The following is a 57,671-nucleotide window of genomic DNA, read 5'->3' on the forward strand; positions in this document are numbered from 1 at the left end:
ATCTCCTTACGGTTGCCACGGGCAGCTTTAACAACCTCTTTGATCACCCGATAGCGGTTAGGATATAAGGCCTCAAAGCCAAGCTCCTCCAATTCTGTTTTCAGGTGATGGATCCCCAACCGATGGGCCAACGGACTGTAGATCTCCAACGTTTCCCTGGCGATGCGCCGCCGTTTATCAGGGCGCAGAGAGCCAAGGGTTCGCATGTTGTGTGTTCGGTCTGCCAGTTTGATCAGAATGACACGGATATCCTGTACCATTGCCATGATCATTTTGCGGAAGTTTTCGGCCTGAGCTTCCTTTTTATCACGGAAGTTCAACTTGTCCAATTTGGAGACACCTTCCACTAATCCAGCGACGGCTGTGCCGAATAATAGCTCAATATCCTGAAATGTCGCTGGAGTATCTTCAATGACATCATGCAGAAGTGCGGCCATAAGTGTTTCATGGTCAAGACGCATTTCAGCCAGAATACAAGCAACAGCGACTGGATGAGTAATATATGGCTCACCACTGGAGCGGGTTTGCCCTTCGTGGGCATCCCGTGCTACGACATAAGCCTGTTTTAATAGATCAATTTGATCTTCAGGCAAATATTTAAGTACAAGCTGGTTCAGGCTTTCAAACAGGTACAAGGCAGACCTACCGTAAAATTAACGACGACCGTCGGCGATAGCAGAAACAGCTTTGATTTCTGCAGCTTCTTGCTCCTGCTGCTCTTGACGTTCACGAACATCAAGAATTTTATTATTGATAAGACCTTGCTCGATTTCACGCAGAGCGATAACAGTCATCTTATCGTTTTCTTCTGGAACAAGAGGATCTTTTCCACCTACCTGTAATTGGCGTGCTCGGCGAGCAGCGACCAACACTAGGTCAAAACGGTTACCAATTTTTTCTACTGCGTCTTGAACAGTTACGCGTGCCATATGTGTGCTACTCCACAGATAAATAAGTGACTGGGCATAATACTGAAACTTAGTTCAGTCTGCCAATAATTTGCTGATTAACGCATCATGTCGTTGAGTCTGCCTTTCTAATCGCAGACGTTCGGAACGAATAATCGATTGTAAATCGGCCAGAGCCGTATTGAAATCATCGTTGATGATTACGTAGTCATACTCTCCATGATGTTCCATTTCTGCAACTGCCTGAGACATTCGTTTAGCGATGACCTCTTCACTGTCCTGACCACGGCCACGCAGACGGCGGAGTAATTCTTCCCTTGAAGGAGGAAGAATGAAAATGCTACGAGCCGCAGGCATTTTCTGACGGATTTGTTGCGCACCCTGCCAGTCAATATCAAGAAAAACATCAACACCACTAGCGAGAGTATCTTCGGTAATTTTGCGGGAAGTACCGTAATAGTTACCGAAAACACAGGCATGCTCCAAAAATTCATCATGGTTAATCATATTTTGGAATTCATCGACTGTGACGAAATAATAATGTTCACCATGATTTTCGCCAGGGCGTGCCGGACGAGTTGTATGTGAAACAGAAACCTGAGTGTCATACAAAGGCTGGGTTTTTAATAAAGCCTGAATAAGGCTTGATTTACCTGCTCCACTTGGGGCAGAAACAATATATAACGTTCCTTGACTCATGCTGATTTCTTGACTGATTGGGGTATTAATAAATGCAAGCGCAGGAAGTTAAATCCCACATAGTATACACGGAGACGCTAATCCATGCAGCGTTACAATACATGTCAACGGGCATTTCAACAAAATTTTTTCTTAACAAACAGATATTCAGGCAATATTTTGCGAGACAATTTCAGAGAAAATAAACGGTTGCAGAAATTGAATAATTATTTTTCGAAACACTTCTCAAACTCTTTTCTTCTATCTTGGTACAAGCCGAATTTCTTTTTATTCTCTGCTCGTGTTTAAGGGACATATGGAGCAAGGATGCTTAATTTTCTGATTATAATTTTGGTGTTGTTGTTTGGAATGCCGATGGTATTAGCAAACTGCCCGGCTTGGTCAAAGGAAAAACTCCAGCTTGAAATAGAACGCCTGACACCACAGATAGCAAAATGGGATCACCTTTATCGTCAGCAGGGAATCAGTGAAATAGATGATGAGATTTATGATCAACTATTGGAAACCCTGACGCTCTGGCAGGATTGTTTAAAACAAAAACAAGACAATACCCCTGCTGTATCTGCTTTATCAAATAAGACAGTATCAGACAAAGCTTTTGTGATAGACAAATCATTCTCGGCGGTGGTGCTACATAAGGTGGGTCTAGCTAGCGGAAAACAGTTTCACCCTGTTCAGCATACAGGCCTGCATAAACTAAAAAGAATAGAGGAAATTCGCCGATGGTTACAAGGACGTTCGGCCGTTTGGGTACAGCCTAAAATTGATGGAGTTGCAGTTACGTTGGTTTATCAAAACGGTCTCTTAGTCGGATTAATCAGCAGAGGGAATGGTGCAGAAGGGATGGATTGGCTGGATAAAAGTGAATTTATTTCCAGTATTCCTAAACAGATAGAAAATGCACCGGACCATATGATTTTACAAGGAGAACTCTTTTGGCAACAGAATAACCATCGTCAATCTATTGCAGGTAGTCAGAATGCGCGCAGCAAAGTAGCTGGGTTGATGATGCGTAAAACTCCTTCACCGGAACTCAGCCAAATAGGGATATTTGTATGGAGCTGGCCGGATGGGCCAAATGAGATGGCAGTTAAACTGGAGAAACTGACATCAATGGGATTTCCCATTACACAGCAATATAGCCATCAAATTTTCAATGCAGAAGATGCGGAGGAAAAGTGGAAAATGTATTTTACCCATCCTCTCCCTTTTGCCACAGACGGTGTTGTTTTAAGACAGGAAACTGAGCCTGCTGGTATTCAATGGCGTTCTGGTTCAAACAGTTGGTCGATTGCGTGGAAGTATCCTTTGCAACAGCAAGTTACAACAGTAAAAGATGTTCAGTTCAAGATAGGTCGGACAGGAAAAATATCTGTTTTACTGGAGCTGGAAAAAGTGCAATTAGACGATAGAAAAATCAATCGGGTTCATATTGGTTCAATAAAACGTTGGCAGCAGTGGGATGTTTATCCGGGGGATAAAGTAACCGTAACACTGGCGGGGCATGGCATACCAAAACTCGATAAAGTGGTATGGCGCATTGCGGAACGTCAAAATATTCAACCTCCTAATACGCAGCAGTTTCATTCGCTCAGTTGTTTTGTACTGAATAACCAAGATTGCCAACAGCAGTTTATTGCTCGTCTGACATGGATGGGGAAAAAATTGAAAATGAAGGGTGTTGGACAAGGTATATGGGCTGCTTTAGTAAGAGATGGACGGGTAACACATTTGGCAGACTGGTTGGCATTGAATACGAAGCAACTTTCTGAAATACCTAACATTGGTGCTAAACGTGCGGAGCTAATTTTCACCCAATTCCAACAGGCACAACGACAGCCAGTCTCATTATGGCGTGAAGCGATAGGGATGCCTTACGCCAATAGATTTATGGAAGAAGTGAATCAGTACAGGGATGTACAATTATCAGAAACAGGAACCGACAGTACTTTAACAGCAAAACAAAGAACAAAAATTGAGGAGTTTTTACAATACCCCGAAGTTAAAGAACTGGTTGAGACGTTAATTTTACAGGGAATTAATATTAATGTGCATGGAATAGCTTTGCACATACCCTATGAATTTCAAGATGCAGCTTCTTTACAGGAAGCGATTTCTTTGCAGTAGGTTTCTTTACCGGGAAGTCGGGAAATGTAGAAAAGGAAAACACAGAAAAGAAAACAGTAGATAAGCAAACACACAAGAGCGAAGGAGCAAGCACTTGCTCCAAACGCCCAGATTAATATCAATGGTCAGCGCCATCATAATTGAAGATGGGTAACCCAAGACGATAGCGAATAGCAATCAAGCGGGCGGTCAGGCCTGCTATAAGGGTGATGATAATTACGCTGTTTGGGTGCAGTGGAGTATGTAATAAAGCGATATATAACCAGGCAGCAGCAAAAGAGACACCCGCATAGATCTCTTTCTGGAACACTAACGGAATGGTGTTACAAAACATATCGCGCAGTACTCCACCAAAAACACCGGTAATAACAGCAGCAATGGCGGCAATGACTGGGCTGTAGTGCATATCCAGTGCGATTTGTGCACCAATAATTGAAAAAACAATTAAACCAATCGCATCAAGAATAAGAAATAAACGCCGAAGGTGTTTCATCATTGGGGCAACCCAAATGGTGACTACTGCGGCGCAGGCAACAGTCACAATGTATTCTGGGTTTTTAACCCAACCAAGCGGGTAGTGGCCCAGAATAATATCACGAACGGAACCACCACCAATGGCTGTTACAGAAGCAATAATAATCACGCCGAACACATCCATTTTTCGACGACCTGCGGCTAAGGCACCTGTCATGGCTTCAGCCGTGATACCAATGATATAAAGGACACTGAGTAGCATAAATTTAATCAAATGGAATATAACGTAGAAGTAAAGAGTAATGCTGAAATAATAACGTCTCGATTGAAATTTTTTAGTTAAATTTTAATAGCATTAGTTTTTATTATCCGAAACCTCGAATATTAAGGTAGAAAAATGGTTTTTAAGGAACGTCAGATTACATTCGACAACCGTAGCCATCAGATAACTAATATAAATATCTGGACCCCTGACAGCCAGTGGTTAGTCTATGATGTACGTCCTAACGGGGCAGACTTTACTGGCTTAACGATAGAAAAAATTCATATAAATAATGGACAGACAGAGATCATTTATCAGGCAAAAGATGGCGCACATGTCGGTGTTGTCACAGTTAGTCCGCAGGAACCGGCTCGTTATGCATTTATTCATGGCCCGGAAAATCCCGATACTCACTGGCAATACGATTTTCATCATCGGCGTGGTGTGATCGTTTCCGATATGCAGCCAAATGTTGCTGTTAATATTGATGCGTTGGACATTACCTCACCTTATACAGCCGGAGCCTTGCGTGGTGGTACACACGTGCATGTTTTCAGTCCTGATGGCAGTCGTTTAAGCTTTACCTATAACGACCATGTTATACATGAGTTAGATCCCGCACTGGATTTACGCAATGTAGCTGTCGCTATTCCACTAAGAGCGGTGATATCAGCCAAAAAGCATCCAAGAGAATATGATGGTAGCTATTTTTCGGTGGTAGTAAGCCGCACTACAGCACGTCCACGCCCTGGTAGTGATGAGATCAATCGTGCATATGAAGAAGGATGGATTGGGCAGCAGGGTTATCTTAAAAAGAATGGACAATGGCAGCGTTGGGCTCTGGCTTTTATTGGTGATACATGTGCTGAAAATGGTGAAAAGATCCCTGAAATTTACCTTATTGACCTACCTGAGCATGATGAAGATTATGCAGTTGAAGGTAATCAGCCACTAACCGGAACGGAAACGACCTTACCTGCACCACCTGCGGGAGTGAAACAGCAACGTTTAACATTTACCCACCAGAATAATTGGCCGGGAGTGGTCAGTACGCCTAGGCATTGGTTAAGAACATCTCCGGATGGCAGCAAAATTTGTTTTCTGATGAAAGATGATAAGGGAACTATCCAGTTATGGTATGTATCCCCAAAAGGGGGAGAACCAATACAGGTCACGCATAATGTACATGACATACAATCTGCATTTAACTGGGATAGCCGAGGCCGATTTATTGCTTTTGTCTGTGATAACAGTGTCATGATCTGTAACAGCCAAAATGGTGAAGTTCAGCGGCTAACAGCACGTACTGACATTGCTCCATGTGCAGATGCAATAGTGATCTCACCCGATGACCGACATGTTGCTTTTATGCGGGATATTAATGGCTATCGTCAGATCTTTATTGTCGAAACAGGCATCGTTGCACCATCTTTGCACAATAACGATGCCTGAAAAAACACATTAAGACAATTTGCAGCACAATGGGTACTGGCAGAGTTGGGATTGATAGAGCGATGAAGGATCAGTCTTCATCATTCGTGGACTCTTCTGATATCTGTTGTGTATGAGTTAAATTTTTTTCCAGTTTTTCAATACGAAGCTTAGGTGATTTCCCTGTTTGATCCTGATTTGAGAAAGCATAATCATAAGGGAGCAAAAGAGTATCTAAAAGGGCTGAGAATGGTAGATCTACTGCGAGCAAAGGTTTCAGAAACCATCCCGTTTTGTCATCTTTTAACATGTTAATATTAGCTTGTGCCCCAGAATAATATCCCTGATTGGGGCCACTATGTGTCATGATGCTGGAACAGCCTGTAAGCAGAGACAATCCAAATATAGTAGCGGATAACAAAAGCAGTTTACTGTTTTTCATCATTTCTATTCCATGAACCCAATGAGTTAATTTGCCGATATCCAAATTCTTATATCTACTTTAACGTTACTTTTCCTAATCATAAAGATAACTCTTTATGATTATTTACTATAGTCAGGTTATATTCAGTTTGCTATAGCGCTTATTGTTAAATGCAATAATTTTTTCGGCAGAAGATTTTTAAATCTTTTTTATTATTTTTAATAAAAAAGTAAGAACATATATAAATTATTACTTTTGAATTTATCAACAGTATGAGCAATTACACAAATGAATATTTTTCATTGCTTAGATTAAGCACTGAGTTTGAGGAAATAAGGTTTGGTAATTAGGTGTAGATGATTACTTTCTGTAAGATGTGAGGGATTAAAAACAGTGTTAAATAATTAATCATATTTGTTTAATGCATTAAATGTGCTTTAGATCACATAATGCGTGGCAATTATCTTAATTTCACATAGTAGAGGCAATTTAAAGTTAAAAAACCCTGCCTATTCAGGTCATTATATTTTTTATTTTCTGGTTAAATATGCCGAGTTCAGGGAAAGTGTATAAACAAGGACTGTTTTCCTTTCCTACTATGTATGAAGAATTCTTTTGGGATTCTAATAACTACTGTCCTGTTCTCAGGTAAAAAGTCCTCGTTATCATCTTACTCCCTCACTTTAAATGAGGGAGCTTTTTTATTATTCCGATTAGCGATCTGCTTCTTTATGAGCGATTTCAATTTCTTCGGATAAAATACGGACACCTTCTTCGATTTTCTCCAAATCAGGCACATAGTTCATACGCATACATTGATGGGCATGAGGCCAGTTGTGTTCCAAACCAGGGAAAAAGTAGTGGCCCGGCACCATCAACACTTTTCGTTTTTTTAATCGCTGATAAAGAATTTCTGTCGTAATCGGCAGATTTTTAAACCATAGCCAGAGGAATATTGCTCCTTCTGGTTTATGAATAAGGCAGTGCTCTTCTGACATATAACGGCGAATGATCTCAATTACGCTATCTACCCGTTTTTTATAAAATGGCTGAATAACATTCTGGGATAAACGGAACAGATCATTACGGCGGATCATTTCCAGCGTAATAGCAGAGCCAACTCCGCCTGGTGCCAGGCTAATAACACCATTCATATTACTGACAGCATGGATAATTTTCTCATTGGCAATGATGATTCCGCAGCGAGTACCCGGTAGCCCCAGTTTGGACAGGCTCATGCACAAGATAATATTCGGGTTCCAAAGAGGAGTTGCATTACTGAATACAATACCCGGGAACGGTACACCGTAGGCATTATCGATCAGCAGAGGGATTTGGTGTTGCTGAGCCAACGCATCCAGACGCAGTAATTCTTCATCGGTGATGACATTACCTGTTGGGTTAGTTGGACGGGAAACACAGATCAAGTTGATATCTTCAGAAATATTCAGGTGATCAAAATCAACCCGATATTTAAATTGACCATTGGGTAGTAATTCAATATTGGGTTTATTGGCAACAAATAAACCTTCATCCAGACCAGAATCAGAATAGCCAATATATTCCGGCGCAAGAGGAAACAAAACCCGTTTCATCGAACCATCTTCGGCACGCCCCGCTAATAAATTGAACAGGTAGAAGAAGGCGCTTTGGCTGCCATTCGTCAGGGCAATATTTTGCGGGTGGATTTCCCAACCGAGTTTTTCTTGTAATTCTTGAGCCAAAGCTGCGATTAAGGTGTTTTTTCCCTGTGGCCCATCATAATTGCATAGAGTTTCGGTTAATTGACCGTTTAACGCTAGATCTGTCAATAGTTGTTGGAAATATTCATCCATTTCAGGAATATGAGCAGGATTACCACCACCTAGCATAATCGCGCCGGGTGTTCTCAAACCTTTGTTGAGATCATTCATCAGGAGAGTAATTCCTGAATCTTGTGTGAACTTGTTTCCGAATTGAGAGAATTTCATAACAGCAGCTGCGTCTTTTTTGTAGGATAAGAGGACACCATACCCCGCACTTTATTGTGGTGCAATGGGGTAAAGTTTCTATTCTGTATTGCTATATATTGTAATGTGACTTGTTGTTGGATTTTGAAACTGGATATTTAATATTTTTATGGTCTTATATTTTAACAACAAATTGCCACCTATTTTTATGCACTGATTTCAGTTTTTCGGCTTTCAATTTTTCGCCATAGGCAGTCTGCGATGTGATCATTGACTAAACCCGCAGCCTGCATAAAGGCATAACAAGTAGTACTGCCGATAAATTTAAATCCACGTTTTTTCAGTGCCTTTGAGAGAGCATCAGAATGGGCGGTTTTGACAGGCACTTCTGCCAGTGTTTTCCAGTGGTTAATTTGCGGGTCGTTATCAACAAATCGCCAGATAAACTCACAGAAATCTTCTTCCTGTTCGGTCATTTTCAGGTAAGCACGGGCATTATGAATTATGGCATTGATTTTAGCACGGTTGCGGACGATGGCAGGATCTTGCATCAATTTCTCGACATCATTTTCATCCATTTCGGCAATTTTGACAGGATCAAATTGATGGAAACATTTTCGATAACCTTCCCGCTTTTTCAAAATGGTGAGCCACGATAAACCAGCCTGTTGTCCCTCAAGGCAAATCAGTTCGAAAAGCTGTAGGCTGTCTTTTAGCGGTTTACCCCATTCATTGTCGTGATAAACCAGATAATCAGGATCAGATGTAACCCAACCACAGCGAGTTATTTCCTTATTCATGAATCGCACGTCTCCACAGATAATGGTGAATAATCACACCAATCTTAGCTGTATAAATATACAAGTAAAGTGGCAGAGATAAGATTTTTTTATACTGTGACAAAATTGGGCATGATCAATGCTGTATATCTTACAGTCAGAGGGTATACTGAACACTTTCGTTTAAATTCATATATCGCGTGCGAATTCAACATGCAAAAGTTTGATATCAAAACCTTTCAGGGGATAATCCTGACATTACAGAATTACTGGGCGCGTCAAGGCTGTACTATTGTCCAACCATTGGATATGGAAGTCGGCGCAGGAACTTCTCACCCTATAACCTGCTTGCGTGCCTTGGGGCCGGAGCCTATTGCAGCTGCTTATGTGCAACCTTCCCGTCGTCCAACTGATGGACGCTATGGCGAAAACCCAAACCGACTCCAGCACTACTATCAGTTTCAGGTTATCATCAAGCCATCTCCAGATAACATTCAGGAACTTTACCTTGGTTCCCTGAAAGAGTTGGGGCTTGATCCTACCGTTCATGATATCCGCTTTGTTGAAGATAACTGGGAAAACCCGACATTAGGTGCTTGGGGACTGGGGTGGGAAGTTTGGCTGAACGGCATGGAAGTGACTCAGTTCACTTACTTCCAACAGGTCGGTGGTCTTGAATGTAAACCAGTAACTGGCGAGATTACTTATGGTTTAGAACGTCTGGCAATGTACATTCAGGGCGTAGACAGTGTGTACGATCTGGTGTGGAGTGATGGCCCGTTGGGTAAAACCACGTATGGCGATATTTACCACCAGAACGAGGTTGAGCAATCTACTTACAACTTTGAACACGCCGATGTCGATTTCCTGTTTACCTGCTTTGAGCAATATGAAAAAGAAGCACAGGAATTACTGGCGTTGGAGACTCCACTGCCACTTCCTGCTTATGAGCGCATTTTAAAAGCCGGTCATACCTTCAACTTGCTGGATGCCCGTAAAGCGATTTCCGTGACTGAGCGTCAGCGCTATATCTTGCGCATCCGTACCCTGACCAAAGCAGTTGCTGAAGCTTATTATGCCTCCCGTGAGGCGCTTGGCTTCCCTATGTGTAACAAAAAATAAGAGGCCATCATGACTCAACAGACTTTCCTTGTGGAAATCGGCACAGAAGAGTTGCCACCAAAGGCACTGCGTTCACTGGCTGAATCCTTTGCGGCCAATTTTGAAGTAGAACTGAAAAACGCCAATCTGGGTCATGGTGAAGTTAGCTGGTTTGCTGCTCCTCGTCGTCTGGCGTTGAAAGTAGCAAATCTGGCGGCGGCACAGGCTGATCGTGAAGTAGAAAAACGTGGCCCTGCTATTGCTCAGGCGTTTGATACGGAAGGAAAACCAACCAAAGCAGCGGAAGGCTGGGCGCGCAGTTGTGGTATCACCGTTGATCAGGCTGAGCGTATGGTAACCGATAAAGGTGAATGGTTACTTTATCGTGCTCAAGTTAAAGGCCATGAAGCGAAAGAATTGCTGGCGGATATGGTAAGCAGTGCATTGAGCAAATTACCGATCCCTAAACTAATGCGCTGGAGTAATAAAGAAACCCAATTCGTCCGTCCTGTGCATACCATCACAATGCTTCTGGGTAGTGAAGTGATTGAAGGCGAAATTCTGGGTATCAAATCTGATCGTATCATCCGTGGTCATCGTTTTATGGGTGAGGCGGAGTTTACCATCAATAACGCAGAGCAGTATCCGGCTATTTTGCAGGAGCGTGGTCGGGTCATTGTGGATTATGAAGCACGTAAGGCCCTGATCAAGCGCGATGCAGAACAAGCCGCTACACAGCTTGGTGGAGTGGCAGATCTGACTGACAGCTTGCTGGAGGAAGTCACTTCATTGGTGGAATGGCCTGTCGTTCTGACAGCAAAATTCGAAGAAAAATTCCTTGAAGTACCTGCTGAAGCGCTGGTTTATACCATGAAAGGCGACCAAAAATATTTTCCGGTTTACGATAAATCCGGCAAATTAATGGCGAACTTTATTTTTGTTACCAATATTGAATCTTCTGATCCTCAGCAGATTATCACTGGCAACGAAAAAGTAGTGCGTCCACGTCTGGCAGATGCTGAATTCTTCTTCAATACTGACCGTAAGCAGCGTCTGGAAGATAACCTGCCACGTCTGGAGACCGTTCTGTTCCAGAAACAACTGGGTACACTGCGCGATAAAACAGACCGTATTCAGGCTCTGGCTGGCTGGATTGCTGAAAAGATCGGGGCGGATGTTACTCATGCGACCCGCGCAGGTTTGCTGTCCAAATGTGACTTAATGACCAACATGGTTTTTGAGTTCACCGATACGCAGGGTGTGATGGGAATGCACTATGCCCGTCATGACGGAGAAGCTGAAGATGTGGCACTGGCGCTGAATGAACAGTATCAGCCGCGTTTTTCCGGCGATGATCTGCCATCTACCGGAGTTTCCTGTGCCATAGCGATCGCCGATAAGATGGATACGCTGGTAGGGATTTTCGGCATCGGTCAACATCCTAAAGGGGATAAAGACCCGTTTGCATTGCGTCGTGCCGCGCTAGGTGTGTTGCGTATTATTGTTGAGAAAAAACTGCCTCTCAACCTCCAGACTCTGGCTGAAGAAGCCGTTTGTCTGTACGGCGATAAGCTGACCAATGAAAACGTTGTAGCTGATGTGGTTGAGTTTATGCTCGGCCGCTTCCGCACCTGGTATCAGGAACAGGGCTACAGCGTTGATACTATCCAGTCCGTACTAGCACGTCGCCCGACTCAACCGGCAGACTTTGATGCCCGTGTGAAAGCGGTAACGCATTTCCGTACATTAGATGAAGCAGTTTCTCTGGCGGCAGCGAATAAGCGTGTTTCTAACATTCTGGCAAAATCAGAAGAGAAGCTGAATGACACTGTGCAGGCTTCAGTGTTGAAAGCAGCGGAAGAGATCCAACTGGCGACTCACCTTGTTGTATTGAAAGAGAAGCTGGCACCTCTGTTTGCAGAAGGCAACTATCAGGATGCGCTGGTTGAACTGGCTTCTTTGCGTGAAGCTGTGGATGCATTCTTCGACAATGTAATGGTCATGGATGAAGATCTGCAAGTAAGGGTAAATCGCCTGACGCTATTGAGTGAACTGCGCGAGTTGTTCCTGCGGGTAGCGGATATTTCGCTGCTCCAGTAATTGCTGATGAGTTTTATTGAGTTAGTGTAAATTGCCTTTAAAGCTAATTACCTTTAAGACAGAGCCTCGCGGATCATAGCGGGGCTTTTTGCTGTCTGAAAATATTACAATGTGTAAACTTTGGATGGATTATCATCAAATAACTACTTACCTTTAAAAAAATATTGACGATCCGTGATACCGGCAGTAAGATGCGCTTCGTTTTCGGCGAGTAGCGCAGCTTGGTAGCGCAACTGGTTTGGGACCAGTGGGTCGGAGGTTCGAATCCTCTCTCGCCGACCAGCATTCTAAAACCCTGCTCTTTGAGCGGGGTTTTTTCATATGTGACAAATGAAAAATAAACCGCACTCTTACTCTTTTTTTTTAGCTCATAGCCGGGCGTTGATTAATCGAATGCCATATTCTGAAAAAACACTATCAGCAGAAACCAACGTTAATCCTTCCATTTGAGATTGTACAATAAGCATTCTAATAGCCAATTTAATTGATGATGTTATTAATTTCACCTGAATTGAATGAATTTAAAACATTTATTTTTCTTGATTCGATTCGGCACCTTGTACCACGTCACCCTTCTTATAATTTTTTCTGTTCATTATTTAAGTATCGGTCACAAATTTAAAATTATAATTTATAGAAATTAATTCTTTTAATAAGTGATATTCCCAGTTTTTTTATCTATATCTGCGCCTGATGTCATGTTTTTTAACCAGAGTTGTTAATGTTTTTTTTCTTTTATGTTTTTCTATTGTTTCATGAGTCATAGTGATTATATTGACGTCAGGAATAACAATTGATTAATTGATAAGCTACGACAATAACACAAGCCGGGGCAGTGATATTCAGGCAGGAAACTCTGGACTTGGCTAAGGCACAATAAACATCACAAACGGAGTTTAAGTAATGACTATCTCCAAAAAGAAAAAACCCGGTTTATTGAAATTGGGTATTGGTCTTGTTTCATTGGCTGTAGCAGCCAGTGTGCAGGCAAAAACACTGGTTTATTGCTCTGAAGGTTCACCTGAAGGCTTTAACCCGCAGTTATTCACTTCTGGTACAACTTTTGATGCAACTGCCAGACAAATTTATAACCGTCTGGTGGACTTCAAATCAGGTACAACAGAGATTATTCCTAGTCTGTCTGAACGGTGGGAAATCAGTGACGATGGCAAAATCTACACATTCTATTTGCGCAAAGGCGTAAAATGGCAGAGCAGTAAAGATTTCAAACCCACGCGTGATTTCAATGCCGATGACGTTATCTTTACCTTTATGCGGCAAAAGGATAAAAATCACCCGTACCATAAAGTATCCGGTGGCAGCTACGAATACTTTATCGGCATGGATATGGGGAATATCATCAGCAAAATAGAGAAAGTGGATGACTATACTGTCCGCTTTGTGCTGTCCCGTCCTGAAGCCCCTTTCCTGGCTAATATAGCCATGGATTTTGCTTCGATTCTCTCCAAAGAATATGCTGATGCCATGATGAAGGTCGGTACGCCGGAAAAAGTGGATCTGAATCCGGTTGGTACAGGGCCGTTCCAGTTAGTGCAATACCAGAAAGATTCCCGCATTCTGTATAAAGCGTTCAAAGATTATTGGCAAGGGCCGACGAAAATTGATCGTCTGGTCTTCTCCATTACGCCTGATGCCTCTGTACGTTATGCAAAATTACAGAAAAATGAATGCCAGGTCATGCCATATCCGAACCCTGCTGATATTGCGAGCATGAAGCAGAACAAAGATATTGTTCTGAAAGAACAGGCAGGGCTGAATGTTGGTTATCTCTCTTATAACGTCTCCAAAAAGCCAATGGACAACCTCAAAGTTCGTCAGGCGTTGACGATGGCGGTGAACAAAGATGCCATCATTGCGGCTGTGTATCAAGGAGCCGGTCAGAAAGCGAAAAACCTGATCCCTCCTACGATGTGGGGCTATAACAAAGATATCAAAGATTACGCCTATGATCCGGTGAAGGCTAAAGAACTGCTGAAAGATGCTGGCTTCCCGAATGGCTTTGAAACCGATCTTTGGGCAATGCCAGTACAGCGTCCTTATAACCCGAATGCCCGCCGTATGGCGGAAATGATTCAGGCTGACTGGGCCAAAATTGGTGTAAAAGCCAAGATAGTCAGTTATGAATGGGGCGAATATCTGAAACGTGCCAAAGATGGTGAACCTCAAAACGTCATGATGGGATGGACGGGGGATAATGGAGATCCTGATAACTTCTTTGGAACCCTGTTTAGTTGCGCAGCCAAAGAACGAGGTTCCAATTATTCAAAATGGTGTGACCAACAGTTTGAGGACATTATTCAGCCAGCACGTACAACGGCTGATATTGCCAAACGCACAGAGCTTTATAAGCAGGCTCAAGTAGTAATGCATGAGCAAGTCCCTGCATTGATTATCGCCCACTCTACGGTTTACGAACCTGTTCGTAAAGAAGTGAAGGGTTATGAGGTCGATCCGCTCGGCAGGCACCTCTTTTACAATGTAGATCTCGAATAATCCTGTTCTTGATTTGTTGTGATTGACCCTCTCCCGAACATTCCGGGGGAGGGTTGCGCTTCTCTGGTGGGCAAGCAGGTCTGTGTATTACACAAACAGTCTGAGAGCTGTAACTGATAACTAAAAAGAGAATTCAGGATATGCTGCAATTTATCCTCCGGCGTCTGGGGCTGGTGATCCCGACGTTTATTGGTATTACCCTGCTGACTTTCGCTTTTGTGCATATGATCCCCGGTGATCCGGTACTGATTATGGCGGGAGAAAGGGGTGTCTCTGCCGAGCGCCATGCTGAACTGATGGCAGCAATGGGGTTAGATAAACCTCTTTGGCAGCAATATCTTCATTATGTCAGTGGCATACTGCATGGTGATTTAGGGATCTCCCTGAAAAGCCGTATCCCGGTGTGGGATGAATTTGTCCCCCGATTTAAAGCAACATTAGAATTAGGCATCTGTGCCATGTTATTTGCCATCTCTGTCGGTATTCCTGTCGGTGTGTTGGCAGCGGTTAAGCGTGGTTCTGTCTTTGATCATACCGCCGTAGGCCTGTCACTGACGGGCTATTCAATGCCTATTTTCTGGTGGGGCATCATGCTCATCATGCTGGTTTCTGTTCACTGGAACCTGACTCCGGTTTCCGGCCGAATAAGCGACAGTGTGTTTCTCGATGATAGCTATCCTCTGACCGGCTTTATGCTGATCGATACCCTGATTTGGGGGGAAGATGGTGACTTCATTGATGCTGTGATGCACATGATCCTGCCTGCTGTTGTATTAGGTACGATCCCGTTAGCCGTGATTGTACGTATGACTCGTTCTTCCATGCTGGAAGTATTGGGTGAAGACTATATCCGTACTGCACGGGCAAAAGGTCTGAGCCGGATGCGTGTCATTATTATCCATGCGTTGCGCAATGCGTTGCTGCCTGTAGTCACGGTGATTGGCCTGCAAGTGGGTATTATGTTGGCGGGGGCTATTCTGACGGAAACCATTTTTTCATGGCCGGGGCTGGGGCGTTGGCTGATCGACGCTCTCCAGCGCCGTGATTATCCTGTGGTGCAAGGTGGCGTATTGCTGGTGGCGACAATGATCATTCTGGTCAATTTTGTGGTTGATCTACTGTATGGCATTGTCAATCCACGTATTCGGCATAAGAGATAAGGAGCACATGATGACTCAAATAACGGAGCCACAAGCAACTGAGCAAATAACATCAAGTGCACCGAAACTGATGACACCAATGCAGGAGTTCTGGCATTACTTTAAACGTAACAAAGGTGCCGTCATTGGTCTTGCCTATATTGTTTTGATGCTGTTGATCGCGTTGTTCGCCGGGATACTGGCACCACATGGCCCAGCAGAACAGTTCCGTGATTCCCTGTTGAACCCGCCAGTATGGCAGGAAGGGGGAAGCTGGCAATTTATTCTCGGTACTGACGATGTTGGGCGCGATATCCTTTCTCGCTTGATGTACGGCGCGCGTCTCTCCTTGCTGGTTGGCTGTCTGGTTGTTGTGATGTCGCTGGTGATGGGGATTATTCTGGGATTGCTGTCGGGCTATTTTGGTGGAATTGTTGATACTGCCATTATGCGAATAGTCGATATCATGCTGGCCTTGCCAAGCCTGTTATTAGCATTGGTATTGGTGGCTATCTTCGGCCCATCTATCGTCAATGCGTCACTGGCTCTGACATTTGTTGCACTGCCTCATTACATTCGCCTGACAAGAGCGGCAGTATTAGTTGAAGTGAATCGTGACTATGTGACCGCTTCTCAGGTTGCTGGTGCGGGGGCGATGCGTCAGATGTTCATCAATATCTTGCCAAACTGTCTTGCTCCCTTGATTGTGCAGGCTTCATTAGGGTTTTCGAATGCTATTCTCGACATGGCTGCCCTGGGTTTTCTGGGAATGGGAGCACAGCCACCAACACCAGAATGGGGAACTATGCTGTCAGATGTCTTGCAGTTTGCTCAGAGTGCATGGTGGGTCGTAACTTTCCCTGGGCTGGCTATCCTTTTGACGGTACTGGCATTTAACCTGATGGGGGATGGGTTGCGTGACGCGCTCGATCCTAAGCTCAAGCAGTAGGGGTATGACATGGCATTGTTAAATATAGACCAATTATCGGTACACTTCGGTGATCAAGGTGCACCATTCCGCGCCGTTGACCGTATCAGCTACAGTGTTGAGCAGGGGAAGGTTGTCGGTATTGTTGGAGAGTCTGGTTCGGGCAAATCTGTCAGCTCGCTGGCGATTATGGGGTTGATAGATTATCCGGGCAAGGTCATGGCAGAGAAGCTGGAATTTGATGGCTGTGATCTGACAAAGATTTCCGAAAAAGAGCGCCGCCAGCTGGTTGGTGCAGAAATTTCGATGATTTTTCAAGATCCGATGACCAGCCTTAACCCTTGCTACACCGTGGGTTATCAGATCATGGAAGCGCTTAAAGTCCATCAGGGAGGAAACCGAAAAACCCGTTATCAACGAGCAATTGATCTGCTGACTCAGGTAGGAATTCCTGATCCAGCCTCTCGCTTAGATGTATATCCACATCAACTATCAGGTGGAATGAGCCAACGTGTCATGATCGCGATGGCGATTGCTTGTCGTCCGAAGCTGCTGATTGCCGACGAACCGACAACGGCATTGGATGTGACTATCCAGGCACAAATCATCGAATTGTTACTGGAGTTACAGCAGCAAGAAAACATGGCACTGGTCTTGATCACCCATGATTTGGCTCTGGTTGCGGAAGCTGCTCAGCATATTATTGTGATGTATGCCGGGCAGATAGTGGAAATTGGCAAGTCGAATGAAATATTCAGAGCACCGCGTCATCCTTATACACAGGCATTATTGCGGGCATTGCCGGAATTTGCGGTAGATAAATCCCGTCTGGCTTCGTTGCCGGGCGTTGTTCCAGGGAAATATGATCGTCCGACAGGATGTTTGCTCAATCCTCGCTGCCCTTATGTCAATGAGCATTGCCGCCAAGTGGAGCCGAAATTGAAAGTTGTTGGAGAACGTCAGGTTAAATGCCATATGCCACTGGATGATGAGGGGAGGCCGACAGTATGAGTGCTCAAGAAACAGTTATTCAACAACAAAACTGGCAGGAAAAAGACACGATTCCTTTGCTGAAGGCTATTGAACTGAAAAAATATTATCCAGTTAAAACAGGCATATTTTCACCAGAGAGGATAGTGAAGGCACTGGATGGTGTCTCATTTGAACTGGAGAAAGGTAAGACACTGGCGGTTGTAGGAGAATCAGGTTGTGGGAAATCCACTTTGGGGCGCCTGCTGACCATGATAGAAAAACCGACAGAAGGAGAGCTTTATTATTTGGGACAAGACTTACTATTGCCAGATAAAGAAGCAGAAAAACTCCGACGACAGAAAATCCAGATCGTATTTCAGAATCCTTACGCCTCTTTGAATCCGCGTAAAAAAGTGGGTCAGATTCTGGAAGAGCCTTTACTTATCAATACATCATTGGCACCGGATGAACGCAAAGAAAAAGTCCTGGATATGATGGAAAAGGTGGGATTAAAGCCTGAACATTACCAGCGTTATCCTCACATGTTTTCTGGCGGTCAGCGTCAGCGCATTGCGATTGCTCGTGGGTTGATGTTAAATCCTGACGTGGTAATTGCGGATGAGCCAGTTTCTGCTCTGGACGTTTCCGTACGGGCGCAAGTTTTGAACCTGATGATGGATTTGCAGCAGGAATTAGGGCTGTCATATGTCTTTATTTCCCATGACCTTTCAGTGGTTGAACACATTGCCGATGAAGTTATGGTTATGTATTTGGGGCGCTGTGTTGAAAAGGGGAGTAAGGAAACGATTTTCAATAACCCGAGTCACCCTTATACGCAGGCGTTATTGTCTGCAACACCGCGGTTGAATCCAGAACTGCGTAGTGAACGTATCAAATTGACAGGAGAATTGCCAAGTCCGATGAATCCGCCTTCGGGTTGTGCTTTTGCAGCCCGTTGCCGCCATGCATTTGGCCCATGCACCCAATTCCACCCTAAACTAAAGCAATATAACGAGCGACTTGTTGCCTGCTTTGCTGTTGAGCAAAATGCAAATCCACCTGCATAATTGTGTCAGATCGTAGTATAACGTTATCTGATTCATATCGAATGGACTTCAAGTGACTGTACAACGTTAAATGAGTCACTCCCCGGAAGCTGGAGGTTATATGATAAGGTTACAGTCATAAAACCCATGTGACCGGGGAATGAATATAGTTAATAAAGCAGCAACTTGAAGATGAAAGGGATAAACGTCACAAAAAGCAAATACTATATTGCCGTCATTTATCTCACTTGTATTTATCAAAACAAGACGATAGCAAGAAAAATCAAGTATACTCAGTCGCATTATTACGGTGTGGTAGCCAGTCTTTGGTCAAGTATTGGTTTGGATAAAATGAAATTGCGAGTCAAACGTTCGTTAACCATTAAACAAATGGCGGCAGTGACAGGAGTCACTTTGGTCACCCTTGCTATTTTCATTACTATCCAATTATCGCATTTGTTACAGCAACGAAAAGATGATTATATTAACCAGCTCAACAATGCGGCAGCTCAGATCCAGGCTCCTTTGACAGATGCTTTGCTGAGATCTGATCTCAATAAAGCGAAAACTCTACTGATTGAGTTAAAAACGTCGGGCATCTTAGGGCGAGCTGAACTGATATCGCAGAATAATTCCCGGATTATGAATTTGGACTTCGCGACTCATCGGCCTATACCTGAATTGGCAAAGCGGGTTTTTGGTATTCCGGTTGAGTTAAATATTCCATTACATGTTTATGGTATTTCATCAAAAGACATAGCATCGCAGGGGCATCTTATCTTGCAGGTTGATTCCAACCGTGTGTACCGATTTGCTTTGAACACACTGGCATTAATGTTGACCACTTATTTATTACTCGCACTTATTCTTACCGTGTCGATAAGTTGGTGTGTAAATCGTATCATCATACATCCGTTGCGTGACATCGCACGAGAACTGAATGAAGAGCATCCTCCTGTCCCTATGCCTTGTCCCAAAAGTCACCAAGATGATGAATTGGGGTTGTTGGTGAAAGGTTATAATCGTCAAGTTAATAAGCAAAGCAAAAACCTCCATCAAAATGAAACCTTATAAGGTGAATAAAGGTCTAATTTTCGGTGATAATATCCAGAAGCCTTTTATTGGTTCAGACAAGGATAAAACTAAATAGGTAGGGGTAAGTAAGAATGCAAGGCAAGAAAATCGGATATCTTATTAGTGGCACCATTCTGGCTACGACTTACTTTGCTCAGGCGGAAACCTTACAGCCTGATCCAGCCTGGCAACAAGGTAAACTAGAAAATGGGTTCAGTTGGCAAATCCTGCAAACTCCGCAACGCCCCAAAGATAAAATACAGTTGCGTTTAATGGTGAAAACCGGCTCTCTGGCAGAGAAAAACCAGCAGCAGGGTTACACCTACCTCATTCCCAAGATCGTCTTATCCTCCAGTAAAGATTTATCTTCGCAAAAATTGGAAAATCTGTGGTACAACGCAGTTGATAGCAAAAACCCCCTTCCGCCCGCCATAGTTTCATATGATTTCACCCTCTATAGCCTGAGCTTACCAAATAACCGCCCTGAATTATTGCAGGATGCGCTGATCTGGTTATCCGATATTGCGGGAGGTGCAGTATTTACGCCACAGACTTTGGCTCAGGCTATGAAAACGTCTGAACATCTGGTATCGACTCTGCCGACAGATGTTCAGGATCCGGTATGGCGTATACGCCTGCAAGGTTCGACTCTGCTTGGTCATGATCCCGGAGCGCATGTATCAACATCTGTAGATGTGAAAAAAGTCGAAGAATTCTATCGGCAGTGGTATACGCCGGATGCAATGACATTATATGTTGCCGGCAACGTTGATAGTCGGGTATTACCAGAACGGCTCAATCAGGCATTTTCATCATTAGAAGGAAAACGTCAGACACCTGTTGCTGTTCCCATACTGTTGCCAGTAAAAGCAGAAATATTGAGAGTAGAAAGTGATAAAGCTAAACAAGATCGGCTCTCTTTAGTCTGGAACCTGAACTGGCAACCGATTAACAACTCTCAGGCATTGCTTCAGCATTGGTCAAACGAACTTGCTCGCGAAGCTTTTTACCGTTACTTACAATTGTGGCTGAAAGAAAAGCAAAATGACGCAAAATTAGATCTGGATTGTCGGGTCGTCTACCAGCGGGCGAACTGCTACCTGAATCTGGACACTTCATCAAGCAAATTGACGGAATCCACACTTTATCTGGCCTCTGCGCTGGCGTCATTACGTGAAAACGGATTGCCACAAGAGCAATTTGATGAACTGTATAATCAGAAACGTCTTCAGCTTCAACACCTCTTTGCAGTATATGCGCGTACAGACACCGATATATTGATTAACCAGCGTCTGCTCTCCCAACAAAATAATGTGATAGATATTGCACCTGAGCAATATCGCAGACTGCGGCAGATGTTTTTATCTTCCCTTACACCACAAGTTTTGAACAAAAAGCTGAAAGAGATGTTATCTCAGGAAACTGCATTTATTCTGGTGCAACCTAAAGGTGAAGCGGTTGTTGATGTGAATCAGCTCAGGAATAGCTTTAATCAGATTATGAGACCGGGGCCATTGCCAGATGAATCTAAAGTGGTTGAAACCAAAAAAGCTGAAGGTCAGTAATTTCCACTAATCATATAGCAGGCGGATTCGCCTAATAAGTGCAATTTCTCAGAAAATCGGTCAGTTGCTACAGTAGGCACCTTCCTCGCCAAAGGAAAATGCCCTATGTTCTATACACAACTGACCGAAACAAAATTTTCAGCTTAAAAAAGCAGGATTTTCACCGTGTGCTATTGCCGCGTTACTGAATCGAAATCCCTCAACTATTAGCAAAGAATTGGAAAGAAATCAGGGATCCCAGAGATACTGTCCTGAACAGGCTCAGTATAAGGTATTAGATATTCATATCACTCGCGAAAACTGTCTCTGACGCATCTGATTACGCAGATAGCTGTCAAAACACATGCAAATATTTCGGATTAATAAACGTCCTTTCGGTGATACCTGAATCTGTGTTTCAGTGACCTTGACCAGCCCATCTTCCGCCAGCGGCACTAATAATTGCAGATCTTCAGCAAAATAATCCGTGAAATTCACTGCGTAGCACTGTTCAATATCAGCAAAATTCAGCCTGAAATTACAAATCAACGCCTTAATCACATCACGGCGGATACAATCATCTTGCGTCAGATTCAAACCACGCCACAACGCATGCTCCTGCACCTCTACTGCTGCATAGTAGGTTTTAAGATCTTTCTGGTTCTGTGCATAACTGTCACCCAGCATACTGATAGCAGAAACACCGACGCCCAATAAGTCACACTCTCCTTGTGTGGTATATCCCTGAAAATTACGATGTAGTCCCCCTTCCCGCTGGGCAATAGCCAGTTCATCATCAGGGCGGGCAAAGTGATCCATACCAATAAACTGATAGCCATTATCTGCCAGAATAGTAATAGTTTGCTGCAAAATATCCAGTTTCTGTGCCGCACTCGGTAAATCACTCTCCTTAATTTTACGTTGTGCCGCAAACAAATTCGGCATGTGAGCATAATTGAATACACTCAGACGATCAGGAGATAGCACCAACACTCGTTGCAGGGTGAAAGCGAAGCTTTCTGCAGTCTGTTTCGGCAAACCATAAATTAAATCGATACTGATGGAGGCAAAACCAGTTTCCCGGGCACGGTTAACCAGTTCGAAAATAAGATCTTCATTCTGTTCCCGATTAACCAGACGCTGAACTTCCTTATTGAAATCCTGCACCCCCATACTCAGGCGGTTAAAACCTTCATGGCGCAGATGGTCAATCATATCCAGTTCAATTTCACGTGGATCAATTTCAATGGAAAGTTCTGCATCAGGCAGAAAGTGGAAGTGACTACGCAATATTGCCATCAATCGGCTGATCTGTGCCTTGTTCAGATAAGTCGGTGTTCCTCCTCCCCAGTGCATCTGGCTGACTTTTCTCTGAGCAAACAATTTTGCCCGCGCTGTAATTTCCTTTTCCAGAGCTTGCAGATACTCATCTGCTTTATGTTTCTGACGAGTAACCAGCTTATTGCAGCCACAGAAATAACAAAGTTTGTGACAGAATGGGATATGGATATAGAGGGAAAGAGAGCGATCAGGATAACGCACGGCGGCCTGTGCAAATGCAGTATTATCGTACTGTTGGTTAAACTCCAATGCTGTTGGGTATGAAGTATAACGAGGCCCTGAATAATTGTATTTTTGGATCAAAGGCAGATCCCAGACAATGGCTTGCTCTGACATGCTTATTCCTTCCGCTGTTTTAGCCCATCAAATAGCCACTGTAGTTTACCCAATTACTATAGCAAATACCATGTAAATGATATGGTTATACACTTTATCATTGGGTATATCCTGGGATGCCCTGCCTTTATGATCACAACAATTTATAACCGGAACGACTTATTTCTCAGGAATTACTTACCTTTCAGCAGCTGCATGATATCTTCCTGCTCTTCTTCTTCACTGTCACCACCTTCCGGCTCAATACCCAACTGTTCCATCAGAGCATCAATACGATCAAGCATACTATCGACATAAGCATTCTCTTCCTGAGAGAGTTTTTCATCCTGCTCAAGGCGTATCAGCAAGCTATCCAGACGCTCATCATTTTCCAGCATTTTCAGTTCTTCCTGCGCTGATAAACGAGGTTTTGGCGTTGCTTTAGGCTTCTCTGCTACTGGTTTTTTTACTGCTATTTTTTCGCCGATGATCAAAGGAATCGGCGCTTTACTACCGATACGAGGATCTCGTTCCTGCTTTGTGCCAGACTGTTTTTTCTGACTACTATTATCCTGGTGACGGCTACCAGCTGGATTACCACGCTGTCTTTTCTGGCGTTTACGCTCACGTCCTTCAGAGTTCAACTCTTCACGACTTTTTCTTTTTTGCTTACCCGCTGACGTTTTTACAGGGGATTTTTTGTTTAATTGACTCATAGCTTGTGACTCAACTCGTGTTATCAAAATATTTTCGGCGGAATCTAACAGAATCCACTTATAACATCCAACGTCATTTACTTATTCTTTCGAGTTCGGCTAATATTTCAGATTACCTTAACTTAAGTATTACGAGCATCAATTCTCTATGCGTTTCTTCGATACTTCTTATCGCATACCTCTGTATCTTTGGTGCATTGGTTATGCTGTCTTATGGATAGTAGCAAGTTATTCACTGGATCCGACTGTTCCGTATGATGCTGTAGAAGCCTTAAACTGGGGCATAAATGGAGAATGGGGATCCCCGAAAAATCCGTGGCTGGTAGGCACTGTGATGTTACCAGCGATCTATATTAGTCATATTTCTCTCAGCTTTTACTGGTATTTCACCCATTTTGTTGCCATTGCCATAGGCATGCTTGGCGTCTGGCGTCTGGCCTTCCGGTTAACAGGTAAAGTTGAGTTAGCCTGGCTTGCCATGCTGACACTCAATCTGTCTGGTATCATCAATTTCGATATCATTCCTTATAACGATAATTACCTGTTGGTGATGTTGTGGCCGTGGTCACTGTTGTTCTTCCTGAAAGCCATTGATGACCATCCGAAATGGTGGCTGGCATTCGCATTAGCGGCAGGGCTGGCGACAATGGGCAAATATTCTTCACTTGCAATCGTTGGTTCAGTCTTTTTGCTCTCCCTGTTTACTCCCAAAGTACGGTGCCAATATCGGGAACCACTCTTTTATCTCGCCATTGTATTGTGGCTTATACTGATATTACCCAACGTCTGGTGGCTGATACATAACGATTTTTCTGCATTTAAATGGGTAGACTCCCAAATCGAGCATAGATTTAATCTGCATACTACACGCGCGGTACTTTCGGTGTTCTATCCCCTCATCATCGTGGGAGTGATTACTTATCTGTCAGGCGGAAAAATTGGCTGGCCAAAGCAACAATCCAACAGGCTGATTAATATCGTTATTCTGTTACCCCTGTTGATTATCTATGCCTGGTTCTCTTTTAATCAGGGTGGACGGATGACCGAATGGCTCCAGCCATTCATGGCGGTAGCACCTGCACTACTGGTAGGTTCGATAATTGTACCTCCCCATAAATCCTTACTGGGAATATTACGAGGGTTGGCCTTGTTTGGTGTGCTGGTTCTTATTGGCTATACCAGTGTCATGCTGGCAAATGTTCGGGAAGCTGGCGAAAAGTTTGAAGGGATAAAAACCTTTACCAGCCAACTTGATCAGCGCTGGAATGAATTGTATTCAACACCACTGCATTACGTTGGAGGAAAATATCTGCATCAATGGCTGACGTTTTACAGTCATTATCGCCCTCAAACCATACAGCCGTGGGAAATAGACAATGGTGCACCGCCCAATATATACAACCGCCACATTAAAGAGAACGATATTGTAAAATATGGTGCTTTGCTGGTAGGAGAAAGGGGAACAGATTGTTCACAGGAGACCTTTCAACAAACACTGATAACCTGGCCTGAATTAACGATCAGCCACAAAGAAGAATTTACGTTTCAAGCTCAGCCAAGTGCGGAAGCTGAGATCGTCTGCATCGGCTTTGTTGCTCCCAAAAACAGTCAACATCTTCAATAATCTTCTAGTTACCGCAAAAAAGCCTGAAAGTGAGTATACCGTCAGGCTTTTTCTTCTCAACACAACATCAGATTAGACAGCATTGTGTTTAATGGGCATCCACAAACACCATTTTCAATATAAACAGTAAAGTAACGACAATAACGCAAGAGCCAATTTCACGCCATTTCCCTGTTCCCAGTTTCATAGCGCAATAAGCAATAAATCCCAATGCGATACCTTCGGTAATAGAAAAGCTGAATGGCATCATAACAGCGGTAATAAATGCCGGGACGGATTCAGTCAGATCATTCCATTTCACCCGTGTCAGGCTGGATGTCATTAGAACCCCCACATAAACCAGCGCACCTGCTGTGGCATAAGCAGGAACCATACTAGCCAATGGAGAAATAAACATCACCAACAGGAATAAAATACCGACAACAACGGCAGTTAATCCGGTACGCCCACCAACAGAAACACCAGAAGAACTCTCTATATAAGCGGTTACCGAAGAAGTTCCGATATAAGAGCCAGCCACTGAGCTGATACTGTCAACATACAGAGCCTGATTCATCCGCGGGAATTTACCATTATTGTCAGCAATACCGGCTTTATCGGTTACACCAATCAACGTACCGGACGAATCAAACAGGTTTACCAGCATAAAAGAAAAAATAACCCCTACTAACGCGATATCCAGAGCTCCTTTCACATCAACATTACCAACAACACTCATTACACTGGGTGGCAGATCAAAAATACCCTGATATTCCACATACCCCATCATAAACCCGATCCCCGTCGTTATTACGATGGAAAGCAATACCGCTGCATGAAAATTACGTGCTGCTAAAATGGCAATGATAAAAAAGCCCAATGTACCCAACAGTACATTGTGGGAAGCAAAATTGCCGATGGAGACGATCGTATCTGGATTCGATACGATAATGTCGGCATTTTTCAACCCCATCATGGCAATAAAAAGCCCGATACCGCTGGTAATACCGACGCGCAAACTCACAGGGATATTAGCTATCATCCAGTAACGGATACGGAAAACAGTCAGGATAAACAATCCTACTGCACCCCAAAAAATCGCCCCCATTGCAACCTGCCATGAAATACCCATAGCACCGACTACGACAAAAGCAAAAAAAGCATTCAGTCCCATCGCGGGAGCAACAGCAATCGGTAAATTTGCCGTTATTCCCATCATAATACTGCCAAATGCAGCGATGAAGCAGGTAGTAACAAATACGGCTTTGATATCCATTCCTGCAACAGACAAAATTTGTGGATTCACAAAGACGATATAAACCATGGTTAGAAAGGTTGTAAGCCCAGCGATCATTTCGGTACGAATTGTCGTGCCATGTTCCTCTAATTTAAACACGCGCTGAAGTAAACCCTGACGATTTACAGAGCCAGAATTGAGTGTGCTCATTAATATTTTATTCCCCAAAAGATGAAGTTTTCGCCCTATCCTACAGGAAATCCGAACAAATCGTTATCCCTCAAGGCCCAAAAAGAAAACGATTGCCATTAGTATAATCAATAAGTTATATAATAAACGAGCCTCATTAAATTGACTCTGTTTTATGCGTTATTTTTGGATGGCATCATGTCAAGAATATCGGTGAAAATATCCGTCCATTCATCCTTACCAATCTCCATTAACCCAAAGAAACGTAGGACAAATGCCCCTTCTGTGGCCAGAAAAGCTAAGCGCGCCCGACGCCCTTCTTCCGTCGTTGTATCCAGATCCGCTATGCGCTGACTATACCAAGCACGGCTTGACTCAAGATGTTCAGGTGTTTGAAGTAAAGCAGCCAGTAAACCTGCTGCTTTTGCAGATGACACTTCATCAGAGTGCTGGCTGGCCTCAACATGCGCACGTACCGCTGTCAACGGATCAGGATCTTCTCCGGCTATTGTGCGAAAATGCTCTTGGTAACTCAGTTCCCAACGTTCAAACATCGCATCAATAAATGCGTCCTTCGTATTGAAACTGTACTGAACTCCACCCTTAGTGATCCCCACCGATTTTGCCACTGCATCAATAGTCAGAGCCGCAGCGCCATGTGTTGTCACGATTCGTTCCGCTGCATCCAGCAAAACTTCCCGGTCAATTGTTCTACGTCGTCCCATCAGAGCCCCCCTTTTAATTCAATACGTATGTATTTATAATGTTAGGACTCTGTGCCGTCAAGGCTTGAACAGCACAAAATCCTTCAACCACATTGATGAGTTCTCGCATGAAATCGAATATTCGCTGGCTCATGCTGGCTGTCATTTCCAGCGCGCTTTTTCTAATCGTTATCGACATGACTGTTCTCTATACAGCCTTGCCTCGCCTGACACATGACCTGCGCGCTTCTTCCACCGAAAAACTGTGGATCATGAACGCCTATTCATTGACCATTGCTGGCCTGCTTCCCGGCACAGGAGCGTTAAGTGACCGCTTTGGAGCCAAGAAACTGTTTACTTCCGGGCTGGTTGTGTTCGGCATGGCATCACTTATCGCCGCGTTTGCTCCCAATCCCGGTACATTGATCAGTGCACGAGTGGTACTTGCCATTGGTGCAGCAATGATGATGCCCGCAACGCTGGCAATAGTCCGTCAGGCTTTTGAAGATCCGAATGAACGTGCTCTTGCCATCGGCATCTGGTCAGCCGTTGCTTCGGGAGGAGCTGCGCTTGGCCCCGTTATCGGTGGGATACTGCTCGAATATTACTGGTGGGGTTCTGTCTTCCTGATCAACGTTCCTATCGTCATCATCGCATTTATCTTTGCTCTGACCACCATTAACAAAAGTCAAAGTAATCCGAGCCGCTCATTTGACCTACTTGCTTCTATCCAAATCATGATTGGACTGATTGGCATTACCTTGGCTATCAAAGAAATTAGTAAACAAGCACCATCACTGGAAACTGCCATGATAGCCAGCGTCATCGGAATTGTTTTCATAGTTATGTTCGTTCGTCGGCAACGCCGTTCATCCGTACCAATTATCGACTTTAATCTATTACGTTCTTACGGTTTCGCCACCGGAGTCGCAACGGCTTTTGTTACCACAGCAGCCCTCGTGGGAGTGGAGCTTGTAATCAGTCAACGGCTTCAACTGGTGGTAGGCTTATCACCTTTACAAGCAGGATTGTTTATCCTACCTATTCCCTTAGCTTCTTTTGCTGCCGGGCCTTTGGCTGGTATTGCCATCCCCAAATTTGGCGCAGCAAGAATTATGTGGATCTCACTCATCTTTGCCGGACTTGGTATTTTTGGCTATCTCATCGGCTTCCAATCCGGCGTGTTAGTGCAAATAACTGCGTTTGCCATGATTGGGTTTGGCATCGGTGCCGCTATGACAGCAGCTTCTACATCCATCATGTTCAATGCTCCTGAGCACAATGCAGGTACAGCCGCTTCAATTGAGGAAATTGCCTATGAATTTGGTGGATTGATTGGGATAGCCGTTCTCGGTAGCCTGATGGTAGCGATCTATACGGCATCATTTACCCTACCGGCCGATGTTGTCATACCAGAGTCTATACAGAGTGGCTCACTACAAAATAGTATTGATGAGGCTCTTATCGTTGCAGAAAGTTTAAAAGGCGATGCGGCTCTATCACTGGCCCGTGCAGCAAAGCAGGCTTTTGATAGCTCAATTCTATCAGTTTTAACCGTTGCGGGTGTAATGTTGCTGTTATGTGCTGTGGTGATTGTGTTTTTTGCAAGAAGGCAGCACGATTAACTATTATTAGAATCTGCCAAATTATTCGATTCTTTCGGTCGAATAGTTTGGCATCAAAAAGCATTTCAATATTAAATGACTTTCTTCTATTGACTATTTTTTCTGATCATTTTATGCCATGCCTGAAAACAATGTAGTTCCTTAAGGTAGTGACTGTAATATTGGGTATTTAGCATAAAGAATGTCAGTAAAAAATCCACGGAGATAATACACAAAAAGACATTGCTATAATCCAATACACCAGCAATGAATTTTAAACTTATCAGAGAGATAAAGAGTACCACAAAGAGATAGCGTGCTACAGTTAACATCCTGAACCCCAACGTTATTCCCCTATGAGTTAATGAAATGGATAAGAAAGCAAATACTAAAGCCAATGCGACAATAAAAAATAAAATTGGCAAATCATTTTTGTTATCCAAATGAGATAACAATATGAATGTAGTCATTACATAAGATTTAATTAGTAAAATAGTAGAAAATAATGTTATCAGTAATGCTTTTTTCGGAATACCAAAGTCCAATAAATACCGATACTTATTTAATCTCTTTTCTGCCAGTAGACTAGCATCATTTTTTTCTACTCTTTGGTTAAGCGCATAACTTTCTCTAAGTGTATTATTAAGATTGGTATTTAATACACAATATTGCCAAAAAATATTGAAGATATTTACTTTTTTCGAGCGGTTATGTAACTCAATAATATTCTCTTCTGCAATTCTAACTATATTTTTTTTCAGGATAGAGTTCTTTATTTTAAACCATAGGATTTTTCTCATAGCTTGAGAAAACGCTTCACTGTTAATGATTATCCTATTCGAGAGAAAATTGAAAAAAACAATGGTCAACAAATACCATTCGTGGTGCATATAATAGACAAAGTAATCAAGCAGAATAAGAGTAATTGCCAAAATAATACTTAATGTGTTCAACCCATTCAGTGTTTTTAACGCAAAGAGATTTCCTCTGTAAGCATAAAGCGTCGATAACGAGATTATAGAAATGATAAATATACTGGCAGAACGTTGAAAACGCGCAACATCAGAAGAAAAATAAAAATTATAAAATACAAAAAATAATATTACATAAGAAACAGAAATCAGTATAGGAAACAAGGCCATCAATACACTTTCTTCTGAAGAGCGATTGATAGTTATTTTATCTTTAAGTCTAACAGTATTTAGTTCATCCAACAGAGAGGAATCACTATTCTCAATTCTATCATCTGTATTTTTATACAAATGTATAATACTTCTGAGTTGCCTGTTTGTTAATATATTTTTTAAGTTCATGTTATTTTCCAAATTTATTAAATCTTTATATTATTTTTATCTCTTTTTACTCCTTATTTCTGTAATCATCTTATAATAAGTTGAATATTCAAAATTTTCATACAAATTTCAGTAAAAAACACTTTTCCATTAATAACCATTTTGAAGATAACCTGCTGGTTTTTCATCCACAATAGAAAAAATTGCACCAATAGCATAGTTGACTGATTTAGCTATATTTTCAGGATTCCTAATGCTGCCAGTCATTCCACTTCCCAAAAATCCACCACCAGCAGAAAGAGAATTTATCAAGTGGTTTCGCAAAGTCCTATGAATTTCTTCTGTTGGATAATGTTTAGGATATTTTCCTCTTCTTATTGCATCTTTTATAGCCTGATTAGAAATGCCGGGATTGTTATGTCGTATAATCTCCTCTGTTAACCGTTTTCTTTCATGTCTTGGCATATTTTTCAACCATTCTGATGCATTACGGGAAGATGTAGACTTCATTATTCTGTAAGTATGGTAGGCTTCCTTTAAAGCTGCTGAACCAGAAGCGAGAGAGGTTATATCCAGCATTGTAGTCGTTGCAACATACCAATCCTGTGAATCTAACCAAGCAACATGCTCTATCCCTTCCTCACCATTACTAGTAAGTTGATAAACCCTATATATGCCATTTCCACATTGAAGAGAACTTGCAGCAGCACCGCTATAAGCCAAAACAGTAACTACTGAACTTGTCCCCATGGTAACTGGAACTGCTGCTGCTGAAAGAAATTCAACCGCTATAAATGCCAATGCAGAACCACACGAAAGCGCTGTTGATCCAATTTCCCATACCAAACTAGGCTCTGAAACCGTTTTTTTCAACTCTACTTCCGGAGCAACTGTCTCCGCCTCTAGATTAAAGATAATAATATGTGTTAACTCTGAAGTAGTTTGGTTTCTACGTCTTTTTGATGGTCTAACTAAATAACGCTTAGATAACCCATCCGAATAAATAATTCCAGCACCATAAAAATCACGGTGGCAATCCAATGCATCAGCAATAGCCTGAAAATCAATATTAGCAGCACTAGGATGTGTCATCCTCAACTGATGAGAGTACCGAAAATCGGGTAGCTTACTTTCATCAAATTCATCTCTTAGTTGTGATGTAAGACTGTCAAATCGCATTTTAATCACCACTCATGATCACTTAGTAATTACACCAGTATCTAAATATATATATTGTTTTTCTTTTATTTCAAACAAAATAATTTACTTTGTTAAATTAATATTAAATAATACTTATCATCACTAAAGGTAAATTAATTATGTAAAAGTCACTCTGTTAATAATTTATATAAGTGGTTTATATAACCTAATAAACTGTTTCTTCCCAAACACAATATCCTGATGTACCAGCGATATGATGTTGACAAACGATATCTTTATATTGAACAGCAACGACCTCTTCTGGTTGCCTATCATTATGGTTAACAGAATGTGGATATTGAAAATTAACATTTAATAACTTAGCATTTCTTAAATTAACAGAGTAATAACGCTCTTGCCCACCAGCTTGCGAAGTTCGATAAAAATCAAACATCAGATCCAGTTCTTCATTGTTTGAAATTGCCATCAATAGTAACGGTGATGACTTATCCAATGGCTTGACAAATTTAACTGGCTGGTGAGCAACGTTCTGTGCTCGAGAAACACCATGATTGAATTGTAATACAAAAACCTGATCTTCATGCCCTAACTGAAATTTATTACCAATGGAATCTAATGTAGAACATCCTTGAGAAATCAAGCCTTGAAGTTTTCCTTTAATTGTCACATAAATCGAATTTGCCATATTATATTAACCTGTTATCAGTATTCACCATAGCCTGTTATAACAGAAAAAACAATAAAAAAATACCACCTAAATTCTAAAATAGATATTAGTAACCTATATAAAATCTTTGTACTTCTTTAGCAGAAAGATCAACATAGTAAATAATATAATTTGCGTTTTTTTAGATAGAAATAAAAACATACTCTATCATAACAACAGGGTTATAATTAAAAAGATAAAGTGCTTAGTTGATACTGAATATTAAACTCAGGAATCACTATTAGTACATATTGACCTTTCATGAGGAGAATTTAATAGTATGATATCAGGCATCATCATCCCGCTAAATCTTTCAAGCCATCTCTCAGGCTGGAGGAAGACACAGTTCGCCCTTTCACATCTTTCTCTGTAAAAGAGCAGGCGCAGCAAAGCCCAGAGAAGTCAATGTAAAGGCTAAATATAGATATTTCTTTCTGTAGCAGTCCAATTATCATGGACACCAAAATATCATAGGGATAACATTTCAACTGAACAGAAAAAGGATAGGACACAGCATGGTAAATATAGGATATATAAGTAATAAAGTTTATGATGATAAACAAGGTAAATTTATACCGATTCACTTTTTTTATCCAACACGAGAAATTGAGAAATCAGAAAAGTTTGGGCCTTATGATATCTCTGTTGCAATGAACGCCTCAATTTACGGAGATAAAATACCTTTAATTGTTTTATCCCATGGTAGTGGCAGCTCATCTTTAACTCATTGGGATCTTATGTGCTCACTGGTTAAATCCGGGTATGCCGTATTAGCATTAGAACATCCTGGGAACTGTTATTTTGATGACTCTTTGGCTGGGACATTAGCCAATTTAGAAAACAGGCCCCGACACATCAAATTAGTTATTGATCATATTGTTAATAATGAGTCGGTGAGTAACCATTTATTAAAAGATAAGATAAAATAACATTAATTGGGCATTCAATGGGAGGATATACAGCCCTTGCTATCAGTGGTGGTATACCTGTTGCCATTCCAGATAAAACAAGCGGTCAATCGATTGAAGAAATTACCGTTCCATATGATAACCGAATTTGTTCACTTATATTATTAGCTCCGGCGTGTGGATGGTTTAATTACAAAGATTCTTTAAATAGAGTCAATGTTCCAATATTATTGTTAACTGCGGAAAAAGACCATTTATCTGACATATTGTGTACATCAGTTATTGAAAACCATACTAATGTTGTGCATAAAACTGTCACAAATGCAGGGCATCACTCTTTTCAAAGCCCATTTCCATCACATATGAAGAGTATTGATTTTCTTCCATCACAGGATCCTGCCGGGTTTGACAGAGAAAAATACCAAGTCATATTAAGCGCTGAAATACAATCGTTCCTTTCCGGGATATATCACTAGTAAAAATCCCAGCTAATATGATTTAGTTGGGATAAGTTTATTCAATTTTTTAAGTTGTCTCTTTGTTAACTTCGTTTTATTCCAGATACCGTGGTTACAAACATAGAGCTAACAAGTTTCTGAAGAGCCATTCACTTGCCGTCTAAATACCATTCGAAGCCTGTCAGGTATACCCCAAAATCGCAAGAATGCCGTTTTCTCACGGCTTACCGAAAAATGGCGAGCGACATAGTTAGCAGCCAATTCCAGTGACAAACACATCACAAAATAAACTAACGCAATAAATAAAAAGACTTCCATCGGATAAACCATACTGCGGTTATTAACCTGTGTCGCCAAAAATGACAGTTCTGCTACTCCGACAATATAGGCCAGAGAAGTGTCCTTGATTAACGCAATCCATTGGTTGATAAACGAAGGCACCATCATACGCAATGCCTGTGGCAGAACGATATGCCACAATACTTCCCAACGATTGAAACCCAAAGACAGCCCTGCACGCCATTGTCCTTCACCAATCGCCAGAATGCCTGCTTTGACACCATGGGCCAGGTAAGCAGAAGTGATCAATGCCAGCGCACAAACTACAGTAGTGATTTCAGGTATTTCCATACCCAAAACCACTGGTAACAAGAAATAAGTCCAGAAAATCAGCATAATAACCGGAATGGCACGAAAAAATCCCAGTACCGCTGCCAGCAGATTTACCCAAAAACCACGCAACATCGCCAATGCGACTCCTGCCACTGTCCCCAAGACGATGGAGATCACTCCGGCCATAATACTTATCATCAATGTCAAAGCTGCGCCTTCCAACGGCCCGTCGGGAAACGTTCCCAACAGCAAATAGCGCCAGTTTTCTGCTATAACAGTAAAGTCCATATCAGTACCCTCTTGCCAGTATTCTCTGCTGACGCCATTGCCCCCAACCTTCCATCACAGCAATAATAGCGATGTAGAGTACTGTCGCCACACCAAACGCTTCAAATGTTTGCAGAGACTGTGTTTCTACCTGACGGGAAGCATAGGAAAGTTCAGCGACACCAATCGCCATTGTTAATGATGAATTCTTGACGATGGTCATGTATTGCCCCAAAAGTGGCGGCATGGCAATCTTCAATGCCTGTGGTAGTACGACATGGCGCATGGCCTGCCAACCAGTTAAACCCAATGCGTGGGCAGCATATTTTTGGCCGCGTCCAACACCCTGCATTCCAGCTCTTAACTCTTCCGCCACAAAAGGTGCAGAGTAGAGTGTCAGGCCGATAAATCCAGCCAGAAACTCAAATGAAGGCCATTCCAGAGTAAAACCTGCAATCGTAGTCTCATGGGGGATGTTCAGCCAGATCATGGCATCTTGAGGCAAAATCTGGCCGGAAGCGAAATACCAGAAAAACAGTTGTACCAGCAATGGGGTATTGCGGAATATCGAGGTGTACACCGTAATCAACCAACGCAATGGCTTGATCTGGCTGTCCCGCGCTGCCGCAATGACAAAACCCAGTAAGGTGGAAGAAGCAATGGTGCAGGCAGAGATCCATAATGTAATCAAGAACCCTTGCCAGAGCCATTGCAGATATTCAGGAGCCAAGAAATACTCATCAATAAATTGCTCAAACATATTATTCACCACCACATCAACAAATGGCAAAGCCCCGCACAAAGACGGGGCTGGTTTCCGATGTCATTTTCCCAGACGTGTGTTAGTTCGCTGCCTGACTATTTAATGGAGCAAATTTAAAATCACCACGCGGCTGGGCAGATTTTGTGTCAGGGCCAAACCAGCGGTTGTAAATTTTCTCTGCTTCACCCTCTTTCTCCAGTTTCAACAATGTCTGGTTAACCGTTTCAACCAACCGGGTTTCTCCTTTTGAAGCCGCTACAGCCTGATATTCCCGGGTAATACTGAAAGGTGATATTTCAAAATCTGCTTTTTGTGCTTCAGGAACATTTGCCAACAAACCCACCAGCTTTGCATCATCCTGAGTGATCGCCTGAACATTACCATTTCTCAACGCCGCGAATGCCAGCGGGGTATCGTCATAAGAGATAACTTTCGCAGTTGGATAACGCTCACGCAGTGTAATTTCCTGTACAGTTCCCTTATCCGCACCGATACGCAATTTGGCGATATCATCCGGATTAGTCAGAACACCTTTACGGGCAATGAATTTTTGCCCTGTAGCAAAATAAGGAATGGAAAAATCTACCTGTTTTGCCCGTTCATCGGTGATCGTGAAGTTAGCAGCAATTAAGTCAATTTTCTTGGAAGAGAGTAGTGGAATACGATTTGCGGGATTGGTTGGGCGCAATTGCAGTTTCACGCCCAGATCACTGGCGATTGCATTGGCGATATCCACATCATAACCAGCGAGTTTTTTCGTTTTAGGATCGATAAAGCCAAAAGGGGGATTACTGTCGAATACCGCAATACGAACCGTACCAGCTTTTTTTATATCATCAAGTTTGTCTGCTTTCGCTACGCCAGAAACTAATACCAGGCTGGTCAGTAACGCAGTCACTGCTATCCGAGATTGATTGCGGAATTTCATTGGACACCCCTTAATTTGTTAAAAATTATTTATTGTCCAATAAAAACTATCAATTTCATCATAGCACCTGAAATAATATAAAATTCTATATTTATAGCATTTTGAAATAATATTTTAAGTAAGCCTTTAACGGCACTTAAGAGAATACCCATATTTCAGTCATAAAAATTATTCATCTTTAGTAAGCAGTTCTTCCAATTTATCACCCCCAACATGACGAAAATCCTGTCCTTTGACGTAATAGAAGATAAATTCACAAATGTTCTGACAACGATCGCCGATACGCTCAATAGAACGGGCACATAAAAGTGCGGTCATGATGCTTGGAATAGTACGTGGATCTTCCATCATATAAGTCATTAACTGGCGCACAATACCTTCATATTCCTGATCTACTTTTTTATCTTCACGATAGATACGAATGGCTTCTTGCAAATCCATACGGGCAAAAGCATCCAATACATCATGCAACATCCGAATGGTATGCCAGCCCAAAGATTCCAGACTGACTAGCAACGGCTGCTGTTGATGAGAAAATTTCTCCAGCGCCGTCTGACAAATTTTATTCGCAACATCACCAATACGTTCCAACTCAGCAATAGTCTTTGAGATAACCATTATCAGGCGCAGATCACTTGCCGCAGGCTGGCGTTTGGCAATGATACGAACACAGGCTTCATCTATCGCCACTTCCATCATGTTGACCTTCTGGTCGTCTTCAATGACTTGTTGAGCTAACTGTTTATCCTGATTGTGCATTGCCAGAATCGCCTTACTGAGCTGCTCTTCTACCAATCCACCCATTGCCATTAATTCAGTACGGATATGTTCCAGTTCAGCATTGAACTGACCAGAAATGTGCTTGCCGAAATTCAGATTGTCCATCTTTACGCTACCTCGTATCTGCCCATATCAACCATAACGACCAGTAATATAATCTTCGGTCTGCTTCATTTTCGGTGTGGTGAACAAGATGTCAGTGTCACTGAACTCAATCAACTCACCGAGGTACATAAAAGCCGTATAATCAGAACAACGTGCCGCCTGCTGCATATTGTGTGTGACGATCACTACGGTATATTCCGATTTCAATTCACTAATCAGCTCCTCAATACGTCCTGTAGAAATCGGATCGAGAGCAGAACAAGGCTCATCCAACAACAAAACTTCCGGGCGGATAGCGATAGCACGGGCAATACACAAACGCTGCTGCTGGCCTCCAGACAAGCTGTAACCACTCTGGTGCAACTTGTCTTTAGTTTCGTTCCACAATGCAGCTTTTGTCAGCGCCCACCGGACTCGCTCATCCATCTCAGCCCTTGAGAGTTTTTCAAACAAACGCACGCCAAAAGCGATATTGTCGTAAATCGACATCGGAAATGGCGTCGGCTTCTGAAAAACCATGCCTACTTTGGCTCGTAACAAAGCAATATCCTGTTTATCGGTCAGAATATTCGTTTCATCCAGCAAGATCTCGCCTTCTGCCTTCTGTTCTCCATACAGTTCATACATTTTGTTAAAAGTACGCAGTAATGTTGATTTGCCACATCCCGACGGGCCAATGAAAGCAGTGACTTTATTCTGTGCAATATCCAACGTGATATTTTTCAGTGCATGGAATTTGCCGTAATAGAAATTCAGATTACGTACCTGAATCTTACTTCCTGCAACATCATTGGCTTTACTCATCAACGCTTCTCTCTTCAATATCAGTACCTCTAATATCAGAATTTTTTCTTGGCAAATAACAACCGCGCCAAAATATTAATCAACAGTACACATAAGGTAATCAGTAAAACCCCGGCCCATGCCAGTTGTTGCCAGTCTGAGAATGGACTCATAGCAAATTTGAATATAGTGACAGGCAGATTGGCAATTGGCTGACTGAGGTTAGTGCTCCAGAACTGGTTGGAAAGCGAAGTGAATAACAACGGGGCGGTTTCCCCTGCAATACGGGCGATGGCCAGTAACACACCTGTAATAATGCCCGATATTGAAGCTTTCAACGTAATGGCGGAGATCATTTTCCATTTCGGTGTTCCCAGTGCATAAGCTGCTTCACGCAGGTTATCCGGCACCAGTTTCAACATATTTTCCGTTGTGCGGATAACAATTGGGATTTGTAACAGAGCCAGCGCGATTACCCCTGCCCAACCGGAGAAATGCTGCATTTTCGTCACAACTACCGTGTAAACAAACAGCCCTACAACAATAGAAGGGGCAGAAAGCAGGATATCATTAATAAAGCGGATCACCTCAGCCAACGGAGAACGACGTCCATACTCAGCAAGATAAATACCCGCCATAATTCCCAATGGCGTACCGAATACTGTTGCCCAGAAGATCAAAAGTCCACTACCGACAATGGCGTTTGCCAGCCCACCTCCTTCTGTGTTGGGCGGTGGCGTCATTTCGGTAAATAACGCCAGAGACAGACCATCAATACCTTTAGTGATTGTGGAGATTAAAATCCAAATCAGCCAGAACAAACCGAACGCCATTGTTGCCATAGACAGAAACAGGGCGAGATGATTTTTCCGACGTCGCCAGGCTTGTAACCTATGACGTTTATCAATTCTTACCATTTCAACGCCCCTCATTCCTGGACAGACGCATGATCATCAATTTTGATAACGCAAGAACAATAAAGGTGATAACAAATAAAATCAGCCCCAGTTCCATCAATGCAGAAGTATGTAAACCAGATTCTGCTTCGGCAAATTCATTTGCCAATGCCGAAGTAATACTGTTTCCGGGCATATAGAGGGAGAAACTATCCAGTTGATAGGTATTGCCGATAATAAAAGTCACTGCCATGGTTTCTCCCAGTGCACGCCCCAGCCCCAACATCACACCACCGATTACCCCATTTTTGGTGTAAGGCAGAACGATATGCCAAATCACTTCCCATGTTGTACAGCCAATCCCATAAGCCGACTCTTTCATCATAACGGGAGTTTGTTCAAATACATCGCGCATCACAGAAGCGATATAGGGAATAATCATGATGGCAAGAATGATGCCCGCAGCCAGAATACCAATGCCGAAAGCCGGGCCGGAAAACAGTTCTCCCACGACAGGAATACTCGACAACAGATCACCGACAGGTTGCTGGAAATAAGCAGTAAAAAGCGGGGCAAAGACAAATAGCCCCCACATGCCATAAACGATACTAGGGATCGCCGCCAATAACTCAATTGCCACACCAAGCGGTCGTTTCAACCAATTTGGTGCCAGTTCTGTCAAAAACAGAGCGATACCAAAACTGACCGGAACGGCAATAATCAGAGCAATCAATGAGGTCACTAATGTGCCATAAATCGGTACTAATGCGCCGAAAACCCCCGCAGGTGCATCCCAATCTTTATTCCATAGAAAGGCAAAACCAAACGTCTGCATACTCGGCCAGGCGGCAATGAGCAGCGAGATGATAATGCCTCCCAACAAAAATAACGTCATCAGGGCCGCCAGCCTGACCAGCGTACTGAAAATAATATCACCGTGCTTACCTGGTGCTTTCTGTACTGTCTTATGCATGGTTTTTCTATGTATAGTTTTCCTATGTATAGTTTTATGTTCGGCCATGCGCTCAGTTTCCATTTGGGTTATTTCCCTTCAATAGCATCACTAATACAACAAATCTCTAATACAACGAATTGTTAATACAAGGCATTGCCGTGCTTATCTTTGATGTCATTCTTCCAGGCTGCACGTACCTGTTCGATGACGGCTTTTGGCAACACAGCATAATCCAGCGCCTTCGCTTGCTCGCCGCCCTTCTCATAAGCCCAGTCAAAGAATTTCAGAACTTCTGCCCCATGTGTGACATTTTTCTGCTGTTTATGGATTAGGATGAATGTCGTTGAAGTGATCGGCCACGCATTTTCACCAGGCTGATTAGTTAAATCCTGTGCGAAACTTTTTTTCCAGTCCGCCCCTTTTGCTGCCGCACTGAAATTAGTTTCTGTAGGAGCGACAACTTTTCCATCAGCGGCTACCAACTTGGTATAAGCGAGGTTATTCTGTTTCGCATAAGCATATTCAACATAACCAATGGAGCCTGGCAGACGCTGGACGAACGCCGCAATGCCATCATTGCCTTTACCACCCAGCCCGATCGGCCATTTCACTGTAGAACCTGCCCCGACTTTTGCTTTCCAGTCGCTGTTCACTTTGGACAGGTAGCTGGTGAAAACAAAGGAAGTACCGGAGCCATCCGCACGGCGAACCACTGCAATATTTTGCTCAGGTAGTTTGAGATTCGGATTCAATTTCGCAATGGCGGGATCATTCCATTTTTTGATGTTTCCCAAATAGATGTCACCGAGAGTCTTGCCATCTAATACCAATTGGCCGGACTTGATACCCTGAAGGTTCACCGCCAGCACAATACCGCCAATCACGGTCGGAAACTGGAATAAACCTTCAGAAGCCAGTTTGTCATCAGTAAGTGGGGCATCTGATGCACCAAAATCAACCGTGTTGGCAATAATCTGTTTTACACCACCAGAAGAACCAATACCTTGATAATTGATTTTATTACCAGTCTCTTTTTGATAAGAATCTGCCCACTTGGTATATATCGGTGCCGGGAATGTCGCACCAGCTCCCGTCAAGCTGGTAGTTGTAGCAAATGAAGACAAAGACGTCATAGCAAATACTGTTGCCATGATACCTGCCGCGGTGATACGCATTGATTTCATACATCCTCCTGCTGAGATACACATCATTCATTAAAAACAACTTTCAACAACGTCAACAGTCTAGTTTTTAGGTAAAAAATGGTTCAGGAAGGAAAAATAAGTCAACTTAATGACAGTAAAATGTATGAATTATGACATTTTTATGACAGTCATTCAGAAATTCCCGCTACTATCTCATTCATACTCATATCCCATAGCCTGAATTTCATCAATTCAATGTCATGACTTGTCATCTACGGGTCTGTTCATAATACGTGTAAAATATTGGCATCGTATGTTTTCAAACGCTGACGGGAACTGGCTTCGGATTTAGGTCATGACTCCAAAGCGTTATAATGATGTTTTTCAATATAGGCACCAATAAGTTTTTCATGAATTTCTATTGAGCGTGAATAACAAATAGTTCTTCTTGCTAATCGTTTGATATGAATGCGTAGAGTCAGATTACGTCGCTCTATATGCTGGGTAAAAATTTTTCCCACCAAATGTTTTTCTGGTTCAATTTCCAAGTCATCAAGGGAGAATCCGTTGCCGTTATTTCACTATGCCAACATCTTACACGTATTATGAACAGACTTGATCTATGGCTGATGGTTCCATAACTAATGGTTCGGTCGCCAATGGAATATAGGCGCGAATGGATAACCCACCTCTCTCACTTCTGCCCATGTCAAGATAACCGTGATGTTGGTTGATGATGCGGCGGATAATAGCAAGCCCCAAGCCGACTCCACTATTATGATGATGGAGTTTATTACTGTAACTCTGTTTTCCCTGCATGAAAGGCTGAAACAAAGTCGCTGCTTCTTCTTGTGTTATACCTGTCCCATTATCTTCTATTTGAAACCAGCCAAATTGTTCAGTGGCTCCACTACTGATGCGGATCCAGCCGTTGCCATAACGATGGGCATTGGTGAACATATTCGCCAAAACACGTTTAACTGAAAGTGGATTAGCCATAATGAAAACAGGAGCGGCGGACAGGTTATCTTCGATATTTTTTCCGGTACTATTATTTTCTGTACTCGCCTTCTCTGCCATTACTCCTTTTTCTGCGCCAATCACGTCCTCAATAAGTTGGTTTAATTCACAGCGAACTATTGAGGTATCCAGCCCAGACCGCTGATAATCGATGAATTGATTAATGATTGCGTTGCACTCTTCAATATCACGATTAATCGACTCACACAGGAAATCATCTTCTCCACCAATCAATTCGATCGCTAACCGTATACGAGTCAGTGGAGTACGTAAGTCATGGCTTATGCCTGCCATAAAAATGACACGCTCATCCTCCAACGATTTAATCCTCATCGACATTTGATTAAATGCCCGGATAACCGACTGTATGGCAGGTGCTCCCGATTCAGGTAATGCCGTAACGACTTTCCCTTTTCCCATCTTTATTATTGCTTTCTGTATGGCGGTTAAAGGCTGTTTTTGGGCACGCAGGTAAAAACCCAATACCGTAGAAACAGACAGTACTGTCATCAACACACTGATAAAGACATACGGTAACACGCTGATAAATGATATTTTTTCCAATACTGATAATTTTGCCAGTACTAATAATAGTAGATAAGCAGCCAGATAACTGACCATCAGGCTACCCAACAGCATTGCCAACATCCAATACACGACACGGGGGAATACACCATGCAGTAGGAGCCTGAGTTTTTTCATGCTTTACTTCCAATTATGCTTTACTACAATTTATATATGTCTTTCTACTTATTGTTTTATACTCAACAACTTACGCCTTTACTACCATCAGGAACAAAAACATATCCCAGTCCCCAAACAGTCTGGATATAACGGGGATGGGTGGGATCTTCTTCAATCAAACGACGTAAACGGGAAACCTGCACATCAATGGAACGCTCCATAGCACCATACTCTCTGCCTCGTGCCAGACTCATCAGCTTATCCCGTGATAAAGGTTCGCGGGGATGAGATACCAATGCTTTCAATACAGAGAATTCACCACTGGTCAGGGACAACTGCTCATCTTTATGAAACATTTCACGAGTCCCAAGATCCAGCTTAAACTTACCAAAGGTCACTATCGCGTTATCCGGTGTCGAAGCGCCAGATAATTCATTAGAGTGACGGCGCAGGACAGCACGGATACGTGCCAATAGTTCTCGCGGGTTAAAAGGCTTTGCAAGGTAATCATCTGCACCGATTTCCAGGCCAACAATCCGGTCAACTTCTTCCCCTTTCGCGGAGATCATAATGATGGGGATCGGGTTATGCTGACTTCTCAATCTTCGACAAATAGATAATCCATCTTCGCCCGGCAACATTAAATCCAGTACAATTAATTGAATAGATTCTCTGGTCAACAAGCGATCCATCTGCTCTGCATTTGCAACACAACGAACTTGAAAACCCTGCTCCGATAAATAGCGCTCAAGCAATACGCGCAAACGCATATCATCATCAACAACAAGGATTTTATAACTCTCTTGCATTTTTCAGCTCCCAAGATGTTCCATGCTCGCAATATCCATTATTCTCACAGAAAACCCATGCTCTAAAAGACACTAAAGTCATGTATTCTAGGAATATTTATAATATTGGCAATAATTGCTTATGTTTCTGTTTCTCATCCTTGTTTTCTTGTTTCCACTTACACCTAATTTTTATGCTTCCAATGGCTGGTAACTAATTTCCAATATCCAGTAAACCGCCTTACCATTAGGTGTCATGACGGTAATTTCATCATCGACCTGCTTACCAAGCAGCGCCCTTGCCACAGGTGAATCAATTGAAATCCATTTTTTGGCAGGGTCAAATTCATCCGGCCCCACTAAGCGAAAAATATATTCTTCGGCGTTTTCGTTTTCGACTTTAACCCAGGCTCCAAAAAAAACTTTTCCTTCCTGCCGCGGATCAGCATCCACAATTTGCAGAACATCCAATCTTTTGGATAAAAAACGCACACGACGGTCAATTTCCCTTAACCTTTTTTTACCATAAATATATTCTGCATTTTCTGAACGATCCCCCAACGCGGCTGCATCAGACACAGCTTGAGTGACTTTTGGGCGCTCAATTTTCCAGAGATACTTCAGTTCCTGATCAAGCGCCTGCCAGCCTTCTCGGGTAATGTAGTTACTTTTGCCCATGAAAATCCCACTTGAGAAAATATGATTAATGGCGCAGTACTATATCTTAACCGTACAGATATTCGATGAATTCTGTCGCAACCTGACAGAAATATTGTGCTATACCTGATAGATTTCGAGTTGTATCACAACAACAAGTAACAGCCGAACAACCGGAGGCAACCAAACGGGTAAATACCACCAATAAAACAGGCAACTTGAAAGACGCAGAGTATAAACTGGAAATTATCTCGCTCTATACGTATATAATGGAGTCAAGTTTGAACCCTGTCAGGATCTATACTTAATGGATTTCAAGTTGCTGCCAGCAAAAAGCAATTTGAATGAAGGGTAGATCAGATAAATTTGGCCCTGTCTGCTGATATCTACAGGCGCTGAGAAAGTTGAAGAAAACAGACCATGAATGAATCTTTAAGTCGAATCATTGCTGGTGAGCTACAGGCTCAACCACAACAAGTCCTAGCAGCCATTACCTTACTTGATGAAGGAAATACTGTTCCCTTTGTTGCCCGTTACCGTAAAGAGGCCACTGGTGGTCTGGATGATACACAGCTTCGCCAGCTTGAAAACCGCCTTGGTTATCTACGCGAACTGTCAAACCGTCGCCAGACTATCCTGAAATCTATTGAAGAACAGGGAAAATTAACGGATGAACTGGCTGAAGCCATTAATACCACTCTGAGCAAAACCGAACTGGAAGACCTCTATCTGCCCTATAAACCTAAGCGCCGTACCCGTGGGCAGATTGCCATTGAGGCAGGGCTAGAACCATTGGCAGATCTGCTATGGCAAGACTCACAGCAAGAACCGGAATCGGCTGCAACTGCTTATGTTAACGCTGACAAAGGCGTTGCAGATACCAAAGCCGCATTGGATGGTGCCCGCTATATCCTGATGGAACGTTTTTCTGAAGATGCCTCTTTGTTGGTGAAAATACGTGAATACTTGTGGAAAAATGCACATCTGGTTGCCAAAGTTGTTGAAGGTAAAGAGGAAGAAGGTGCCAAATTCAGCGATTACTTTGATTACCATGAAGCCATCGCCTTTGTACCATCCCACCGCGCCCTTGCCATGTTCCGCGGACGCAATGAAGGTATCCTGCAACTGTCCCTGAATGCTGATCCTCAATTTGAAGAAGCACCTAAGGAAAGTTATTGCGAACAGATCATCACAGAGCATTTGAACCTGCGCCTGAATAACGCACCAGCTGATAATTGGCGCAAGGCTGTCGTGAACTGGACATGGCGCATTAAGGTGCTGTTGCATATGGAAACCGAACTGATGGGGACGCTGCGCGAAAAAGCTGAAAATGAAGCGATCAACGTTTTCGCCCGTAACCTGAACGATCTGTTGATGGCAGCACCTGCGGGTATGCATTCCACAATGGGATTAGATCCGGGTCTCCGCACAGGAGTAAAAGTTGCGGTCGTAGATGCGACAGGCAAACTGCTCGCTACGGATACCATTTACCCACATACTGGCCAGGAAAATAAAGCAGCGGCAGCCATTGCAGCCCTATGTACCAAACACAATGTTGATCTGGTAGCTATTGGTAATGGTACTGCATCCCGTGAAACAGAACGCTTCTTTGCTAATGTTCAGAAACAGTATCCTGACGTCACTGCGCAAAAAGTCGTGGTCAGCGAAGCGGGCGCATCTGTTTACTCCGCTTCAGAGCTAGCCGCGCAAGAATTCCCTAATTTAGATGTTTCGCTGCGTGGTGCTGTCTCCATCGCCCGCCGTTTGCAAGATCCCCTGGCAGAACTGGTGAAAATCGATCCTAAATCCATTGGTGTCGGTCAGTATCAGCACGATGTCAGCCAAACCCTACTTGCCAAAAAACTGGATACAGTCGTTGAGGACTGTGTAAACAGTGTTGGTGTCGATCTGAATACTGCATCAGTTTCCTTACTGACCCGTGTAGCCGGCCTGACTCACTCTGTCGCCCAGAATATCGTGAATTGGCGTGATGAGAATGGTCGTTTCAACAACCGTGGAGAATTGTTGAAAGTTCAACGCCTTGGGCCAAAATCCTTCCTGCAATGTGCGGGCTTCCTGCGTATTAATCAGGGCGATAACCCGCTGGATGCTTCCACCGTTCACCCTGAAGCCTATCCGGTCGTTGAAAAAATTCTGACAATAACAGAACAGACTTTGCCGGAACTGATGGGCAACCCAGCCGCTCTGCGCAGTTTGAAGGCTCAGGATTTCACAACTGAAAAATTCGGTATTCCGACAGTAACCGATATCCTGAAAGAGTTGGAAAAACCCGGTCGTGATCCACGCCCTGAGTTCAAAACAGCCACTTTCGCCGACGGTGTTGAAACAATGAATGACCTGCAAGCAGGTATGATTCTGGAAGGCACTGTCACCAATGTCACCAACTTCGGTGCTTTCGTTGACATTGGCGTGCATCAGGATGGATTAGTGCACATTTCTTCCCTATCCGATCGCTTTGTGGAAGATCCACACACCATCGTGAAAACAGGTGATATCGTGAAAGTCAAAGTGATGGATGTTGACCTGAACCGTAAACGTATTGCACTAACGATGCGCCTTGATGAACAACCAGGTGAAGCACCAGCTCGCCGTGGCAACACTCAGGGAGGCAATCGCCATGAACATAACAGCAATGAACGCAGCAAAAATGGCAAAGGTCGCCATAACTTCCGTTCATCAAACTCTGCACCATTGACCAACAATATCATGAGTGATGCATTGGCCGCCGCCTTTGATAAAAAACGTTAATTTCTTTCTATAAATCATTTCCTGAACTGGCCCGAAAGGGTCAGTTTATTCTGGTAGATAAGACGAATTTTAATTAATGTAATCTTATTTCTATTTCTGAAAATATTTCTCAATCATATACATAAAAAAACATAACCTTCGTTATGATGATTTTTTTATTGGTAATGTAATAAATTTAAATAAGTGATAACGGCTGACGTCCCTCATTAATAACTCGTATAATTCATCCCGCAATATATTTAATAATAAATATATTTCATAATAACACATACCATAATAATGGTAATTTATTTAATAAAATTAAAAACATAGCAAAAATTTAAATTGTTAAGGAATAATTTATGAATAAATATGTCCAAAGCAGTTTTGACTTACTCAGCAATATAAGATTTTTCAACCTTGCCACTAACGATCCAGACGCAGAATCAGTTTGGTCATCAACGCTCTTTTATATTCCTAAATACAATCCATTAAGTTTAATTTGGTACTCAAAACAAGATACCCGACACTCTCAGGAGCTGTGCATGAACCCTTGTGTCAGCGGTACAATATACAGCAGCATCACCATGCCGGACTCAACGCTGATACTCGCAGGCTCTCAATTTATTGGCCATGCTTATCAAGTCCCCGACGACGAATTACAAGAAACATATGACTACTTCTTCCTGAAAACTTATCCAGATGAGAATATCAGAAAGAAAAAATCCCGCCCTATCACTGATTATTATGGTAATGCGATACGCCGTTTCTACGAATTGAAAATTGAAGCATGGTGGGTATATGACTCAACACTTTGGAGTGACCACCAGGATGATGCCCGTGTTCCGGTGCCATTAAGTGACCTGCTTCATCCACCAAAAAATTAATGAATAAAACAAAATACATTTAAAAAATTCATATAAAAAATAAATATCAACAAGCTCCATTTCTTATTGGAGCTTGTTATTAGCTCCCCTTATACATTCTTTACATAACTTTAATTTCAATAAAATCACCATTAATCTGATTAATATCAATTTATTCCATCATCATTCGTGATAGACACATAGTATTGGTATTGCATATTATTCTCATTAGTACTTTAATTCAAAATAATTAATGTACTTTTTTCTTGTGAATTTTACTTTATTGAGGATAATAATTCTCATAATCACTACCTTTCTAATTTTAACGGAGTGTTATATGTTATTGACTCCAAATCAAAGCTATAAAATTCTGGGATTCTTTCCGCAGATAAATCCAGCATACAGACAGAAGTTATTGTCTCTGGGAATGTTGCCCGGCTCCACATTTCAGGTCATCCGGGTAGCCCCCTTGGGCGATCCTATTCAAATAGAAACACGCAGAGTTAATCTTATCCTCCGTAAAAAAGACTTAGCATTCCTCACATTAGCAGTAAATCCAGCAGAATGAAGTCTAAGTTCAGTCCAGGCTGAATGTAATGACGTGCAATATTCCTGAGCAGTAAAAAAATATGATGAAGCAATTAACTATAGGTTTGATCGGTAATCCCAACTCTGGGAAAACCACTTTATTTAACCAACTTACAGGCTCCCGACAACGAGTCGGCAACTGGTCTGGGGTTACGGTTGAACGTAAGACCGGGCATTTTTCCACCCAAAACCATCAAATAGACCTTGTAGACCTTCCCGGTACTTATTCTCTTACTACCATTTCTGAACAAACTTCGATTGACGAACAAATTGCCTGCCACTATATACTGAGTAGTGAAGCCGATATGTTTATCAACGTTATTGATGCTTCGAATCTGGAACGCAATCTCTATCTTTCGCTGCAACTTATCGAGCTTGGTATTCCCTGTATTGTTGCCCTGAATATGTTGGACATCGCCAAAAGCCAACATATCAACATTGATATCGCGACACTGAAACAGCACCTTGGCTGTCCGGTAATTCCGCTCATTTCTACCCGTTCTACAGGGATAGAAGCTCTGAAAGATGCTATTGACCAATATCAACAAACTCTTCGGCCAGTGTTGGTTGATTACCCTAAAACTTTATGGCAGGAAGTCGATCTCCTTGTCGGCCAGATCTCAGAGAAATTCAATCCACAACAACGTCGTTGGCTCAGCTTACAGGTACTGGAAGGAGATATTTACAGTTTTGCACGTTCGGGGCTGACTCAGGAGCAACTGACTGAAAGTAAAACTCGCCTGCAACAACAACAAATTGAAGAGCCGGAGCTTATTATTGCTGATGCCCGCTATCAAACGATTAACGCACTGTGTATGGCAGTCACTGATATCCACTCCGCAATTCCCAATAAACTGACTCAGACGATGGATAGAATTATCCTCAATCGCTGGCTGGGTGTACCTATCTTTCTGTTTGTCATGTACCTCATGTTCGTACTGGCGATTAATATTGGTGGTGCCTTACAACCCATCTTTGATGGTGCTTCTTCTACTATTTTTATAGATGGTATGCAGTGGCTCGGCCATACACTCCACTTCCCCGGCTGGCTGACTATTTTCCTTGCGCAGGGCATCGGTGGTGGTATCAATACCATGCTGCCATTGGTTCCGCAGATCGGCATGATGTACCTGTTTCTTTCTTTCCTTGAAGACTCTGGCTATATGGCTCGGGCAGCATTTGTGATGGACAGATTGATGCAGTCCTTGGGATTGCCGGGTAAATCCTTCGTCCCATTGATTGTCGGCTTTGGTTGTAACGTCCCTGCCGTGATGGGTTCCAGAACGCTGGATGCGCCACGCGAAAGACTGATTACTATCATGATGGCACCATTTATGTCCTGTGGTGCTCGGTTGGCTATTTTCGCCGTCTTCGCCGCAGCCTTCTTTAATAAACATGGCGCAAGTATCGTCTTTTCTCTGTATATCCTCGGTATTGTCGTTGCTATCCTGACAGGCTTGCTGCTTAAATTCACCATAATGCGTGGAGAAGCATCACCTTTTGTCATGGAGCTGCCGGTATACCATGTTCCCCATGCCAAGACCCTGCTAATCCAGACCTGGCAACGTCTGAAAGGATTTGTGATCCGTGCGGGTAAAGTGATTGTCGCCGCCAGTATGCTTATCGGCGCTCTCAATAGTTTTTCTTTCTCTGGCAAGACCGTAGACAATATCAACGAATCTGCTCTGGCATCAGTCAGTAAAGTCATCACTCCGATCCTTCAGCCTATCGGTGTACATACTGATAACTGGCAGGCAACCGTCGGCCTGATCACGGGAGCAATGGCAAAAGAGGTCGTTGTCGGTACACTGAATACGCTTTATACCGCTGAAAATATCACTAAACAGCCATTCAATCCGGATGAATTCAATTTACTGGATGAACTGAAAGGTTCAGTGACAGAAACATGGGATAGTCTGAAAGAGGCATTGACTCTCAGCGCTCTGTCTAACCCTATTGAGGCCAGCAAAGGCGATGGCGATATGGACAGTAGCTCTATGGGAGTGATGAGCGTTAAATTTGGTTCAACTATCGCAGCCTATAGTTACCTGATTTTTGTTCTGTTATACGTTCCCTGCGTTTCTGTCATGGGAGCTATTGCCCGTGAGACCAGCCGTGGCTGGATGACTTTTTCCATTCTATGGGGATTAAACGTCGCCTATTCTCTGGCTGCACTGTTCTATCAGGTCGCGACGTTTTCTGCACATCCGCAAAGCAGCTTGCTCACTATTTTGGCTGTCATTCTGTTTAATATATTCGTCCTTATCGGTTTACGTCGCGCACGCAGCAAAGTCACAATTGCACTCAATAGTACCCAAGACCATAGTACCAAAGACCGGAGCTGCGAATGTTCCGGCGGTAGCTGTCACTAGGAGCCATTATGATTAGCCTGTTGCAAATCCGGGATACCGTTGCCCTTAATGGACGTACCGACGTAAGATCGTTGAGCCATCAGCTTTCAGCACCACAGTCCACGGTTGAAGCCATGCTCAAGCAGCTGGTGACAATGGGTAAATTGGAGGAAGTGGATATTTCCTCCTGCCTGAGTGGTGGCTGTAAGCAGTGCCCGGAAACACAAAAATGCGATATTAAGGCGTATCAATTGGTGATAAGAGATTAAGCAATATCTCATATTTCCCCTCTTAGGAATACTTAAGCAGCTTGCCGAAAACAGACAAATGTCATATATTAATTGTGACATTTGTCATTTTTGGGGAGTGATTTATGAGAATCTATGTACCAAATAATACGATCAGTAAGAAAGCTCTCTGGCGCTCTGTTGGACTACCAGCAAACCGGGGAAGTGATCTGATCGAAACCTTACAAGCCGGATTACCACTTGATGTGCTGGATAATCTTCATCGAGACTCAGAGATATCTAAAGCCGACATTCTTCGCATTGCTGGTATCAGTGAACGTAATGTTGCACGTCGTAAAAGTTCTAGTCGCCCATTTTCACCCGATGAAAGCGAACGTATAGCTCGCTTGGTTCGCGTGTTTGATGCAGCCATCAATTTCTTCAATGGTGATAAAGAAGCGGCCTATCATTGGCTCAAGGAGCCTGTTAAAGGGCTAGGCAATATTGCACCGATTTCCCTTATCTCAACAGAAAGTGGTGCACTTGAAGTGATGGACCTCATTGGCCGACTGGAACATGGTGTTATTGCATGACTTTTTACCGATTAGTAAAATCCATTCATGCCAATGAAGCATGGACGGGGTATGGAGCCAAAAGATTTGGTGGGCGCTGGAATCATAAGGGATACCATGCTGTCTATGTGTCCAGTTCCATCGCCCTTGCTACACTAGAACTGTATGTCCACACCTCAAAAGAAAGCCTTCTTGAAGAATACCAGCTATTTTCTATTGAGTTAGCAGATAAAAATGTGGATTACTTGGATCACAGCTATCTCCCTGATGACTGGAGGCGTGACCCCGCACCTGTTTCAACCATGGATATAGGTAGTGGCTGGCTAAATGCGGCAGAAAATGTTGCCCTGATAATTCCTTCTTGTATTGTTCCTTACGAAAACAACGCCATTATCAACCCAAACCACCCTAAATTTTCCAAATCCATTGAATCAGTTAAAGAATTAAACTTTACATTCGACCAACGCCTAATTCGTTAACAACAGCACGGTAATTCACTTAACCATCATGATAAATTGAAAAATAAAAACCGTTTTCTTATTATTTCATATGCAGTTCTATCATTATTATTAATAACCTGAGGATACTAATATGCCTAAAGAGTTATTTGCTGCAACAATCGAATCTGCTGGTCACCTTAAAATGAAGTGCTCATCTCGGGGTTTTACCTTTCATGTGGATGAACCCAAACATCTGGGTGGAACAGATGAAGCCATGAACCCTGTGGAAGCACTTCTTTCAGCTTTCGGAGCTTGTCAGTGTATTGTGGCGAAAAGTTTTGCCCGCAAACATAAAATCAATTTGATCGATATTCAGGTAAAAATGGAAGGCGAATTGGATACCGACGGTTTCACAGGTAAAAATAAAAACGCCAAAATCGGTTTTTCCAAAATCACGTCAAAATTTTATATAAAGGCAGATAATACTGACCAAGAAATTCACGACTTTATTCAGTTTGTAGAAAGTAATTGCCCTATACTCGATACTATCGTCAATACGCCGGAAATTGTGACTGAAGTTTATCCTGTCAGATAAATGATCAATTCTCCGTAATATTTATTACCCATAACATTGTTGTTATGGGTAATTTTTTTATATGTAATTATGAGTAATTGCTATTTTGAGTAATTATCAATAAGTAATTTCACCACCCACAAAATCCATTAATACATCCACAAATTCATCAGGATGAGAAATAAATGATGCATGAGCCGCATTACGCATAGTGACAGAGCGCGTATGCGACCACTGACTGTCAAGCAATGCAGCAATCTTGCGCGGTACTAAACCATCAAGATAACCATAGATGCGCAAGAAAGGTAATTGAAGCTGTGCCAGTTCAGCCCTCAAATCCTCCGTGCGCAGAATTTCCAGCCCTGCGTTGAGCACTTCCACGGTCGGCATCGGTTGATTCAATACCACCGATTTCAGTAAACGAGCATCCTGGCGGGCACTATCCGTCCCCAACGTTTGCAGTGCCAGAAAACGCTCAACAGTCTTCTGGAAATCTTCGCTCAGTTGGTGTTTGAAAGCGCTCAGAACAGTTGGTTTGATTCCCGGCCAATCCCCGTCTTCACTGAATTTTGGGGAAGATGCTACCGTGATTAATCCCGCCACTTGTTCAGGATGGTTTAATGCAATCTGACTAGCAACCAATCCTCCCAGCGACCATCCAAGCCACAGGGCATTTTCTGGTGCCTGTTGCCACACTGTCTCCGCCATCTCTTTCAGTGTCATAGCCGGATACGGCTGACTACGGCCATATCCCGGCAAGTCCACTAAATGTAAACGAAAATGCGAAGCCAATCGTGTTTCTACTGAACGCCAAACTTCAGCATTCAGCCCCCATCCGTGCAGCATCACAATATCACGAGGAACTTCACCTAAAGTCTGCCAAAACAACTTACCCATTGTTATTCTCACCTTATTTGTCATCAGGGATTTCTCATCAAGGAAGAAAACTATGCTAACAATGGTTGGATACTGTTGGCTATGCCATCAAAATTTGTATTTTGCCCATCATGGAATCTGCCATATCTGCAACCAGAGACTAAAACGATTAGAGCGTGTTTGTCCGCGTTGCGCGTTACCTGCCGAATCCAATAATTTCCTCTGTGGCCGCTGCCTAAAAGATCCACCACTGTGGCAACGGCTTATCGCTGTTACTGATTACGTTCCACCGTTGAACCAGCTTATCCGCCGCTACAAATATCATGGTGCACCACAAATAGCGGCAGTATTGGCTCGCCTGTTTCTTCTGCATTGGCTGCAAGGTTATCGTGATGGCCGTTGGAACAAACCGGATTGTATACTTGGCATTCCCCTGCATCACCAAAAGCGCTGGCGGAGAGGGTTTGACCAGGTTGAACTCATCATCAAACCTTTGGCACGCTGGTTGCAATGCCAATATCAACCTAATCTTTTACAACGCACACGTGCTACACTCACACAACGGGGCTTATCTGCCGCCCAAAGGAAAACCAATCTTAAGTATGCCTTTCAATTGCGCGGCAATTTTACTGATCAACATGTCGCCATTTTCGATGATGTGATCACCACAGGCGCGACTTTGCACGAAACCACACAGTTGTTAATTCGTGCGGGTGCCCGCTCCGTGCAAGCCTGGGCAATATGCCGAACCTTGTAGTTCCTTTATAAATGGGCGTATTATAACCAACTAGAACAGTCAACTATTGAGCAAATGACATGATTAATATTACTGAAGCAGCGCAAGCGCACTTTGCCAAGCTACTGGCAAATCAAGAACCGGGTACACAAATCCGTGTTTTTGTCATTAATCCAGGAACGCCGACTGCTGAATGCGGTGTTTCCTATTGCCCACCTGATGCTGTTGAAGCCACTGATACCGAATTGAAATTTGACAAGCTTTCTGCCTATGTTGATGAAGTCAGCGCTCCTTTTCTGGAAGAGGCTGTCATTGATTTTGTGACTGACCAGCTTGGCTCCCAACTGACCCTGAAAGCACCAAACGCCAAAATGCGTAAAGTGGCAGACGATGCGCCACTGATTGAGCGCGTTGAATATCTCCTGCAATCACAGATCAATCCTCAACTCGCAGGTCATGGTGGCCGTGTCAGCCTGATGGAAATCACCGATGATGGTTATGCCATCCTGCAATTTGGTGGTGGTTGCAACGGTTGTTCTATGGTCGATGTCACCCTGAAAGAAGGGATTGAAAAACAGCTGTTACAGATGTTCCCTGAATTGAAAGGCGTCAAAGACCTGACCGAACATCAGCGTGGCGAACACTCTTACTACTAATTTTATTTTCTGTTCTTAGTAATTCTGCTCACTTGGTTACGCCTTCCCAATGCCAAAATTGGGAAGGCTGTAGAGTTATAAAATAAGATTATTAAGAAACTAACACTTTAAAATGAAAACTTAAGAAATAACGTTGAGTATTTATGGATCATTTTCAAATAATAAGCCCTGAACAAGCCTACCAAAACTGGCTCGATAAAAGCGCTCTGATGGTGGATATTCGTGATCCGCAGAGTTTCCGTGCAGGGCACGTAACAGGTGCATTTCATTTAACGAATGAAACTATCAATAAATTCCTGCAAGACGCCGATTTTGACCAACCAGTCATGGTGATGTGCTATCACGGGCACAGCAGTCAGGGAGCTGCACAGTACCTCATCAATATTGGTTTTGAAACCGTATACAGCGTTAACGGTGGCTTTGACGGGTGGAAAAAAGATTATCCTCATGCTGTTCATTCTGAATAAGTTTTAATCTTTTGCTATTTACTATGGTGTCTTTAAGTACGGTGTCTTTAACTGCGGTATAGTCCGTTTCTGCATAACAAGCTCCTGTGCCATTAACCCCAATTTAAGGCAGATAAAACGCGCAATGATCCATGTAACCTCAATATCTAATCCAAGACTGGCTCAGGCCTTCATTGATTATATGACGACACAGGGTATTCACCTGACCATGCGGCCTGCCAATGAACCGCATGTGGTTGAGCTGTGGCTGGAAGACAAAAGCCAATTAAATTTTGTTGAACAAGAACTCAACAAGTTTGTCCGTGATCCGCTTAATGAACGCTATCAAGCTGCTAGCTGGCAAACAGGTAAATCAAACACGCCTTTGCAATACCATAACAACCTAAGCTGGAACACGCTGAAAAGCCAATCAGGCCCATTGACTATCGCCATAACCGCGCTCTGTATTCTGGTTTATCTCTGGATGCAGTTTGCTGGAATTAATGAAGTTATGCGCTGGCTGGCATGGCCCAACAATGAACAACATCTGGAATTGTGGCGTTGGATCAGCCCCATATTTCTGCACTTTTCATTGCTACATATCTTGTTTAATTTGGTGCTTTGGTGGTATTTCGGCAGTCAGGTTGAAAAAAATATTAACACCGCAAAACTTATTGAAATCACAATAGTTTCTGCACTTTTCAGTGGTTGGGCACAATCACTTTTCAGTGGCTCACATTTTGGTGGGCTTTCCGGTGTGGTCTATGCTCTGATCGGTTATGTTTGGCTGACCGGAGAAATGTCTCCCGGTAAGGGCGTCAGTGCTCCCAGAGGGCTTATCGCCATCTCGGTTATCTGGTTATTCGTTGGCTATTTCAATATGTTTTCACTCAATATCGCCAATGCAGCCCATTTTTCAGGCTTAATCATCGGGTTATTGATGGGATTATGGGACAATTTACGCAAACAAAAAAATTAATAATATTCCAAATAAAGTCAGTCAATTATAATTAATTTAGGTAAAACATTAGGGGAATGTTGTGAAGCAAACGCAGCGACATGATGCAATAATCGAGCTGGTACGTCTTCAAGGTTATGTCAGCACTGAAAAGCTGGTCGAACACTTTGACGTCAGCCCACAAACAATCCGGCGTGATTTGAACGAATTGGCCGACAAAAATAAGATCCAACGTCATCACGGCGGTGCCGCTTTACCCTCCAGTTCCGTCAACACGGCTTACCATGATCGCAAAATTATGTGGTCAGATGAAAAAACCCGCATTGCCCAGCAAGTTGCCACCCAGATCCCAAATGGTGCAACCCTATTCATTGATATTGGCACTACCCCGGAAGCGGTAGCCCACGCATTAATCGATCATCGGGATTTGCGGATTGTCACCAACAACCTTAATGTTGCAACCTTGCTCATGGGAAAAGAAGATTTCCACCTGATTCTGGCAGGTGGCGAAGTACGCTCCCGTGATGGTGGCATCATTGGTGAAGCAACGCTGGATTTCATCTCCCAATTCCGCCTTGATTTCGGTATTCTCGGCATTAGCGGCATTGATTCTGATGGTTCTCTATTAGAGTTCGACTACCATGAAGTCAGAACCAAACGCGCAATTATCGAAAACTCGCGCTGTGTCATGCTGGTTGCAGATCATTCCAAATTTGGCCGCAGCGCCATGGTTAACCTCGGTAACATGAACCTGATCGATTTCCTGTTTACGGATAAAGCGCTACCATCCAACATCCAGAAAATCATCGAACAATATAACGTCAAACTGGAACTGTGTTAAAACCGGGGTTATGTTAGTTATATTTTGTTTATGTCCCGTCTTAAAAAACAGGCGGGCTATTCCCACCATCCGTTTCTCCTGTTCACAACTTCAAACACTCTTTCTTGTATCCTCACAGTAACTCACTACCTCTGATTTGCTTCTGACAATTTCCTTATTAATCTTATATATAAGATAACTATTTGTTATCTGCATCACGCAAATATTTTTTTCCTAGTTAATAGTTGGCGATTGATGAATTTTTGATTACAATTATTGAGCGAAAACGAACATTAAAGAACTGTTTCGAACATTTCAGAGGGTATGCGATGGAAACCAAAGACTTAATTGTAATTGGCGGCGGAATCAACGGCGTTGGTATTGCGGCAGATGCTGCTGGCCGAGGACTTTCTGTCCTGCTGTTAGAAGGCCAGGACTTAGCCAGTGCGACGTCATCAGCCAGTTCCAAACTGATCCACGGTGGCCTGCGCTATCTGGAACATTATGAATTTCGTCTGGTCAGTGAAGCACTGGCAGAACGCGAAGTTTTATTAAAACTGGCTCCCCACATTGCATTCCCAATGCGTTTTCGGCTTCCACACCAGCCACACCTGCGCCCGGCTTGGATGATCCGCCTTGGCCTGTTCCTTTACGATCACTTGGGCAAACGTGTGAGTTTGCCAGGTAGTAAGGGACTAAAATTCGGTACAAACTCAGTTCTAAAA

General features: G+C 43.0%; 56 protein-coding genes, 1 tRNA gene and 1 pseudogene (2 of these 58 cut by a window edge). 31 read left to right on the forward strand and 27 right to left on the reverse strand.

The features are described from left to right. The 3 genes in view from spoT to gmk are tightly spaced (at most 54 nt apart) and all read right to left on the reverse strand, a layout consistent with a single transcriptional unit that may run on beyond the window. A protein-coding gene (gene spoT / locus Xbud_RS06840) for a bifunctional GTP diphosphokinase/guanosine-3',5'-bis pyrophosphate 3'-pyrophosphohydrolase (protein ID WP_099135368.1) crosses the window boundary here: on the reverse strand, positions 1 to 635 show its start. It extends 1,477 nt beyond the left edge of the window; the window shows 635 of its 2,112 coding nt (coding positions 1-635); its start codon is at positions 633 to 635; its stop codon lies beyond the left edge, outside the window. A gap of 18 nt (positions 636 to 653) precedes the next feature. Continuing rightward, a complete protein-coding gene (rpoZ, locus tag Xbud_RS06845) occupies positions 654 to 929 on the reverse strand; it encodes a DNA-directed RNA polymerase subunit omega (protein WP_047683454.1) in 276 nt (91 codons plus the stop codon). A gap of 54 nt (positions 930 to 983) precedes the next feature. Then, positions 984 to 1,607 carry a guanylate kinase gene (gene gmk / locus Xbud_RS06850; RefSeq protein ID WP_099135369.1) on the reverse strand — a complete coding sequence of 208 codons (624 nt, stop codon included), beginning with the start codon at positions 1,605 to 1,607 and terminating at the stop codon, positions 984 to 986. A gap of 354 nt (positions 1,608 to 1,961) precedes the next feature. On the opposite strand from gmk, the gene ligB reads away from it, so the two are divergent. Further along, positions 1,962 to 3,734, forward strand: a complete 1,773-nt coding sequence (gene ligB / locus Xbud_RS06855; RefSeq protein ID WP_244589873.1) for an NAD-dependent DNA ligase LigB — start codon at positions 1,962 to 1,964, stop codon at positions 3,732 to 3,734. 118 nt (positions 3,735 to 3,852) lie between these two features. On the opposite strand, the gene Xbud_RS06860 is transcribed toward ligB, so the two are convergent. Further along, entirely contained in the window at positions 3,853 to 4,470 is a 618-nt protein-coding gene (locus Xbud_RS06860) for a trimeric intracellular cation channel family protein (protein WP_099135371.1), read from the reverse strand. Positions 4,471 to 4,605: 135 nt separating this feature from the next. Here Xbud_RS06860 and Xbud_RS06865 point away from each other — a divergent pair, with 135 nt between their 5' ends. After that, the gene (locus Xbud_RS06865; protein WP_099135372.1) at positions 4,606 to 5,922 is read left to right on the forward strand and encodes a YidR family protein; all 1,317 of its coding nucleotides are present in this window, start codon (positions 4,606 to 4,608) and stop codon (positions 5,920 to 5,922) included. Positions 5,923 to 5,992: 70 nt separating this feature from the next. Here the strand turns inward: Xbud_RS06865 and Xbud_RS06870 are convergent, their stop codons facing one another. From Xbud_RS06870 to Xbud_RS06880, 3 genes are all read right to left on the reverse strand, one after another. Then, a complete protein-coding gene (locus tag Xbud_RS06870) occupies positions 5,993 to 6,343 on the reverse strand; it encodes a YceK/YidQ family lipoprotein (protein WP_099135492.1) in 351 nt (116 codons plus the stop codon). A gap of 695 nt (positions 6,344 to 7,038) precedes the next feature. Next, on the reverse strand, positions 7,039 to 8,295 hold the full coding sequence (locus Xbud_RS06875) for a valine--pyruvate transaminase (RefSeq protein WP_099135373.1): 1,257 nt from the start codon (positions 8,293 to 8,295) through the stop codon (positions 7,039 to 7,041). Positions 8,296 to 8,480: 185 nt separating this feature from the next. After that, on the reverse strand, positions 8,481 to 9,074 hold the full coding sequence (locus Xbud_RS06880) for a DNA-3-methyladenine glycosylase I (RefSeq protein ID WP_099135374.1): 594 nt from the start codon (positions 9,072 to 9,074) through the stop codon (positions 8,481 to 8,483). A 192-nt stretch (positions 9,075 to 9,266) separates the two neighbouring features. Here Xbud_RS06880 and glyQ point away from each other — a divergent pair, with 192 nt between their 5' ends. The 11 genes from glyQ to Xbud_RS21295 all read left to right on the forward strand — a co-directional run bounded on the left by glyQ (position 9,267) and on the right by Xbud_RS21295 (position 21,802). After that, a complete protein-coding gene (gene glyQ, locus Xbud_RS06885; protein WP_099135493.1) occupies positions 9,267 to 10,175 on the forward strand; it encodes a glycine--tRNA ligase subunit alpha in 909 nt (302 codons plus the stop codon). Between the two features lie 9 nt (positions 10,176 to 10,184). Further along, positions 10,185 to 12,254: a glycine--tRNA ligase subunit beta gene (gene glyS / locus Xbud_RS06890; RefSeq protein WP_099135375.1), complete on the forward strand. Its 2,070-nt coding sequence runs from the start codon at positions 10,185 to 10,187 to the stop codon at positions 12,252 to 12,254. Positions 12,255 to 12,459: 205 nt separating this feature from the next. After that, a tRNA-Pro gene (locus Xbud_RS06895) sits at positions 12,460 to 12,536 on the forward strand. A gap of 621 nt (positions 12,537 to 13,157) precedes the next feature. Further along, on the forward strand, positions 13,158 to 14,768 hold the full coding sequence (gene dppA, locus Xbud_RS06905) for a dipeptide ABC transporter periplasmic-binding protein DppA (protein ID WP_099135376.1): 1,611 nt from the start codon (positions 13,158 to 13,160) through the stop codon (positions 14,766 to 14,768). 140 nt (positions 14,769 to 14,908) lie between these two features. After that, positions 14,909 to 15,928 carry a dipeptide ABC transporter permease DppB gene (gene dppB, locus Xbud_RS06910; protein ID WP_099135377.1) on the forward strand — a complete coding sequence of 340 codons (1,020 nt, stop codon included), beginning with the start codon at positions 14,909 to 14,911 and terminating at the stop codon, positions 15,926 to 15,928. A gap of 10 nt (positions 15,929 to 15,938) precedes the next feature. Then, positions 15,939 to 16,856 (forward strand): dipeptide ABC transporter permease DppC, encoded by a 918-nt coding sequence (gene dppC, locus Xbud_RS06915; RefSeq protein ID WP_099135378.1) that lies wholly within the window; start codon positions 15,939 to 15,941, stop codon positions 16,854 to 16,856. 9 nt (positions 16,857 to 16,865) lie between these two features. Beyond that, on the forward strand, positions 16,866 to 17,846 hold the full coding sequence (gene dppD, locus Xbud_RS06920; RefSeq protein WP_099135379.1) for a dipeptide ABC transporter ATP-binding protein: 981 nt from the start codon (positions 16,866 to 16,868) through the stop codon (positions 17,844 to 17,846). Next, entirely contained in the window at positions 17,843 to 18,874 is a 1,032-nt protein-coding gene (dppF, locus tag Xbud_RS06925) for a dipeptide ABC transporter ATP-binding subunit DppF (protein WP_099135380.1), read from the forward strand. The genes dppD and dppF overlap by 4 nt, the downstream gene beginning before the upstream one ends. Before the next feature lie 330 nt (positions 18,875 to 19,204). Next, positions 19,205 to 19,927, forward strand: coding sequence for a HAMP domain-containing protein (locus Xbud_RS06930; RefSeq protein ID WP_099135494.1), 723 nt, complete (start codon positions 19,205 to 19,207; stop codon positions 19,925 to 19,927). A 92-nt stretch (positions 19,928 to 20,019) separates the two neighbouring features. Beyond that, the gene (locus Xbud_RS06935) at positions 20,020 to 21,492 is read left to right on the forward strand and encodes an insulinase family protein (RefSeq protein WP_099135381.1); all 1,473 of its coding nucleotides are present in this window, start codon (positions 20,020 to 20,022) and stop codon (positions 21,490 to 21,492) included. 172 nt (positions 21,493 to 21,664) lie between these two features. Further along, the gene (locus Xbud_RS21295; RefSeq protein WP_099135382.1) at positions 21,665 to 21,802 is read left to right on the forward strand and encodes a hypothetical protein; all 138 of its coding nucleotides are present in this window, start codon (positions 21,665 to 21,667) and stop codon (positions 21,800 to 21,802) included. On the opposite strand, the gene hemN is transcribed toward Xbud_RS21295, so the two are convergent. Together hemN and yihI are read right to left on the reverse strand one after the other, a co-directional pair. Further along, entirely contained in the window at positions 21,775 to 23,148 is a 1,374-nt protein-coding gene (gene hemN, locus Xbud_RS06945) for an oxygen-independent coproporphyrinogen III oxidase (protein WP_099135383.1), read from the reverse strand. The genes Xbud_RS21295 and hemN overlap by 28 nt on opposite strands. Positions 23,149 to 23,321: 173 nt before the next feature. Further along, on the reverse strand, positions 23,322 to 23,843 hold the full coding sequence (yihI, locus tag Xbud_RS06950; RefSeq protein ID WP_099135384.1) for a Der GTPase-activating protein YihI: 522 nt from the start codon (positions 23,841 to 23,843) through the stop codon (positions 23,322 to 23,324). Positions 23,844 to 23,991: 148 nt separating this feature from the next. On the opposite strand from yihI, the gene Xbud_RS06955 reads away from it, so the two are divergent. Further along, positions 23,992 to 25,467, forward strand: a complete 1,476-nt coding sequence (locus Xbud_RS06955) for a glycosyltransferase family 39 protein (protein ID WP_099135385.1) — start codon at positions 23,992 to 23,994, stop codon at positions 25,465 to 25,467. An 88-nt stretch (positions 25,468 to 25,555) separates the two neighbouring features. On the opposite strand, the gene Xbud_RS06960 is transcribed toward Xbud_RS06955, so the two are convergent. Together Xbud_RS06960 and Xbud_RS06965 are read right to left on the reverse strand one after the other, a co-directional pair. Next, complete coding sequence (locus Xbud_RS06960; protein WP_099135386.1) at positions 25,556 to 26,893, reverse strand: NCS2 family permease; 1,338 nt, start codon at positions 26,891 to 26,893, stop codon at positions 25,556 to 25,558. A gap of 152 nt (positions 26,894 to 27,045) precedes the next feature. Beyond that, the gene (locus tag Xbud_RS06965; protein WP_099135387.1) at positions 27,046 to 27,597 is read right to left on the reverse strand and encodes a TetR/AcrR family transcriptional regulator; all 552 of its coding nucleotides are present in this window, start codon (positions 27,595 to 27,597) and stop codon (positions 27,046 to 27,048) included. Positions 27,598 to 27,704: 107 nt separating this feature from the next. Between Xbud_RS06965 and Xbud_RS06970 the strand changes: the two genes are divergently transcribed. Beyond that, complete coding sequence (locus tag Xbud_RS06970) at positions 27,705 to 29,201, forward strand: MFS transporter (RefSeq protein ID WP_099135388.1); 1,497 nt, start codon at positions 27,705 to 27,707, stop codon at positions 29,199 to 29,201. An 86-nt stretch (positions 29,202 to 29,287) separates the two neighbouring features. Here Xbud_RS06970 and Xbud_RS06975 read toward each other — a convergent pair whose 3' ends face one another. The 3 genes from Xbud_RS06975 to Xbud_RS06985 all read right to left on the reverse strand — a co-directional run bounded on the left by Xbud_RS06975 (position 29,288) and on the right by Xbud_RS06985 (position 32,318). After that, complete coding sequence (locus Xbud_RS06975; RefSeq protein WP_099135389.1) at positions 29,288 to 30,493, reverse strand: hypothetical protein; 1,206 nt, start codon at positions 30,491 to 30,493, stop codon at positions 29,288 to 29,290. 129 nt (positions 30,494 to 30,622) lie between these two features. Next, positions 30,623 to 31,651, reverse strand: a complete 1,029-nt coding sequence (gene ssp4, locus Xbud_RS06980; RefSeq protein WP_099135390.1) for an Ssp4 family T6SS effector — start codon at positions 31,649 to 31,651, stop codon at positions 30,623 to 30,625. A 187-nt stretch (positions 31,652 to 31,838) separates the two neighbouring features. After that, the gene (locus Xbud_RS06985) at positions 31,839 to 32,318 is read right to left on the reverse strand and encodes an Hcp family type VI secretion system effector (protein WP_099135391.1); all 480 of its coding nucleotides are present in this window, start codon (positions 32,316 to 32,318) and stop codon (positions 31,839 to 31,841) included. Between the two features lie 536 nt (positions 32,319 to 32,854). On the opposite strand from Xbud_RS06985, the gene Xbud_RS06990 reads away from it, so the two are divergent. Both Xbud_RS06990 and Xbud_RS06995 read left to right on the forward strand, forming a co-directional pair. Beyond that, positions 32,855 to 33,268 carry an alpha/beta hydrolase gene (locus Xbud_RS06990; protein WP_099135392.1) on the forward strand — a complete coding sequence of 138 codons (414 nt, stop codon included), beginning with the start codon at positions 32,855 to 32,857 and terminating at the stop codon, positions 33,266 to 33,268. 17 nt (positions 33,269 to 33,285) lie between these two features. Further along, positions 33,286 to 33,723 carry an alpha/beta hydrolase gene (locus Xbud_RS06995; protein ID WP_099135393.1) on the forward strand — a complete coding sequence of 146 codons (438 nt, stop codon included), beginning with the start codon at positions 33,286 to 33,288 and terminating at the stop codon, positions 33,721 to 33,723. A gap of 108 nt (positions 33,724 to 33,831) precedes the next feature. Here Xbud_RS06995 and Xbud_RS07000 read toward each other — a convergent pair whose 3' ends face one another. The 12 genes and pseudogenes from Xbud_RS07000 to greB all read right to left on the reverse strand — a co-directional run bounded on the left by Xbud_RS07000 (position 33,832) and on the right by greB (position 44,109). After that, positions 33,832 to 34,605 carry an amino acid ABC transporter permease gene (locus Xbud_RS07000; protein ID WP_099135394.1) on the reverse strand — a complete coding sequence of 258 codons (774 nt, stop codon included), beginning with the start codon at positions 34,603 to 34,605 and terminating at the stop codon, positions 33,832 to 33,834. 1 nt (position 34,606) lies between these two features. After that, entirely contained in the window at positions 34,607 to 35,344 is a 738-nt protein-coding gene (locus Xbud_RS07005) for an amino acid ABC transporter permease (RefSeq protein ID WP_099135395.1), read from the reverse strand. A gap of 82 nt (positions 35,345 to 35,426) precedes the next feature. After that, a complete protein-coding gene (locus Xbud_RS07010; protein WP_099135396.1) occupies positions 35,427 to 36,275 on the reverse strand; it encodes an ABC transporter substrate-binding protein in 849 nt (282 codons plus the stop codon). Between the two features lie 168 nt (positions 36,276 to 36,443). Next, positions 36,444 to 37,160 (reverse strand): phosphate signaling complex protein PhoU, encoded by a 717-nt coding sequence (gene phoU / locus Xbud_RS07015; RefSeq protein WP_047681600.1) that lies wholly within the window; start codon positions 37,158 to 37,160, stop codon positions 36,444 to 36,446. Positions 37,161 to 37,187: 27 nt separating this feature from the next. After that, positions 37,188 to 37,964 carry a phosphate ABC transporter ATP-binding protein PstB gene (gene pstB / locus Xbud_RS07020; protein WP_038261735.1) on the reverse strand — a complete coding sequence of 259 codons (777 nt, stop codon included), beginning with the start codon at positions 37,962 to 37,964 and terminating at the stop codon, positions 37,188 to 37,190. A 35-nt stretch (positions 37,965 to 37,999) separates the two neighbouring features. Then, positions 38,000 to 38,860, reverse strand: a complete 861-nt coding sequence (gene pstA, locus Xbud_RS07025; protein ID WP_244589874.1) for a phosphate ABC transporter permease PstA — start codon at positions 38,858 to 38,860, stop codon at positions 38,000 to 38,002. 1 nt (position 38,861) lies between these two features. Beyond that, positions 38,862 to 39,812: a phosphate ABC transporter permease PstC gene (pstC, locus tag Xbud_RS07030; protein WP_099135495.1), complete on the reverse strand. Its 951-nt coding sequence runs from the start codon at positions 39,810 to 39,812 to the stop codon at positions 38,862 to 38,864. Between the two features lie 122 nt (positions 39,813 to 39,934). Further along, positions 39,935 to 40,978: a phosphate ABC transporter substrate-binding protein PstS gene (pstS, locus tag Xbud_RS07035; RefSeq protein ID WP_099135398.1), complete on the reverse strand. Its 1,044-nt coding sequence runs from the start codon at positions 40,976 to 40,978 to the stop codon at positions 39,935 to 39,937. A gap of 314 nt (positions 40,979 to 41,292) precedes the next feature. After that, positions 41,293 to 41,493, reverse strand: a pseudogene (locus Xbud_RS07040) (IS1 family transposase); the annotation flags it as partial. Positions 41,494 to 41,542: 49 nt separating this feature from the next. Further along, complete coding sequence (locus tag Xbud_RS07045) at positions 41,543 to 42,661, reverse strand: ATP-binding protein (RefSeq protein ID WP_099135399.1); 1,119 nt, start codon at positions 42,659 to 42,661, stop codon at positions 41,543 to 41,545. 62 nt (positions 42,662 to 42,723) lie between these two features. After that, complete coding sequence (gene ompR, locus Xbud_RS07050; protein WP_099135400.1) at positions 42,724 to 43,452, reverse strand: osmolarity response regulator transcription factor OmpR; 729 nt, start codon at positions 43,450 to 43,452, stop codon at positions 42,724 to 42,726. Positions 43,453 to 43,623: 171 nt separating this feature from the next. Beyond that, positions 43,624 to 44,109 carry a transcription elongation factor GreB gene (gene greB / locus Xbud_RS07055; RefSeq protein ID WP_099135401.1) on the reverse strand — a complete coding sequence of 162 codons (486 nt, stop codon included), beginning with the start codon at positions 44,107 to 44,109 and terminating at the stop codon, positions 43,624 to 43,626. Between the two features lie 399 nt (positions 44,110 to 44,508). Here greB and Xbud_RS07060 point away from each other — a divergent pair, with 399 nt between their 5' ends. From Xbud_RS07060 to Xbud_RS07095, 8 genes are all read left to right on the forward strand, one after another. Then, positions 44,509 to 46,857, forward strand: coding sequence for a Tex family protein (locus Xbud_RS07060; protein ID WP_099135402.1), 2,349 nt, complete (start codon positions 44,509 to 44,511; stop codon positions 46,855 to 46,857). 341 nt (positions 46,858 to 47,198) lie between these two features. Next, positions 47,199 to 47,723 carry a hypothetical protein gene (locus tag Xbud_RS07065; protein WP_099135403.1) on the forward strand — a complete coding sequence of 175 codons (525 nt, stop codon included), beginning with the start codon at positions 47,199 to 47,201 and terminating at the stop codon, positions 47,721 to 47,723. A gap of 316 nt (positions 47,724 to 48,039) precedes the next feature. After that, positions 48,040 to 48,270 carry a ferrous iron transporter A gene (gene feoA / locus Xbud_RS07070; RefSeq protein ID WP_038261750.1) on the forward strand — a complete coding sequence of 77 codons (231 nt, stop codon included), beginning with the start codon at positions 48,040 to 48,042 and terminating at the stop codon, positions 48,268 to 48,270. A 64-nt stretch (positions 48,271 to 48,334) separates the two neighbouring features. Next, entirely contained in the window at positions 48,335 to 50,662 is a 2,328-nt protein-coding gene (gene feoB, locus Xbud_RS07075) for a Fe(2+) transporter permease subunit FeoB (RefSeq protein WP_099135496.1), read from the forward strand. Positions 50,663 to 50,670: 8 nt separating this feature from the next. Continuing rightward, positions 50,671 to 50,910, forward strand: coding sequence for a FeoC-like transcriptional regulator (locus tag Xbud_RS07080; protein WP_099135404.1), 240 nt, complete (start codon positions 50,671 to 50,673; stop codon positions 50,908 to 50,910). A gap of 104 nt (positions 50,911 to 51,014) precedes the next feature. Beyond that, positions 51,015 to 51,461 (forward strand): type II RES/Xre toxin-antitoxin system antitoxin, encoded by a 447-nt coding sequence (parS, locus tag Xbud_RS07085; protein WP_099135405.1) that lies wholly within the window; start codon positions 51,015 to 51,017, stop codon positions 51,459 to 51,461. Further along, on the forward strand, positions 51,458 to 51,919 hold the full coding sequence (locus Xbud_RS07090; RefSeq protein WP_099135406.1) for an RES family NAD+ phosphorylase: 462 nt from the start codon (positions 51,458 to 51,460) through the stop codon (positions 51,917 to 51,919). Before parS ends, Xbud_RS07090 begins: the two co-directional genes overlap by 4 nt. Positions 51,920 to 52,031: 112 nt before the next feature. Next, positions 52,032 to 52,475, forward strand: a complete 444-nt coding sequence (locus Xbud_RS07095; RefSeq protein ID WP_099135407.1) for an OsmC family protein — start codon at positions 52,032 to 52,034, stop codon at positions 52,473 to 52,475. A gap of 96 nt (positions 52,476 to 52,571) precedes the next feature. Here the strand turns inward: Xbud_RS07095 and bioH are convergent, their stop codons facing one another. Beyond that, on the reverse strand, positions 52,572 to 53,351 hold the full coding sequence (gene bioH, locus Xbud_RS07100) for a pimeloyl-ACP methyl ester esterase BioH (RefSeq protein ID WP_099135408.1): 780 nt from the start codon (positions 53,349 to 53,351) through the stop codon (positions 52,572 to 52,574). 52 nt (positions 53,352 to 53,403) lie between these two features. Here bioH and gntX point away from each other — a divergent pair, with 52 nt between their 5' ends. The 6 genes from gntX to glpD form a co-directional block, all read left to right on the forward strand. Beyond that, positions 53,404 to 54,087 (forward strand): DNA utilization protein GntX, encoded by a 684-nt coding sequence (gntX, locus tag Xbud_RS07105; protein WP_099135409.1) that lies wholly within the window; start codon positions 53,404 to 53,406, stop codon positions 54,085 to 54,087. A 59-nt stretch (positions 54,088 to 54,146) separates the two neighbouring features. Continuing rightward, a complete protein-coding gene (gene nfuA / locus Xbud_RS07110) occupies positions 54,147 to 54,722 on the forward strand; it encodes a Fe-S biogenesis protein NfuA (RefSeq protein ID WP_038264683.1) in 576 nt (191 codons plus the stop codon). A gap of 143 nt (positions 54,723 to 54,865) precedes the next feature. Further along, complete coding sequence (glpE, locus tag Xbud_RS07115) at positions 54,866 to 55,189, forward strand: thiosulfate sulfurtransferase GlpE (protein ID WP_099135410.1); 324 nt, start codon at positions 54,866 to 54,868, stop codon at positions 55,187 to 55,189. Positions 55,190 to 55,313: 124 nt separating this feature from the next. Beyond that, positions 55,314 to 56,147 (forward strand): rhomboid family intramembrane serine protease GlpG, encoded by an 834-nt coding sequence (gene glpG / locus Xbud_RS07120; protein ID WP_099135411.1) that lies wholly within the window; start codon positions 55,314 to 55,316, stop codon positions 56,145 to 56,147. A 61-nt stretch (positions 56,148 to 56,208) separates the two neighbouring features. Further along, positions 56,209 to 56,967, forward strand: coding sequence for a DeoR/GlpR family transcriptional regulator (locus tag Xbud_RS07125; RefSeq protein WP_099135412.1), 759 nt, complete (start codon positions 56,209 to 56,211; stop codon positions 56,965 to 56,967). A gap of 308 nt (positions 56,968 to 57,275) precedes the next feature. After that, a protein-coding gene (glpD, locus tag Xbud_RS07130; RefSeq protein ID WP_099135413.1) for a glycerol-3-phosphate dehydrogenase crosses the window boundary here: on the forward strand, positions 57,276 to 57,671 show its 5' portion. It continues 1,110 nt past the right edge of the window; only the first 396 of its 1,506 coding nucleotides appear in the window; the start codon lies at positions 57,276 to 57,278; the stop codon falls past the right edge of the window.

Origin of the sequence: Xenorhabdus budapestensis (assembly GCF_002632465.1) — a bacterium.
Taxonomy (GTDB): domain Bacteria; phylum Pseudomonadota; class Gammaproteobacteria; order Enterobacterales; family Enterobacteriaceae; genus Xenorhabdus; species Xenorhabdus budapestensis.

What these genes read in the sequence shown, in the direction of transcription:
- rpoZ (WP_047683454.1), bottom strand. Translation starts at nt 929, where the DNA reads ATGGCACGCGTAACTGTTCAAGACGCAGTAGAAAAAATTGGTAACCGT.
- gmk (WP_099135369.1), bottom strand. Translation starts at nt 1,607, where the DNA reads ATGAGTCAAGGAACGTTATATATTGTTTCTGCCCCAAGTGGAGCAGGT.
- ligB (WP_244589873.1), top strand. Translation starts at nt 1,962, where the DNA reads ATGGTATTAGCAAACTGCCCGGCTTGGTCAAAGGAAAAACTCCAGCTT.
- Xbud_RS06860 (WP_099135371.1), bottom strand. Translation starts at nt 4,470, where the DNA reads ATGCTACTCAGTGTCCTTTATATCATTGGTATCACGGCTGAAGCCATG.
- Xbud_RS06865 (WP_099135372.1), top strand. Translation starts at nt 4,606, where the DNA reads ATGGTTTTTAAGGAACGTCAGATTACATTCGACAACCGTAGCCATCAG.
- Xbud_RS06870 (WP_099135492.1), bottom strand. Translation starts at nt 6,343, where the DNA reads ATGAAAAACAGTAAACTGCTTTTGTTATCCGCTACTATATTTGGATTG.
- Xbud_RS06875 (WP_099135373.1), bottom strand. Translation starts at nt 8,295, where the DNA reads ATGAAATTCTCTCAATTCGGAAACAAGTTCACACAAGATTCAGGAATT.
- Xbud_RS06880 (WP_099135374.1), bottom strand. Translation starts at nt 9,074, where the DNA reads ATGAATAAGGAAATAACTCGCTGTGGTTGGGTTACATCTGATCCTGAT.
- glyQ (WP_099135493.1), top strand. Translation starts at nt 9,267, where the DNA reads ATGCAAAAGTTTGATATCAAAACCTTTCAGGGGATAATCCTGACATTA.
- glyS (WP_099135375.1), top strand. Translation starts at nt 10,185, where the DNA reads ATGACTCAACAGACTTTCCTTGTGGAAATCGGCACAGAAGAGTTGCCA.
- dppA (WP_099135376.1), top strand. Translation starts at nt 13,158, where the DNA reads ATGACTATCTCCAAAAAGAAAAAACCCGGTTTATTGAAATTGGGTATT.
- dppB (WP_099135377.1), top strand. Translation starts at nt 14,909, where the DNA reads ATGCTGCAATTTATCCTCCGGCGTCTGGGGCTGGTGATCCCGACGTTT.
- dppC (WP_099135378.1), top strand. Translation starts at nt 15,939, where the DNA reads ATGACTCAAATAACGGAGCCACAAGCAACTGAGCAAATAACATCAAGT.
- dppD (WP_099135379.1), top strand. Translation starts at nt 16,866, where the DNA reads ATGGCATTGTTAAATATAGACCAATTATCGGTACACTTCGGTGATCAA.
- dppF (WP_099135380.1), top strand. Translation starts at nt 17,843, where the DNA reads ATGAGTGCTCAAGAAACAGTTATTCAACAACAAAACTGGCAGGAAAAA.
- Xbud_RS06930 (WP_099135494.1), top strand. Translation starts at nt 19,205, where the DNA reads ATGAAATTGCGAGTCAAACGTTCGTTAACCATTAAACAAATGGCGGCA.
- Xbud_RS06935 (WP_099135381.1), top strand. Translation starts at nt 20,020, where the DNA reads ATGCAAGGCAAGAAAATCGGATATCTTATTAGTGGCACCATTCTGGCT.
- hemN (WP_099135383.1), bottom strand. Translation starts at nt 23,148, where the DNA reads ATGTCAGAGCAAGCCATTGTCTGGGATCTGCCTTTGATCCAAAAATAC.
- yihI (WP_099135384.1), bottom strand. Translation starts at nt 23,843, where the DNA reads ATGAGTCAATTAAACAAAAAATCCCCTGTAAAAACGTCAGCGGGTAAG.
- Xbud_RS06955 (WP_099135385.1), top strand. Translation starts at nt 23,992, where the DNA reads ATGCGTTTCTTCGATACTTCTTATCGCATACCTCTGTATCTTTGGTGC.
- Xbud_RS06960 (WP_099135386.1), bottom strand. Translation starts at nt 26,893, where the DNA reads ATGAGCACACTCAATTCTGGCTCTGTAAATCGTCAGGGTTTACTTCAG.
- Xbud_RS06965 (WP_099135387.1), bottom strand. Translation starts at nt 27,597, where the DNA reads ATGGGACGACGTAGAACAATTGACCGGGAAGTTTTGCTGGATGCAGCG.
- Xbud_RS06970 (WP_099135388.1), top strand. Translation starts at nt 27,705, where the DNA reads ATGAAATCGAATATTCGCTGGCTCATGCTGGCTGTCATTTCCAGCGCG.
- Xbud_RS06975 (WP_099135389.1), bottom strand. Translation starts at nt 30,493, where the DNA reads ATGAACTTAAAAAATATATTAACAAACAGGCAACTCAGAAGTATTATA.
- ssp4 (WP_099135390.1), bottom strand. Translation starts at nt 31,651, where the DNA reads ATGCGATTTGACAGTCTTACATCACAACTAAGAGATGAATTTGATGAA.
- Xbud_RS06985 (WP_099135391.1), bottom strand. Translation starts at nt 32,318, where the DNA reads ATGGCAAATTCGATTTATGTGACAATTAAAGGAAAACTTCAAGGCTTG.
- Xbud_RS06990 (WP_099135392.1), top strand. Translation starts at nt 32,855, where the DNA reads ATGGTAAATATAGGATATATAAGTAATAAAGTTTATGATGATAAACAA.
- Xbud_RS06995 (WP_099135393.1), top strand. Translation starts at nt 33,286, where the DNA reads ATGGGAGGATATACAGCCCTTGCTATCAGTGGTGGTATACCTGTTGCC.
- Xbud_RS07000 (WP_099135394.1), bottom strand. Translation starts at nt 34,605, where the DNA reads ATGGACTTTACTGTTATAGCAGAAAACTGGCGCTATTTGCTGTTGGGA.
- Xbud_RS07005 (WP_099135395.1), bottom strand. Translation starts at nt 35,344, where the DNA reads ATGTTTGAGCAATTTATTGATGAGTATTTCTTGGCTCCTGAATATCTG.
- Xbud_RS07010 (WP_099135396.1), bottom strand. Translation starts at nt 36,275, where the DNA reads ATGAAATTCCGCAATCAATCTCGGATAGCAGTGACTGCGTTACTGACC.
- phoU (WP_047681600.1), bottom strand. Translation starts at nt 37,160, where the DNA reads ATGGACAATCTGAATTTCGGCAAGCACATTTCTGGTCAGTTCAATGCT.
- pstB (WP_038261735.1), bottom strand. Translation starts at nt 37,964, where the DNA reads ATGAGTAAAGCCAATGATGTTGCAGGAAGTAAGATTCAGGTACGTAAT.
- pstA (WP_244589874.1), bottom strand. Translation starts at nt 38,860, where the DNA reads ATGGTAAGAATTGATAAACGTCATAGGTTACAAGCCTGGCGACGTCGG.
- pstC (WP_099135495.1), bottom strand. Translation starts at nt 39,812, where the DNA reads ATGCATAAGACAGTACAGAAAGCACCAGGTAAGCACGGTGATATTATT.
- pstS (WP_099135398.1), bottom strand. Translation starts at nt 40,978, where the DNA reads ATGAAATCAATGCGTATCACCGCGGCAGGTATCATGGCAACAGTATTT.
- Xbud_RS07045 (WP_099135399.1), bottom strand. Translation starts at nt 42,661, where the DNA reads ATGAAAAAACTCAGGCTCCTACTGCATGGTGTATTCCCCCGTGTCGTG.
- ompR (WP_099135400.1), bottom strand. Translation starts at nt 43,452, where the DNA reads ATGCAAGAGAGTTATAAAATCCTTGTTGTTGATGATGATATGCGTTTG.
- greB (WP_099135401.1), bottom strand. Translation starts at nt 44,109, where the DNA reads ATGGGCAAAAGTAACTACATTACCCGAGAAGGCTGGCAGGCGCTTGAT.
- Xbud_RS07060 (WP_099135402.1), top strand. Translation starts at nt 44,509, where the DNA reads ATGAATGAATCTTTAAGTCGAATCATTGCTGGTGAGCTACAGGCTCAA.
- Xbud_RS07065 (WP_099135403.1), top strand. Translation starts at nt 47,199, where the DNA reads ATGAATAAATATGTCCAAAGCAGTTTTGACTTACTCAGCAATATAAGA.
- feoA (WP_038261750.1), top strand. Translation starts at nt 48,040, where the DNA reads ATGTTATTGACTCCAAATCAAAGCTATAAAATTCTGGGATTCTTTCCG.
- feoB (WP_099135496.1), top strand. Translation starts at nt 48,335, where the DNA reads ATGAAGCAATTAACTATAGGTTTGATCGGTAATCCCAACTCTGGGAAA.
- Xbud_RS07080 (WP_099135404.1), top strand. Translation starts at nt 50,671, where the DNA reads ATGATTAGCCTGTTGCAAATCCGGGATACCGTTGCCCTTAATGGACGT.
- parS (WP_099135405.1), top strand. Translation starts at nt 51,015, where the DNA reads ATGAGAATCTATGTACCAAATAATACGATCAGTAAGAAAGCTCTCTGG.
- Xbud_RS07090 (WP_099135406.1), top strand. Translation starts at nt 51,458, where the DNA reads ATGACTTTTTACCGATTAGTAAAATCCATTCATGCCAATGAAGCATGG.
- Xbud_RS07095 (WP_099135407.1), top strand. Translation starts at nt 52,032, where the DNA reads ATGCCTAAAGAGTTATTTGCTGCAACAATCGAATCTGCTGGTCACCTT.
- bioH (WP_099135408.1), bottom strand. Translation starts at nt 53,351, where the DNA reads ATGGGTAAGTTGTTTTGGCAGACTTTAGGTGAAGTTCCTCGTGATATT.
- gntX (WP_099135409.1), top strand. Translation starts at nt 53,404, where the DNA reads ATGCTAACAATGGTTGGATACTGTTGGCTATGCCATCAAAATTTGTAT.
- nfuA (WP_038264683.1), top strand. Translation starts at nt 54,147, where the DNA reads ATGATTAATATTACTGAAGCAGCGCAAGCGCACTTTGCCAAGCTACTG.
- glpE (WP_099135410.1), top strand. Translation starts at nt 54,866, where the DNA reads ATGGATCATTTTCAAATAATAAGCCCTGAACAAGCCTACCAAAACTGG.
- glpG (WP_099135411.1), top strand. Translation starts at nt 55,314, where the DNA reads ATGATCCATGTAACCTCAATATCTAATCCAAGACTGGCTCAGGCCTTC.